This window comes from Bacillus cereus group sp. MG16 (assembly GCF_040459875.1).
In the GTDB taxonomy this organism is placed as follows: domain Bacteria; phylum Bacillota; class Bacilli; order Bacillales; family Bacillaceae_G; genus Bacillus_A; species Bacillus_A paranthracis.
This window is the reverse complement of sequence record NZ_JARVHE010000002.1, coordinates 230,687-288,357: the sequence shown is the minus strand read 5'-3', so window position 1 is coordinate 288,357 and position 57,671 is coordinate 230,687. Positions and strand designations below refer to the sequence as shown.

Sequence of the window (57,671 nt, the reverse complement as noted above, 5' to 3'; positions counted from 1 at the left end):
GAAAATACCGCTTTTTTTATTTATAAATTAAAAATTTTAATCTATTTTTGATTTAGTAATTCATTTAAAAAATTTTAAGAACATACAAACTGTTAAACTTATCGAAGCCATTAATTTTAAACGAAAAAGCTGATATTAATGCTTATATATCTATTTGAAGACTAATTTTATTATGTTTTTAGAAATTTATAATTAATTTACTAATATATTGCGATAATTAGAACCATTTGAATTACAGAAGTGCCACCAACGAGGAAGCAATCAATTAAATAGTAAGTTTAATAATTTTATTAAGAAATTGATTTGTTATACGAAATTTTATTATATGATAAAATATTTATGTAATAAATGTAAATTTGTATATTAGGTAAGGGGAATGAAAATGAATCCAATAGTTGAACTATTTATTAAAGATTTTACAAAAGAAGTTATGGAAGAGAATGCTGCAATTTTTGCAGGAGCGGGTTTATCAATGTCTGTTGGGTATGTTAGTTGGGCGAAGTTATTGGAGCCTATTGCTCAAGAAATTGGATTAGATGTAAATAAAGAAAATGATTTAGTAAGCTTGGCGCAATATTATTGTAATGAGAATCAGGGTAATAGAGGTAGAATTAATCAAATTATCCTAGATGAATTTTCTCGAAAAGTAGATTTAACTGAAAATCACAAAATTTTAGCTCGATTACCAATTCATACTTATTGGACGACAAATTATGATAGGTTAATTGAAAAGGCATTAGAAGAAGAAAATAAGATTGCTGATGTAAAGTATACGGTAAAACAATTAGCTACTACAAAGGTAAAAAGAGATGCAGTTGTATATAAAATGCATGGAGACGTGGAACATCCCTCTGAGGCAGTTTTGATTAAAGATGATTATGAAAAGTATTCTATAAAAATGGATCCGTATATTAAGGCGTTGAGTGGGGATCTAGTTTCTAAGACATTTTTATTTGTTGGATTTAGTTTTACTGATCCCAATCTAGATTATATATTAAGTCGAGTAAGGAGTGCTTATGAAAGGGATCAAAGAAGACACTATTGTTTAATAAAAAAAGAAGAGCGAAGACCAGATGAATTAGAGGCGGATTTTGAGTATAGAGTAAGAAAACAGGAATTATTTATTAGTGATTTATCACGTTTTAATATAAAGACTATTGTACTTAATAATTACAATGAGATTACCGAGATATTACAACGAATTGAAAATAATATAAAAACTAAAACAGTATTTTTATCTGGTAGTGCGGTTGAATATAATCATTGGGAGACAGAACATGCTGAACAATTCATTCATCAGTTAAGTAAAGAATTAATTAGAAAGGATTTTAATATAGTATCTGGTTTTGGACTTGGTGTAGGGAGTTTTGTTATCAATGGAGTTCTAGAAGAATTGTATATGAACCAGGGAACTATAGATGATGATAGACTTATTCTAAGACCGTTTCCACAGGGGAAAAAGGGCGAAGAGCAATGGGATAAATATAGACGAGATATGATTACAAGAACTGGGGTAAGCATCTTTTTATATGGAAATAAAATAGACAAGGGACAGGTTGTTAAGGCTAAGGGTGTCCAATCTGAATTTAATATTTCTTTTGAACAAAATAATTACGTTGTTCCGGTAGGTGCAACTGGTTATATTGCAAAAGATTTATGGAATAAAGTAAATGAGGAATTTGAAACGTATTACCCAGGTGCTGATGCAAGGATGAAAAAATTGTTCGGAGAATTGAATAATGAAGCATTATCAATAGAGGAACTGATTAACACTATAATAGAGTTTGTAGAAATCCTATCCAACTAATCATTACTGATTATTAATCAGAGAGGAACTGTTAAATTATGGCGAAAAGAGTTTTTTTTAGTTTCCATTATCAAGATGTAATTGATTTTAGAGTAAATGTTGTAAGAAATCATTGGGTAACAAAATTAAATCAAAGTGCTGCGGGGGTCTTTGATGCATCTCTTTGGGAAGATGCAAAAAAAACAAGTGATATAGCACTTAAAAGATTAATAAATGGCGGGCTAAACAATACCTCAGTTACATGTGTTTTAATTGGATCTCAGACTTTTAATAGAAGATGGGTGAGATATGAAATTATGAAAAGTATAGAAAAAGGAAATAAGATAATAGGAATTCATATTAATGCTTTTAAAGATAAATATGGAAATATTAAAAGTAAAGGGCCTAATCCTTTCGATTATTTAGGGTATCAATATAGTTCAGACGGCAAACAGTTACATTTGTATGAGTGGACAGGGGGAAAATGGGAGGAATATAAGGATTTGGCACCATATAGGGTGAATCAAATTGCTCCAGAATCACTTAGAGGAAAATTCTATAGTTTGTCATCGGTTTATCGTGTGTATGATTGGGTTGCTGATGATGGATATAACAAATTTTCCTCTTGGGTGAACTAATTAAGTTTTGGATAAAATTATAAATAGAATTGCTATTGGGATTAGATACAAAATGATTAAATAAGAAAAGTACCTATAAAAGTAGGTGCTTTTTTCTTTGTTATATAGAAATTACACATTAATTTATATTTAGGTTATTTTAAAAAGAAAAAGTGATGAATGATGGTATTCTTACAATTAATAGTTACTTATAACTATATGTACATGAAAAACATCTATATTATTTTTAAATATAGATAAATATCTTTCAGTAAGAATGCACCATTCTTCTCTATTTACCTATCCTTATATTTTTTATAATTTATTATGATATAGATATTGATCTAAAGTACTTTATATAAAATTAATAATTGGAATTTTTATGGGGAAGGCGGATTTTTGGTTGTTAATTAACATAATTTTCAAATACTAAAACTCTATATGTTAATATTCGTTATATAATGAAATCAAGCCGTAATCAATATGGTTTCCCCGTTATGAATAATGAGATAATTTATGTTTCCCGTGTATTCGCTTTAAACCAAAAAGAACTTGTAGTGATTCCTACAAGTTCTTTTTTTATTTTCAAATCAACAAAAATCCGAGATGAGTCTTCTCATTTATTCTTAACTAAAAAAATCCATTAATTTAGTTAGTCAATTTTCTAGACATATGCTATTTATCAATTAGCAAACTAATTGGAATTAAATTTCTTAAAACAGGGACACTCTGGATAGTTTTATCTAATTCCTTCAATATCTCCTCCCTCTCATTAGGAGATACTTGCAAACCACCAACTAAACTTTTCCCTTTAAATACAATAGAATCCGCTTTTCCTTGTTTAAATTCAATTAATTGAAATTCATTTTTTGACATCATATAATGATTATTATTTATTGTAAGAGGGGATACAAGCATTCTATTTTTATCTTTATCTAACATAACAAACTCTTTCCCCTTATATTGTACAATTGTATAATCTTCTTTTTTCTCAGCTTTTGTATATCCATATTGAAAGAAAATCCAAGATGAACCTATACCAAATATAATGATTATAATCCCTCTTATTCCCCAGTTACATTGCTTCCAAATATAAGCCAAGGGGTTTCTTCTATAAATAGCAACAATCCCCTTTAAACATAGCTTTAAAAGTCCATTTTTTATTGTTCCTGATTTCAACTTTTTTAGGGAAAGTATGATAAATAAAAATAGTAATATTGATAGTAAGATGAAAAAAAGTACCCATACTCTCATACCTAATAGATTAGCTACATTAAAATTATATGTGGAATGTCAACACTAGACTGGACAATTTTTATAAGGTCTGTTTCTTATATTCCACTGGCGTTAAATAGCCTAGTGTTCCGTGAATTCGAATGTTGTTAAACCAATGAACATAATCATCAAGTTCAAGAGCGAGCTGTTCAAGAGAAGCGAAGTGTGCTCCGTTTGCGAATTCTGTTTTAAACACTTTGAACATCGCTTCGGCCACAGCGTTATCGTAGGGGCAGCCCTTCATACTTAATGATCGTTGAATTCTGAATGTTTCTAAAGCCTCTGAAATCAGTTTATTATCAAACTCTTTTCCTCGGTCTGTATGAAACATCTTGATGTTATGTAAATTTCCTTTAATACTCGCTAATGCTTTATACACAAGGTCTGCTGTCTTATTTGGACCAGCACTGTAACCTATAATTTCTCGGTTGAAAAGGTCCACAAATAAGCATACATAGTGCCATTTTTTTCAACACGGACGTATGTTAAATCACTGACAACTACAGCTAATTGCTCTTCTTGTTTAAACTGACGTTGTAACTCATTTTTGATTGGTGCTTCATTACAGGTTTGTTTATACGGCTTGTATTGTGACACCGTATAATTTGATACAAGTCCTAATTGTTTCATAATTCGACCGATTCGACGTCTAGAAACGACCATCTTCTGTTTCTTTAATTCTACTTTGAGTTTACGAGTACCATAGTTACTACGGCTTTCTTTAAAGAGTCGTTCTATTTCGTTGGAAAGCTCAACGTCTTCTTTTTCATGTGCGTCTTGTTCACGCGGCTTGGCGTGATAGTAGTAGGTACTTTTGGCGATGTTAAGGACGTTACACATTGCTGATACTGAATATTTGTGAGTGTTATTTCGGATCACATCTATTTTCGTCCCATGATCAGCGCTGCTTGCTTTAAAATGTCATTCTCCATCATTAAACGTTGATTTTCTTTACGTAATCTGATTAACTCATTTTCTTCTTCTGTCCGATTTTCTTTAGCAGTAAATGTCCCAGTTTCTTGATGATTCTTAATCCAGCGATCCAACGCAGAAGGCGTTATTTCATATTCTCGACAGATATCTGCACGGGACTTTCCATTTCCATATAGCTTTACTAATTGAAGTTTAAATTCTGGTGTAAAAGTTCGACGTTGACGTGACATAGTAGCACGCTCCCTTAGGTTAGTATGTTAAGTCTACTAGCCCTTATAGTATCTGTCCAACTTAGTGTAGCCGATTCAATGAATCCTTTAATACTAAAAATGGTAGGTAGCCAAGGATTAGCATAAGAAAAATTCCATTTGTAATTGCATTTATAGGAGCAAACTCTTTCTTATCATAGATTGTTCTTATCACGTCTTTAAAATTACCAACTTTATTTAAGTCTGTTTCAATAATTGAACTTGAAAACTCACCTATTTTTGAATAAAATCTTTCTAATTTCACCCTTATAAAAGTTTCTTTTTTAGGAGCATTTTGCCTCGCATCCAGTATGTTAAACATAAAAGGTGCACACCAAATTATAATTCTTGAAATAAAATATAAAACACATACCCTGAGTATCAAAGAAGAAACATCATATACAGAACTAACAATTAAAGGTACATCTAGATCACTTAAACTAATATCATCTATACCATAGTAATCTCTAATTCCCTTTTGAAAAGAATAAGAGAAAAAATAGATGGCTCCTGTGAGAATTGTGAAAATCCATGCAGTATCTTGTAAATAAGATAATCTATCCTTTTGTATTTGCTCACCTTCTTTTTCAATTTGATAATTTTTTCTTTTTATTCTCTTTTTCACCAACACACACCCTATCTAACTAATTCTGTAAAACCCTTCTAATACTTAATAATAGATTTACCAATATAACCCTATCTTTTAATAACATTCTATCATTTGAATCGGCTACACTAAGTTGGACAGATACTATAAGGGCTAGTAGACTTAACATACTAACCTAAGGGAGCGTGCTACTATGTCACGTCAACGTCGAACTTTTACACCAGAATTTAAACTTCAATTAGTAAAGCTATATGGAAATGGAAAGTCCCGTGCAGATATCTGTCGAGAATATGAAATAACGCCTTCTGCGTTGGATCGCTGGATTAAGAATCATCAAGAAACTGGGACATTTACTGCTAAAGAAAATCGGACAGAAGAAGAAAATGAGTTAATCAGATTACGTAAAGAAAATCAACGTTTAATGATGGAGAATGACATTTTAAAGCAAGCAGCGCTGATCATGGGACGAAAATAGATGTGATCCGAAATAACACTCACAAATATTCAGTATCAGCAATGTGTAACGTCCTTAACATCGCCAAAAGTACCTACTACTATCACGCCAAGCCGCGTGAACAAGACGCACATGAAAAAGAAGACGTTGAGCTTTCCAACGAAATAGAACGACTCTTTAAAGAAAGCCGTAGTAACTATGGTACTCGTAAACTCAAAGTAGAATTAAAGAAACAGAAGATGGTCGTTTCTAGACGTCGAATCGGTCGAATTATGAAACAATTAGGACTTGTATCAAATTATACGGTGTCACAATACAAGCCGTATAAACAAACCTGTAATGAAGCACCAATCAAAAATGAGTTACAACGTCAGTTTAAACAAGAAGAGCAATTAGCTGTAGTTGTCAGTGATTTAACATACGTCCGTGTTGAAAAAAAATGGCACTATGTATGCTTATTTGTGGACCTTTTCAACCGAGAAATTATAGGTTACAGTGCTGGTCCAAATAAGACAGCAGACCTTGTGTATAAAGCATTAGCGAGTATTAAAGGAAATTTACATAACATCAAGATGTTTCATACAGACCGAGGAAAAGAGTTTGATAATAAACTGATTTCAGAGGCTTTAGAAACATTCAGAATTCAACGATCATTAAGTATGAAGGGCTGCCCCTACGATAACGCTGTGGCCGAAGCGATGTTCAAAGTGTTTAAAACAGAATTCGCAAACGGAGCACACTTCGCTTCTCTTGAACAGCTCGCTCTTGAACTTGATGATTATGTTCATTGGTTTAACAACATTCGAATTCACGGAACACTAGGCTATTTAACGCCAGTGGAATATAAGAAACAGACCTTATAAAAATTGTCCAGTCTAGTGTTGACATTCCAATTAGTTTTACTGTAGAAATAAAAGTTTCTGTAAAATTTGTGCATCTTTCTCGTATTTATTGTTTTGGAATAACACATTTTTTATAAAATCTGGCTTTATCTTTTATTTTCAATTGCGCTATAAACAAAATTACAAGCATTACCACTATATCAAGATGATAAGTATAAGTAACTACACATAAATAACTACACATAAATAACATTCTAAAAAGGGACATCTTTTCTAAAATATTTAAAGGTTATAAAGAAAAATGAGTTTTACAAAACATACAAAATGTTAAACTCATAAGAACCAGCGATATCATATGATTTTCTTTGGTATTAATGGTTTTTTTCGCTATAAAATGAAAAGAATAAGATTATCAGCTTTACAAAATAAGTTTATAGTTAAGGTAAGTTTTATATAAAATAATTCTCTTTATTTCTCAATTGATATTAGAATATTCGCATTATGTATTTTTTGTACTTTTATTGCATAAATCATTAATCTAATCTCATAATGTATTGAAAAAACAAAGACATTAAAATTAAATATTAATAAAAATACAAAACGTAAAAAATATGTAGAATACTGTCTAATTTATTATATTTTCTCCTCTTTATATAACAATTAATCTATTAGGTGATAAGAATAAAATCTTACAATAGATTATAGGGGGAGAAATTTATGAAGAAAATTTTAGTTGGTGCAATAACAATAGGAATTATACTAGGATCTGGTAGTAGTTTTGCTGCTGCAGATGAGCTTGATAGTATTTCTAAAAATGAAAATACAATTCAATCGATATCTGCTTCAACCACAAAATCAATAACTACGAATCAATTTAATAAAGTTTATGCAGCCATGAAAAAATATGAAGGTACACCGTATAAATATGGTGGGAATAGTCCTAAAACTGGGTTTGATTGTTCGGGATTAATGCAATGGGGATATGGGACACAAGGGATTAAATTGCCACGTACAGCACAAGATCAATATAATAAAACTACACGTATCGCTAGAAGTGCTCTCCAACCAGGAGATTTAGTTTTCTTTAAAGGAACAGTTCCAGGCAAGTCAGGTATCACTCACGTTGGTATGTATATTGGCAACAACAAGTTTTATAATGCTAGTAATTCTGGAGTTGGTGAAGCTAGTTTAAATAGTTCTTATTGGAGTAAATATATTGCAGGATACGGTCGAGTTAAATAAAAATATAAGATTTAATAAAAAGAACTGAAATTCATTTTGACTTCAGTTCTTTTTGATAATTATTTGCTTTAAACTATCAATCTTCAATAATTTATTGAATTTTTCATCTCAGAGTGGAGAAAAATTATAATACAAGAGAAGCAATAAAATAAAATTGGTATATCTGTATGAATAGTTCTTTACAAAGGAAAAAAGTTAAAATCACTTAAATATGCCATGTAAGAAAGTAAAAGCCGCTTACAAAAAAGCCCTTTCCATTGCTACAAAGCAATAGAAAGGGGGAAGTATGATGAGTGATCGTATTGGTGAAGGGTATAAATAATGATATGTTTTCAAAAATATTTTAGCATGTTCATAAAAGAAATGAAGGGGGAAATTTAACCTGATGAAAACCTGTAGAATACTTTGTAAAATTAGTTTTTTGCAGTCTTCTTTAAGGGTTTCGCTTTTTTTATGTCAGCTACTGTTTTAACTACTTTACTAACAGTATTTTAAAAAGAAATTTCTCCCTAAATGAGACCCTGTTGTCCCTTCATCAATCTTATTGTTGAGATAAGAGAATTCTTTCCTTCATTTTTAAAATGATTTCATCAGAATTAATTTTTTTGGCTGATGGAACTCCTAAAATAGCAGAAGCCCCCTCACTGGCATATACTTCTTCTCCATTTTCGTGAGAAACAATAAATAACCCTTGTCCTTCAAATTCAATATATATAATTTTTTTAATTTGTTTTACATTTGTTTGTATAGACCTATAGATTTCATATAAATCTTTACTACGTTTTTCTCCCCCCATACGTATAGGCTCTTGTTCATTTGTAAAAATTAATCCCTCTGGATTGTTTCTATTTAAAATAAACCATAATTTTTCATCTGTGGGCAATAAATATTCAGATAGCTTTTTGGAGTCATTATTTATAATGTTTTGTTGTTGTATTTCATAAACATGGAAAAAAAATGTGGATATTTCTAAAGTTGAATTAGACGTAAAATTATGATTTTGATAAAGTTGCTTGCCGTCTTTTAATAGAGCACTTTTACTATTTTGATAATCTTTTAGTGCTATCTTTTCAGGTGACTCTTTAGAATTATCTGTTGCTTGAGCAATTTTATTCATACTTATTAATGCAATACTTAAAAATACGCCTAAAATTATAGTTCTCGTTATTTTTTTCATAAACTTATTTCCCTCCTTATTTTCATTTAATATCCTCTACTAATACCTTGAACTGTTTCATTCCACCAAAATCTATCGTTATTTTTAAATGATTCAAAGTTATGTTGATAATGATCGCCATACCAAGGATCCATATAGGTAATATAGTTCATATTATTCATACCTTTAAAATAACCATCTAACACAAGAAAATGACCAATATTCCCTCCGTTTTTCCAATTAATTAGTGTAATCATTGGTTTATTGCTATTAATTTGGCTTCTAAACTCATCATAAGAAAGAGTTCCTCTATTAATTGTTGAAGTTAAACCAAAATAAATAAGGCCATTTTGTATTTCTCTAGAAGTAGCTGGATAATTGTATAAGCCTCCCTTTACATATCCTACAAATTGCTGTTGTGTAGTTGGTTGCCCAAAATAGTTTAAAACAGATACTGAAGTACCTGCCCAACACCAATTAGACTGCTGTTGTTTAATGTTAGGAACATTTAGTTTAATAGTTGTTGTAGAATTAGGTGGATTTCCATTTATAAATGCCGAAGCAACATATGCTTTTTTCCCGTTTTTTAAAAAATAAAACCAGCGATTATCTATACTTCCAGTCCAATAATCTTTTAAACCCTCTCCATATTCCCAACCATTGAAGTAAACGGTTTGATTTCCTTGAAGAACATCTATTATATTTCCAGTCGAATCTTTATTATCGCGCACATTTACCCCGATAGGAGCAGTTACACCTGAAAATTCAACTTCTTCGGCAAACACATCATTGACATTAGAAAAATTCCACAGAGATAAAATAAATACAACTATAATTAAAATTCTTTGTGCAAGCTTCATCTTCTCACATCCTCATATGATATGTTGAAAACACTATTAAAACGAAAAATTAAGTTACTTAACTTTTTAAAATTTCAAGTACACACTACTTTTTTATAACCCATGATGTAACGCCCCTTTCATTTTATTTCTATACTATTTTAATTTATTCTAATATCCGCATAATTCCTCTTGAAATTCTAATATGTAAAAAATATGACACAATTAAAATTTGGTTCTCGAATGCTCCCTAGCTAGCAAATAGGAGCATAAAATGTGAGACAGGTAGTCAAATATGGCTGTTATAAGAAAATAGTAGATAGAAAAGGAATCAATCAATAATAAATCATAAAAATACCCCTAGAGAAATCTGCAGTCGTTTTTTATAGCTGAAGTCTTCAAAAACATACCTTCAACTCATTTTTTAGAAATCTACCTTCCGTTCATTAGTTTCAATATTCTGAGTTTGTTTCAGAAATAGACAATACTTTATTTATATAAATATGCAATTATTCATATTTATATAAATATTTTAAAAGTAATTGTATATTTAATTTTGTAATTATATTTTTTATTTTACTTATATTGAAGGGGGAAGATGTATGAAAAAAACTGTTATTACATTACTTGCTGCAGGAACAATGGTAGGTGCGCCTTTTTCAACTGCGTTTGCAGAAGAACAAGCATCTCAAAAAGAAGTAATGGATAAAATGGAAGTGCAACAAAAGAATTGGAATGAGGAACAAGGAAGTCCATCATTTCTTTCAGGTGAATTATCTGATAAGAAGGTAGAAACTCAAAAAGCAGTGAAAGAGTTTTTAGAAGAAAATAAAGAACTATTTAAGGTAAATCCACAGACGGATCTAACACTGAAAGAAGTAAAATCTGATGATTTGGGTATGAAACATTATATTTATACAAGGTCTGTAAATAAAGTACCAGTTGATGGTGCACAATTTATTGTTCATACAGATAAAGAGGGCAAGGTAACAACAGTAAATGGAGATGTTCATCCAGCTGCTGCAGAAAGTTTGAAAGGTAATACAAAAGCAAAAATTACAAAAGAAACAGCTCTTTCAAATGCTTGGAAACATATTAAACTTACAAAAAATGATACCTTAATAAAAGTAGATGGAAATACATTAGATCAAGTAAAAGAAAACTTAGAATCTACAAATGAAAAAGCAGATTTAGTTGTATATGAAAAAGACGGAAAGTATTATCTAACGTTTAAGGTGCAACTGCAATTTATTAAACCTTACGGAGCAAACTGGCAAATCTATGTGAATGCAGAAAATGGATCAATCATAGATTCATATAATGCAGTTACAGACGCAGATAGCCCTCAAAAAGGTTATGGATATGGAGTATTAGGCGATCGGAAAGAACTGAATACAACCTTTGATAGTGTAAAGAGAAAATACTATCTAAAAGACACAACAAAGCCTATGAATGGAGGCTATATTGAAACATTTACAGTAAATCATAGTGATGCAGATTATCCAGTTAACTATCGTCTTCTGGATGATGATAATGCTTGGATAAATAAAGATCAAGGACCTGCGGTTGATGCTCATTATAATGCTGGAAAAGTCTATGACTACTATAAAAATATTCACAATCGTAACAGTATTGATGGAAAAGGGAAAACAATTCGTTCTGGAGTGAATTATGGAGTGGATGTAAACAATGCATTTTGGAATGGACAGCAAATGATTTATGGAGATGGTGACGGACGTGAATTTATTCCGCTTTCTGGTTCTCTTGATGTTGTCGCGCATGAATTAACTCATGCTGTCACACAGTATTCAGCTGATCTTCGTTACGTAAATCAATCAGGCGCATTAAATGAATCGTTCTCTGATGTATTTGGATATTTTGTTGATCCTGCAAACTGGGATTTAGGAGAAGCTGTGTATACGCCTGGTATTTCTGGAGATGCACTTCGTAGTTTATCAAATCCCGAAAAATATGGACAACCTTCTCATATGAAAGATTATCAATACCTTCCAGCAACTGAAGAAGGCGATAACGGTGGAGTACATATTAATAGTGGTATTCCGAATAAGGCCGCATATCTGACAATCAATGCTATTGGTAAAGAGAAAGCAGAAAAGATTTATTATCGTGCATTAACAACTTATTTAACACCAAAAAGTGATTTTAAACAAGCTCGTACAGCTTTATTACAATCTGCAGCTGATTATGATGGCTATGGTAGTGCAGCATATAAAGCAGTAGAAGATGCTTGGAATCAAGTGGGCGTAAAGTAACTTAAAATCTATTTATAATGTTTTTGTGTTTTTAAAATTTAAATCATAAAAGGACCTATTTCTTGTCATATACAAGTAGGTCCTTTTATAGTTGCATTTATATTTATAAATCTTTATAATTAGTATAAATGATATAAAGGGAGAGTCTTATTATGAATATTTCATCAAGTGGAAGCACTCAGGTATTAGATCAAACAATGATTTTGGTAGGACTGGAATCCAATCTAGCAATGATAGAATTTAACTTAGATACAGAGGTAATTTGGGTAAATGATCACTTTGCGCAAGCTTTGGGTTATACAATCAGTGAAATGAAGAACATGGTACATAAACAATTTTGTCCCCATAATTTTGTAAATAGTAGTGAATATAATCAGTTATGGGAGAATTTAAAAAAGGGAATTAAGTTTCAAAAGAAAATTCAGAGAGTTGATAAAAAAGGCAATTTAACTTGGTTTGAGGCTACCTATATTCCAATTAAAAATGAACAAGGAGTAGTAGATGCTGTACTAAAAATTGCAACAGATATTACAAATCGTGAAAATCAAACAAGAGAAGTTGTTTCACATTTAAAGAATTTATCTGTTGATTTAGGAAGTAAGGTAGACATTAATTCTAAGGAAAATATGAAAGCGTTACAATCTTTAAAAGAACAGATTAATTTAGTCAGTGAAATCGCTCAAATGATTAAGGACATTTCTTCCCAAACTAATATTTTATCTTTAAATGCAGCAATTGAAGCGGCAAGAGTAGGAGAACATGGACGTGGATTTGCAGTAGTAGCAGAAGAGGTAAGAAGATTGGCCAGTAATGTTGATGGTGCAATAAAAAAAATAAATTTAAATGTAGAGAGTATCACAAATGGTGTAACTATTGTTAGGAATGTGACTGAAAAATTGCAAAGAGAAGTGATTAATAATCAAACTGAAATTAGTAATACGATGGAAAAGTTCGAAAATATTGTTGGGTAAATGTAATTATAAATAACGACCTTTTGAAGTTAAGTTATAAATTCTATATAAAAAAGAAAGCCATATCTTATATGCCTTTCAAGTGATTACTATTTTCTAAAGAGGGATGAAAGCTTAGGTATATAATGGCTAAATAATTTTTTTGCATATTTTGTTGGTAATAGAGCATGATATTACCAAATTCAACGGAGGTGTTTAAAAAATGCAAATTCGCGAAAATAATAATTCAAACGAAATTTTAATAGCAGCTGCAGCAAGTGCAATTGAACAAATGAAATATGAAATTGCTCAGGAGTTTGGTGTTACACTTGGACCGGATTCAACAGCAAGAGCAAATGGTTCAGTAGGTGGAGAAATTACAAAACGTTTAGTTCGTATGGCGCAAGAGCAGTTATCTGGTCAATATAAAATTCACTAAAGTTAAAGGTATATCCCATTCAAGGGATATACCTTTTTAATTTGCTTTTAAAGAGGGCTGTTCAATTTTTTATTGTTGGTTTAGTTTAGACACTGCAAATTTAGCTGTGTAATTCATTTTCTTCATGTAAGAAGAATTTACTCCTGCTTGAAATTGAACGGAAATATTACCATCTTTTTGTGCTTTGAAGACGCGACCGTATGGTGAATTAGCATTGTATGTGCCAATTACTTGATTATCTGCATCAAAGACTGTATAAGAAATTGGGAACCCTGAATTTTGTACAAAGACTGTAAGCTCTTCCCCTTTATTAAGATTAAATGATTCTTTTTGAGAAACTTCATAGGAACTCATAGAGTAATATTTTGTAACTTCTTGAATATCTAAATTTGTAGTTGCCGCACTCGCTTTAGGTGCCTCTGCTCCTGGTAAGTTCATACCTGATAGTACTGCAATTCCTAATGCCCCTGCTAAAATAACTTTTTTCATAATGCTAGTTCCTCCTTTAATATACTGTGAGATTTGAAACCGGAGTGAAAATATCACTCCTTGAAACCATTATAGTTACAATGAGAATGATTTTCAATGAGATTTGATATGTAATTCTGCATACATAAGGTGTCGATATAGGGTAATCTATCCGAAGTTTAAAGTATTCTTAAAGAAGGAGAGGACAATTTTTCAAAACTATGAATGAGATGGTGGCTGGTTTTTATATACGTTGGTTCTATAAGTAAATATTTTGTTGTTTTCTATCGTGCATTGTATATAATGTAAATAAACATTCAAATGTTGATAAAGTTGTATAATATGGAATTATTAAACAAAATTAAATGATTATATGCTATAATAAAGCTGCAATAAGGTTCAACATCCTAATCTTATTGTGTATATTTAACCTATGTATGTCGTTTGTATAAAAAATAAGAAGTCTCTCAAAAAGAGGCTTCTTATTTTTTTGATAGAGGGGGAATACGGATGATGGATTATTATCAAATTTTTTTATTTACGATGGCATGTATTGCCTTGTTTTTTTATATACTACATGCTGGGAAACCAACAAAAAGAAATAAATGGAAATTTATTGGTGTAATATTTTTATTTTTCCTTTTAAATTATTTATTTCTTAAATTCCTATAGGTAAATGTAAGAGGAAATATGTTTGTTGCTCTAAAATTACAGTAAGAAGAACTTTTAAGACAAAAGAGAGCTACAGGAAAAAGTCCAATAACTGTCATAATTTTTGTGCGAGTTTAATAAATTGATATGCGATAATTTAACTATAGGGTTATTTGAATGTGATAAAGGTAAATGAATAATTGAGTATGAAATTATAAGGTTTTGTATTCAATTGTTAATTTTAGTTATACGTGTTTAGCCTTCACTTACATTCATGCTCTTAATATAGTAAGAAATTCAATAGGAGGGGACTAGTAGTATGAATAAAAAAATTTTAGGGCAGTTTAGAAAAATGGCTACAAATAAAAAAGGATTAAGTGCTGCTGCAGTAGCAGTGGGAATTATGAGTACAACTCTTATTCCTCAAAATGCCTATGCACATGGGTTTGTTGAAAAGCCAGGTAGCCGTGCAGCTTTATGCAGTCAAAATTATGGGGCGCTAAATTCAAATTGTGGAAATATAATGTATGAACCACAAAGTTTAGAAGCTCCTAAAGGATTCCCACAGGGTGGACCAGCAGACGGGAAAATTGCTTCAGCAGGAGGCCTGTTTGGTGGGATTCTTGATCAACAAACAGCTGATCGATGGTTTAAGAATACGATTAAAGGCGGAGAAAACACCTTTACTTGGAAATACACAGCTCCTCATTCAACAAGTCAATGGCACTATTACATCACGAAAAAGGGATGGAATCCAAATAACCCTTTAACAAGAGCAGATTTTGAGCCAATTGGTACTGTAAAGCACGATGGTTCTAAAGCATCTAATAATTTATCACATAAAATCAATGTACCAACTGATCGCAGTGGGTACCATGTTATTTTAGCTGTTTGGGATGTAGCTGATACTGTAAACGCTTTCTATAATGTAATCGATGTGAATCTAATAAATGATGAAAAACCAGATACAGAAGCACCAGCTCAGCCATCTGGACTACAAGTAGTAAAAACTACCTCAAATAGTGTAGAACTTAATTGGAAACCCGCAACAGACAATGTAGGAGTGAAAGAATATCAAGTGCTACGTAATGGAGAACTAATTAATACTGTAGTCGGTACAAGTGTAATTGATAAAAAATTAAACCCAAACACAGAATATACGTATACAGTAAGAGCAGTAGATGCTGCAGGAAATATATCTGAGAAAAGTGAAGCATTAGTTATTAAAACAACAGAGGAAAAACCAGATACAGAAGCACCAACTCAACCTAAAGGATTACACAGTATGGGAACTACTACGAGTAGTATTGATTTAATGTGGAGTCCATCGGAGGATAATGTAGATGTGAGCCATTATATTGTATACAGAGAAGTTGGAGGGGCCATGAAAGAAATAGGTACTGCTAATACAACTTCATTTATGGACAAAGATTTGCAAGCGAATACAGCATATAAGTATGTAGTATCTGCTGTCGATACATCTGGTAATGAATCAATGAAAAGTGATGCCATCACAGTTACTACAAAAGGACAAGAAAACTCTTATGAACAATGGGATGCGCGTAAAGCGTATAAAGCAGGAGATAGAGTAGTTCATGAGGATAAGGTGTATGAGGCAGTTCAGAGTTATCAAGGGAATGGGGATCCAAATTGGATTTTTGCATTGTCATTATGGAAAGAAGTAAACTAATGATGGCAATAGTGAATCCCTTTAATTTTTAATAGAGTATATAAGATAATGTTTAGTTATTCCATATAGTACTGTTGGGAATCAGTATTGTATGAAAAATGTAACGTTTAGGAGCTAATTTGAGTAGGAAAAATAGAAAAGATGAAGTTTATAAAAGAAAATAGAGAAGAGCATTTTCGTGAATTAATTGCTAGTAGCTAGCAGGAAATTGCAAAAAGAAGAGTTAATCAAAAATTAACTCTTCTTTTTATTTAAAATTAAAATTAATTTCTATACCCGTTATACCACAGTTTATTAATTAGATTGTGCATAAGATCAATTTTTACTATAAAAGAGATTTAAATGGGGATAAATTAGCATTCGTAAACCAAATTTTACAGAAAAATAGCTCTTCTTATAAAAGGTGTTTCTAATAATTATTTTGGGATTATACATTTAAAATTAGGTGATAAACTAATTCGGAGAAGTAAAAGTGATAAAACGCATTTTATTCGTTTGTATTATTTTGGTTTTGGATAATGATTGTAGTATGAGGGTCTAATGAATTTTTAATAGACATTTGTTAATTTAGCATCTCTAAATGGAGAAGTGTAAAAGAGACTTAATTACATTAAAAGAGGCATACATATTATTAGGGTTAACTAAAAAACGAAATATAAAGGATATCTTAGGTTAGAAAAATTAAAAAGCCTTGTCATTATAGACAGGGCTTTCAAAAAAGGGACACAATTGACAACTGAAGGTGACTCTATATTACCATTTTTGGTATTTTAATTCCAGGTATCCATGTTGAGAAATAAAATGATTATTTTGTAGAGTGTGAGATAGGAGATACTGCTTATCAATTTTTCAGGAAAGGAAGGCAAAAGCAGAATTTTTTATTTGCTTTAACCAAAGGGTAGGAGAAGTGCTTTTATTTAGTAAATCGTGTTAATCATAGATTAATGTTATGTAAAAAAACTGTTTTCAGGATAGATGTCCTTTTTGTTTTAAGAAGAAAAAATATTTTCTCAACAGGACAAATCGTAATCATCTATAAGTACTATTTATAAGGATAATAAGAAAAATAGAAATTAATAATAAAGGAGAATGCGAAATGAAAACAGTAGTAACTGATAAAGATCTAGTTGAAATCCGCGAAGAAGACGTAGATGTTTTAAAAGTAATGGCACATCCAGTTCGATTACAAATTGTAAGTGAATTAATGCACCATAAAATGTGTAATGTTACGCAGTTAACGGAAATATTAAAACTCCCACAATCTACTGTTTCACAGCATCTATCAAAATTAAGGAGAACCGTACTTCGTGCAGAAAGAAAGGGATTAGAGATGCATTATTATATAGATAATACTAAAGCTCGTCAGATTGTAGAAATTTTAGGTTTTTAGGTTAATAATATGTGAAACGTTTCCCGTCATAAAGCAGGAAACGTTTCTTGTATGTTTAACAAATTGTACACATTAAAAAAAATAAAGCTAAGAAAGCGAGATGTCTAGAATATTTAATAAGGGATACACATGTAAAATTGCATACTATCTATTCCCGATAATTAAATAGAAGTGTAACTATAAAGATTATATTTAATAGATATTGAAAACATCTATTCTCATAGGATAAAAATGGAGGTGAAGGTAGGTTACCTGATAGCTAGTGGTGTTAATCACAATGGCGTAAATGTCCAAGGTGTTGGAGAAGATAAGATGTTTGATATCTTCTATTATGCGAATACAGATGAATTAAATATGATTTTTGACTTTAAAGAATTAAAAGAGGGTTGTATTCGTGTAGCAACAAACTTATATGGTAGAAATTCATCTGAAGTACAAGCTGTCCAACAAGCTTTTAAAGCAGCTTATATTTAATTTCTATATAGAGTAAAGTGTCAGCTCTTATATACTGTTACGTATAAAAAACGTTTTGGATTATAAGCAAGTACATGCTATTCATATGAGAAAAACTTGTTAGTGGGATAAATTTAAAAACCTTATAATCGAATTAATTAATATAATTCGATTATAAGGTTTTATTTTAAATATAATAATATTTACTGTGATTTTTTATCGAAAAATAAATTTAAATCTGTTTTGTCTGTGTCATCTGCTAAAGCATTGTGTATAATATCATTTAATAATTGCATTTTTTCTTTTTCAAAGAATGGGACACTAATATGATAAGGTGTTCCTGCTTTTTCAATTCTTAATATTGTTTGAATGCCGCTACCTGCAATTCCAATACCTATTAATAGAAAAATTAATCCACCAATAAAACTATCACTCAAAGTACCTAATCCAAATAAGAAGATTAGAATTCCTAAAATAATTGGTTTGAAAAAATACTTGGTAGATAACATAGCTCCAGAAATATTTTTTAGAGGAATGTTTTGTTGGTCTTTACCAGCAGGAATAAATCCTAATAATGTGTTGGATAAATTGGTTTTTACAAACCTATTATCAACGTCTACCCTACCTTTTATCCAAAAGAATAATAGGCTAGCTAGTTGAAAATTCAAGTCCTTTCATCTTTTCATCTCCTGTTATAAATTATTAATAATAAAATTGTAATATCAGTATATTAGAATTAAAAGGGAATAATGTATATAAATTTTTATAGATTGAAAAGATTAAGTAGGGATCAATCTTTCATGTATCAACAGTTGCAAAGCTAAAGAAATATATATAGCAGTCGTATTGAAAGAGAAGCTGAGTCAAGGTGAGGAATACTAAGACAATGAATTGGTGATGTGTAATCCTTTTGGAACGCTAATTAATCCTGCTAATGTTAGAAGAAGTTTAAATGCTTTGATTAAGAAAGCGGCTGTGCCAAAGATTTGATTTCATAATTCACGTCATACATATGCAACTTTGTTATTGGCTAAAGGTGTGAATGTGAGAGTGATTTCCGAGCGACTAGGACATAGTAATATCAAAATCACATTAGACACTTATTAACATGTACTGCTGCCAACGGTGTAAGAATATGCTGTTAACAAAATAGAACAGATTTTGTAGGGAATGTGACCAATTCTGTGACCACTGGTGTTATAAAGTATGAAAGTAAACAAATAAAAACCGCATCAAACGTTAATTTGACACGGTTTCTACAATTATGAACCCTACTGGCCTCGAACTTAAGACCTCCACCTTGTCAAGGTGGGGTTTAATTTATTAGTTTTCTTCTTGCATTATAAAATTCCAAAAACGTTTTAATTCTTCACGCTTTTGGGATGGAGCAAGTTTTATATCATTTAACCATTGATCTAGTTCTTTATTGTTTCTGTCCTCTTTAACATTAAAATCTCGCCCTAGAAGAAAATCAGTAGACACATTAAAGTAATCTGCTATACGTATCAAGGTATTGTAATCAGGTTGACGTTCATTGCGTTCATACATACCAATTGTACTTTCACTTAGTTGAAGTGATTGGGCAAGTTCTTTTTGTGTAATGCCTTTTTGTTTTCTTAAATCACGAATTATATTTCCAAACGTTTTCATTCTATCACCTGATAATATATTAACACATTATGTGTTAAATAATTAAAATTTTTAAAAGTTGATAATTATAATCTATTGACAACACAAATTGTGCGGTTTATATTTTAATTAACAACACGAAATGTGGTTTTAGGGGTGAGAATGTATGAATTATGAAAGAGTAGCTGAAAATCTAATTAACTTAAGAAATGGAAGATCTAGAGAAGAGGTGGCAAAAGCAGTGGGAATCAGTATTAGTACATTACAGATGTATGAAAATGGACAGAGAATCCCACGAGATAATATAAAAATAAAATTAGCTAATTTCTATGGTGTTACAGTCCAAATAATTTTTTTTGATTCGGAACAACACGAAGTGTGTTGAATAATGTTAGACTTTTAAGATGCTGTAGTGATTTTTTAGAAATGTAAGCTTAGAAAATGTATTAGGCAATTTTACATAAAATTATAATGTTTTTATCATTATATATAAATTATAGGGGGATTTACATGAACATGAAAACATTTGAAATGCGTGAAAAACGATTAGCAGAACTATTAGGTGCAAAGGTACTATGGGAGTTTATAAGTGCTGTAACAGAGGAAATAGAAAAACAAGAGTTAGAGTCTACACCAGGTTTATTAGAAGATCTATTCATACATGTGAAAGAGACTATACAAATTCAAAACATGAACAAGAGCATAACAAAAGCCCCTGTACAAACAGAGGCTGATGGTATAAATAAAGATACATTATTTATGGAAGCGTATGTAGAATTAATTAATCATAAGTTTGTTATTTCTGAATTAGCTGTAGAGCTTTCATCTGTTCTAAAAGAATTAAATTGTTTTGTTCAATCATCTTTGCCACAGCTTCAAAGTGAGCTTGATTCTCAAGAACCTCAATCTGCTTCTCTTTAGGGAGTGATTGGAGTATTTCTTTTATTTCTTTACACTCGTATATGTTATTCTCCGAGTCTTCAATTAATTTATTGCGACGATTGGTGTATTCAATTGCACCTAAAGTCGCTAATGCACGAGGGTCTAACCCTAGAATTTCCATGTATTCCTCTCCTTTCCTCTACAATAATTCGATAGGGGGAAGGAGATTCCTTTAGTGATTTTGTTATATAACGTGTTACTTATTAGTGGGAATGTTATTTATCATGGATGAAATACAATTAAATTTAAAAGAATCCTCAAACTCTCAATCATTTTTCCTGACTAATCTCCATATGGAGGATTTGTTTATTTTTATTATGAATTTTGAATTGTATCCTTTAAAGGAGGCTAGATATTCATATGAAATAGGGGGCAAAGGATATATCAGAGACTTTTAGAAATGGAATACTAACAAGTGAAATTTTCTTATAAATTTAACGTATTTCCCGAAAGAATTTTCATTCCTCAAGCGTGTGAAGGGCGTAGCCCGACGATAGGTGGGAGATGAATTTCGGTACGCGACTTGGAAAAAATGTTGCTTCTTTTCGATATAAAATTAAATAATTTAAATATTAGGTGTTGCTTGTTGCGAAAAATAAGTACGCAACATGGGAAGAATGTTGCTTGTTTTAGTAAAAGAGTACGTAACATGGGAAAAGTGTTGCATGTTTTGCAGGAAAGGTACGCAAGATGGAAAAGATGTTGCGTGTGTAACTTCTAATTAGTGAAAAACAAATTTTGTAAACTTATAAAAATTTAGTGTGTTTTGGCTATTAAAAATACGAAAGGAAATTCTTGAATATAAATTTACATAAAAAAGAAGCATAGAAAAAGCTTTAGTTCTATACTTCTTACCTCATTAATAATCTAGTTTTCTCTCAAGCATTGGCTTAAAATCCACTACTAATAGAACTAATTATTTTTTTAACATTTATAGATGTAATGCTATAAAAACAATAGCGTTATGTAGTGAGTGAATCAAAACAACAATCCAAAAAGCAGATATTGTAATTTCAACTTTTTCATTCTTTTTTTGATATACCCAATAAGCATAGTTATATAATACTCCAATTATTGCTGTAACGACTATATAAGTAATACCATCTGAATGACTTAATCCGAATATAATTGATGCTATTAAAATAATAAGATAAACACGCTCTTTAATAAAAGGAATACATCTTAATACCCAAAATAAAAACACCTGAAAAATTACTGTTTCATATACAGGTGCCGCAAATACTCCTACTAAAATCTGTATAATAGCGGGATCTTCCTTTATCGGATGTTGTTTTATCGGTGGCAAAAATAAATCTAATGGCATCACAAGTAAAAATGAACCCAATACAATAAGTAATACAAACCAAATTACAGGTAAAACAAACATAAATTTATTTAATCTTTTCAGCATATATCTTTCTCCTATTCCTCCCTATATCAATATAATTATATATTGAAATCATATTCATGCAATAAGTAACTTCAATTTGCAACAGGACATTAATTCTTCATTATTTTTTCGGTATCTAAACAATAGGAATCCTTATTGAATGCTCAATAAAAATATATTCTATCGAAACTCTAATTAGAATGGTATGAATGATTAGTATCAATTGATATAATTGTATTAGAAGCAATTAGGAGAATTATTAGTGGAAAAGTTAAACGTACTATTTCAAAACACTTTATATATAGCGTACCCTCTACTTACTGGTGTTGAGGGAAGTGAAAGAGTTTTAAATAAGTGGCAACAATTCTATCAAGATGTAGAAAGAGATCTACAGAGGATATACAACTCAACTTATTCGTCACAGACTTTCGAAAGACTAGTGAAATGGGTTTCTAAAAAGGAAGCTTTAGGATTATCGGCGATAGACATTCTTCCAAAATTAGATAATTATAAGGGAGAAATTTTTGAATGTCTAAAAGACGATTTATATATGGAATTTGGGATTAAATTGCCTGTTGTCGCAAAAGAATTACCTTTAGATACAGAGGCTAAGAGTGATTACATAGAGCGAAGTAATGTAGGGTTTATGTACCATTTATCAGACACTATTGCTAAGAATAAGTTTACAGATGACCAAGATAAGAATGTACGTATTGCTCAATTGCAGGATAAACAAAATAGTCTAGTGGTAGTATCATCACACAATGATGGTGATATGAATTACAAAGAGAAGAGTTAAAAAGATGGAATACACTGATTGATCCAACTTTTTTAACACGAGTAATGGATGATTTGACGGAGGACTGCCTCGATATTGTTACAGAACTATGGGTAAGGAGTGCGGAAAATGATAAGACTATTGTGCCTGTACATTATGAACGGATATTAGATATGTGTAATATGAAGCAAATCAAAAATGTTAAGGCTTATTATCGAAAAGAGGACAGATTAAAGATTATGGAGCGTTTAGCTGCTCTTGCTAGTATTTTTATTTATGTCAATGAAGATAATGAGATTGTAATTTTAAATGAAGAGGATCCCAATGAAACCTTAGCTTATAAAAAGCAAAGAATTAGAAGGCTATTTGTAATGGATGAAATTATTATTGCAAAAGACATTGATACGGGTAAAACATTAGGAATAGAGAGTATGAATGTTACTCCAGGGAGCTTTTTATCAAAATATCTCTATGGATCTGAAAAATTAACAGGCTTATTATCTAAGAAAGCACTTGAGTATAATAGCAAGCAACAAAGATATCACAAACGATTAACCAGATATCTAAGTTGGCGTTGGCGTATTCAACAATCATATCAACATCTAACACATTCATATAGTATTGGTGGCCCTAAAGGGTTATTGCAAGTAATGGAGATTAGTATGAATAGAAAACCAAGCCTCATAAGACAAGTTTTCGAAAAGACGTTAGATGATCTTATGAGGGACCAAGTTATTAAGGAATGGAAGTACTCTCCTGAGATTGATGAAGAGAAATGTAAGGGGAAAAACTGGTTTGAGAATTATTGGTTAAAATTAAAAGTAATTATTTCTCCTACAAATGAGCTTGTTAAATTACAACAAGAGTTGATTACTAAGAAAAGTAAGCAGCAGGCACCATTGGTCATTGAGATAGAAGAACAGCCACCAGTAATTGAAGAGAAGCCAATAAGTATACCAAATCAAGAAATACCTAATAGTATTGAGTTCTATATTGAAAAGATGAACACATATAAAGAGAAGAATAATAAAAGTATTCGTGAGTTAGCGAAAGAAATTGATATTTCTTATTCAACACTTTCAAGGATGTTATCCGGTAAAAGAAAACGATTAAATGATGACACAAAAAATAAACTGGATAAGTGGATAGAGAGACAAGAGGTAATGAACTTATTATAGAAAGCCTATAAAAGGGAAGGGATAAAAGGTGCAAAGAAAATGCTAGAAAATATAAAAGATATAGGAGTTAGCAATTGGATTGGTTTAGTCTCGATTGTGGTAGCGATTTTTATTGGTGTTAGATCAATAAAGATTGCTAAAGGGGCACTAGAACATAGTCAAAGGTCACTTATTGTTAATGAGAGCTATAAACCGATAATTAATGATATCAATAATTATCGTAATCTAAAACCATTTTCTACTCAACCTTTGGATTTTAGTGGGATAAAGGCAGTTAAAAACGGATATATATTTGATGCACTTGAGGAAGATTGGAAACAGAAAATAAATAAAATATTAGAAAAAGAAAATAATATAAATAAAATAAAAAAAAGCTTAGATGGAATAGCATCTAATTCTATATGTGAAGTCATTAATAAATATATAGAAAAAACGGATTACGAGGAAGAAGTAGGAAATATAGAATTTATGATGAAGGGTTCAAAACTTTACGATGTATTAATGAGCAATAATTTGTATTATCTACTAGTACATTCTCATGTAAAACCTGAAATTTATTGTGAGATTTTGGTTGAACATATTGAATATGATCCAGAGGCTGGTGAAATACCTGTTAAACGCTCAGAGTGTTTACTGCCTATTGAAAAAGCTTTTGAAAAATATATGAATATAGGGTTAGATCCTAATAATGAACTCCCCCAATTTGATATCGACAATGTAGAAGAACAAATAATGCGAGTTATTAACAATAACCCTAAACATATAGTGATGGAGAATGAGCGTACAGAACTTATTAAAATCTTTAATATATTACAAGATGAAATAAACGAGCGAATTAGAGAGTTGATTATTCCAGGTCATAAAAAGAAAAAACGAATATTATAAAACGTTCACTTGAAAAAATTTAGTATAAGAGAAGATGTTGGATTATAGTACAGAAAGGAGCTGGTTTCCGCTATGATACCAGCTCTTTTTGCTGAAAAATCATCTAGAAATGTAAGTACAAATATAAAGCAGAAGCAGAACGTAAACATGTAGATGTAGTATAGCAATTTAACTAAGGAGAAAATTGAAGATTAAATGTCTTGAGGATGATCTTTGAATTTAGATAATAAGAATATATTTTTGGGAGAGTTAAGATGAATTTAAAAAATTTAAAAGTAATAATTATATTACTTAATTAAGCAATAATTGGTAAGATTAATAAATTGCAAAGTGTATAAAGGAATGTACTTATGTAACAGCTTATTCATGTTTGAATTGTATAATTAGAAGATTTATTAGGCTTTATTTAAAGTTTAGTATCTTTAATTTTTTGTTAGTGTTTAAAATTAGTGAAGATTTGGGGGAATAAAAGTGAATACCAAAGTAAAGATTAAACTAGATAGTATTCAGGAAATTCCAGATATAAATAACTATCCGGAAATATTAGAAGCGGCAAAATTAGGGAATCTTATTATTTTTGTGGGGGCTGGGGTATCAAAATTAGTAGATTTACCACTGTGGAATCAATTTGCTCAAGATAGGCTCAACACTATATATTATGATGAAAACCTAATAGACTATCGAACTTATGAGGGGTTAAAAAAACTAGACGCAAAAAAATTATTAACAATTTGCGAGATTTTAATGAAAGAAAAACAAATCAAACCAAAACCAGCAGAACAGGTATTTGCGATACAAGATTATGAAAAGTATCAAAATGTATATTCTAAACTATATTCAATGAATGCCATTTATATAACTACAAATTATGATGAATGTTTAGATAGAATAGCTAAAGAAGTAGAAAACAGTAGAAAATTAGATGAAGATATAAATACCAATGTAAACAGTAAATCGTTACAAAGTGAATTAAGCCGAGAAATCGTATTTGAACGTTCAGACATATTAGAATCCAAGCTTAAAAATGGAAATGTAATTCACATACATGGCAGCATAAAACAAGAGAAAGATATGTTAGTTACTTTAAATCATTATTTAGAGTGTTATGGAGCGAATTCTGAAAATACATTTCCTGAGTTATCAGTTTTCTTAGATAAGGTATTTAATTCAAAGTATGTAGTTTTGTTTATGGGATATGGGTTAGAGGAGTATGAGATCTTAGAGTATATGCTATCTAAAAATACTAATCCTGAGTATAAGAAAAAACATTATATGCTATATCCAACTTATAAAGAAGATTATAAAATGGTTGAGCTACTTAATAAATACTATAATAACTTAGGGGTAGAGTTAATTTCTTTCGATATTAGTCGTAATGGTTTTTCACAATTAATTCCTATAATTCATGAGTGGGCAGATGTCTTAAGTGAAGTGAGTAAAGAGCAGGATTATATGCAAAACATTCAACTAATAAAGGATGTTATTAAGCGAGAAGAACAAAAAGCATTTAGAGCTGGAATAAGAGCTGTAATAGATTTAATTGAGAAGGACGAATCATTAGGAGACTATTTATTTGAAAATGTTGATGATGAAAGGTGGTTCGATTACCTGAAGGAAAAAGGATTTTTCAATCCAGAAAAAGTCCCAAGTCCGGAAAAGGAAGGGGATAACTATCAGGTAAGATACTGGTCTCAAACTGATTACTTAAAGAAGGTTGTACAACATGAAAGTAGAATAAATGACATTTTGCAGATAATTAATAAGATATCAAACTATGAAGATGAAAAAGGGGAATCTCTGGATAATTATCTTGTTTGGAGTGAATTTATTGAAATTTTAACTAATATTCCTAATGAGTATTTAGATTTGAAAGTGATTAATGTTATAGAAAAGTGGATGAATTCAAAATATGGTGAAGAACGTATTTCTTTTGAAGTCGGAAAAAAACTTTTACCTAAGTTCATAAATTCTAAAGAACCAAAAGACATAGAAATGGCTGAAAACATTATAATGTTATTACTAAAGTTAGATTGTGAACATAATCTAATAAAACTTAAAAGTTATCACTTTTATAATATATTTAATGAAAATATGGTTAATATAATTTCTAAGGTTTGCTCTGAAGAATTGTTAATATATATTAAAGAACAGATAAATAGGTTTCTTGGGGACTCAGAAAGTAATGTAGTGTTTACATGTGATGACAAACAATATGCAATTAAGGTATTTAATTTTGCAGAAAAGTATAGTATTAAGATTTTAGATGAAAGTAAATTTATTTATGAATTTGATTTAGAACAAGTGGAATTAGAAGAATTTGTTGAACGTGTTGCAAATTTTATTAGTAATAAATTTGAAGGGAAAAAAATAGAATCAGATTTAAAAAATAAAATTAGGTTTGTTTATTATGGTTTATATAACAAAGAGGTTTTTTATTCTCTTCATGATTCAAATGAAAAAGGCAATCAAGATGGTATAGAACTAATTCTTAATCTATTAAAAAGATTATTAGTTTCTAAAGAAGATAGTTTTATAGAAAAGTTTTTGAGTAATTTAATGAATGAAGAATATTTTTTATTCCAAAAAATCTTGTTATATGTAATAGGTAAAAATTCCCCAATGTATAATCGTATATTCTGGAATATATTATCTTGCGAAAAAGGGAAAATTATATTTCAAGAAGGTGCATTCGAAGATGAATTGAGGGTGGTTCTAGAGAAACTAGAAAATATAGAGTTGCACAATCAAGAGATACTAATGGATTATATTGAAAAAGGTCCAGATTTATACTGGGAAATTGAAAATGAAGAGAAATATAAAGAAATTTGGAAAATGAAAAGATTGAATACATTAAAAGAAATCCCATATTTTAATGAACAATATAGAAAGTTAAAAGCAAAGAATGATATAGATGTTAAAATGGGACCAATGATAAAAACAGAGAAGATAAAAATAGATTCCAAATCTGTATCCATAGATGAGGAACAACTTCTTAAGATGACAAATAATGAGTTGGCAGCATATATAAATGAATTTAAAGTAACTAATTTTTGGGAAGGTCCTACAACTAACGATTTAGGAAGAGTAATAAAAGAATTTACTAAAAAGCATCCAAATAAGATAGTAGAGAATTTACAACCTTTCATTAATACAAAATATGATTATATCTGTCAAATATTACTGGGGTTAATTGACTCGTGGAAAGAAAAAAAATCATTTGATTGGGGAAAAATCTTAGAATTTATTTTAAGTTATATAAATAGAATAGAATTTTGGAGTGACAATTATAAAATAGATGATGGAGTATATTATGCAGATTATAAATCTACTTTAAAGTGTATTTTTTCCCTATTAAGAGCGGGTTCAGAATATGGAGAATGGGCGTTTGAAAATAAACATTATCCTAAAGCTAAAGAAATTTTATTGTATATATTAAAAGAAATAAAAAGTGTAGAAGAAGTAGATTTAAATAATGACCCAATATCATATGTCTTAAATTCTGTTAAAGGACAAGGCCTGCAAGCGTTATTAAGTATGTCATTGTTTAATAAAGATGAGAAGAATATTTGGGATACCGAATTCAGAGAAATATATGCTGACTACTTAGATAATAAAATAGTAGATGCGTTTATATTATTAGGTTGGAAACTATCCCTATTTATTTCTTTAGAAAAAGATTGGACCATTAATAAGGTTGAAACAATAAATTTAGGGGATAAGTATTGGATATCTTTTATGACAGGATATACTCGTAGTGGACGTATTTCTAGTGATATTTATACATTAATGAAAGAACATTATAAATACGCTATTGATAATAATATCCAATTAAAACAAATAGCAAGGGATATTGCTACAGGTTATTTAGACAGCTGTTACACAGATAACGATTTATACGAGAAAGTTTTGGTCACATGGAATCATGAAATAATTGGTGAGTTTATAAGAATGTTTTGTTATCAAGTTGGGCGTCCTTTAGAAGACGATATTAGGAGGAAAATTATTGAATTTTGGGAGGCGTTCTATCAGCATTATAAGAGCTGTATACCAAAGGGAATAAGTAAAGAAGATACAATACTTCTATCAGACTCGTTGAATCTAATATCCGTATTAAATGATATTAGTAGAGAGAATTATCATATGTTAGACATCGCTATACCTTACGCAGAAGCTAATTTTAATGCTTATGAAATAATAGAAAGCCTATATAAGAGAATAGATTCTAGTGATACTATAGAAAAAAGATTAGTTATAGGCGAGTTAATGGATAATTTGATTAAGAGTTGTATACCTAAATATCCTAAAGAAATAATAGAAAAGCTCGTTGAATATCTTTATGAAGCCAAGGAAGAACGTTTAAATAAATTAGCGAATGAAATCTGTAATATTTACGCGAAAAATAGAGAGTATTTTTTAAATGATATATATACAAAATATAATGAGTAGAGTTAAAAAAAGAGCCCTATTATCTGGGCTCTTTTTTTATGCTATCCTAGAAAACTTTTCTTTTGCTAAAATACTAAAAAAGCACATTAATACACCAGATACAGCTGCTTTTTCATCAAAGAAAAGAGCTATAAAAAATAGAGAGAATATAAATAACATAGCTAAAGATCCTTTAAGTTTAATTTTCATAAATTGCATAGCCTCCTAAAAAATTTGTTACTAGCTGCCTAGTATTGCATATTATACTTATCGAGGCGTCGTATTTTAATAGCAAGTTAGCGCATATTTTCATATTTTTAAAAAAATCTTGATATAAAAATTCAAATTGTGTAATATATGGGTATATTGTTAGTTTATTTGATTCCGTTTATTCCCACACCTTTTTTGTGTTGTGGTTGAGTTGTAGAAGCAAGTTGCGTCTTGTTTCATTTGTGAAAGGGCTTCTTTGAGCCGATTAGTGTATATATAGCTTATTTTGCTATGCACATTATTAATCGACTTGAAGAAGCCCTTTTTGTGTTGTTTTCAAGTTTGCAGGCGGGGTTATTTATTATTCATAAAATAACAAATTAAACAGTAGAGGAGATAGTAAAATGAAAAAAGATTGTAGACACTTACAACTAGTACCAACAGTAGAGGAACATAAAACACGAATGGAAAAAATCAGAAATCATATGCTGCAGCAGCGATGTCATCTGAATCCAGAGCAAGAGTAAATCAAATGAGAGGGTGTTTTGAAGCAGAAATTATATTACCAGATGGTAAATTTCAATATTTCAAGCCACATGCTCTTAATGAAAAAGAAGCCACTCAAGAAATCGCATTGTATATTGAAGGGATTCAGGAAATGAAGGTAGGTTATGTCATCTTATGGCGCTTTGTTGGGCAACAAAGTTTTTATAGTGGTACTAAGATCGTAGCCGAACCAAAGTTACGTAAATTTATTCGTAAGCTAAAAGATTACTTTTTTGATTATGAAGAAGTGGTTTATGAAACTGAAAAATAAGTAGGATAGAGGGATATAAGTATGAAAAAGGATAACATTTGGGTAGTGTTAGATGATCCAAAAGAGCAGGAAACAAGAGAGCAATCCAAAGAGTCGGATGATATATTCGCTGGTTTGGATGAGCTATCGGAGATTGCAGATGATTTACTACCGTTTTAATAAAGTCGAGGTAGTGTATAGAGGGTAAAAGGAAGAACTAAGTGATGTATGTACTTGGATCTTCCTTTTTTTATTGTAAAAAAGAACTTGGAGGGAACGATTATGCGGTGCGAGACGTTCTCGAGTAAGTAATGCGGGAGCATAGGCGACAACGAGGACTATTCTTAATTGTAGAAACATCGAAAACAATAAAGAGTAGGATAACTGTTCAGGCGAGTGAGAGGAATGAAGGAGTAACGCCCCGAAACTCTCCCAGTGAGATTCCCAACTGCATACACTCGGCAGAGTGAGATGTTGGAAGCAGGGTAAAACATGCGGTTACGGTTCGTAGTGTCTATATGGATAACCGAAAGCCAGCAGGAATAATAAACCGGCTGGAACTAACTAAGTACCGTATGCTGTCAACCGACAAGGTGAGAATGTGTAAACACTGACGAACTTGCGAATGTACACCTCGATAGGTTTACGGGTCAGAAATGATTCGGAGTCTGAAAATAAGACTTGTCTAATGGATTGGAAACATCGCATAGTGACCAATCCTAACGTTGTTACAGGCAACGGAGCTAGACACGGGGTAAAGCAAGCACCTAAATCGGAGATTGAAAGATCTTTAAAACAACGATAGTCTGAACGGAACGTCGAAAGCCACTAACGTTGGGTCTATGACTCTATCGGCGGATATAGTTGAATACGAAACGGGTAACCGAGGGAAGTATTCTTAATAGTGGTGAGAGTAGTGGCACGACCGTTGAAGATTCTGTAATGGAATTGGAGGAACAGCCACAAGCCTATTTGTAGGAACTGAAATTTCATCTAATCTTGCATGGATTCTGGTAAGACTCAAAAGGTCACCAAATCAATATGAGAGTAGGTGATAGACCATGAATGATAGAACTAAGTCCACGCCAAAGAATAAGAAACTAAGACACAACGAATACTACGGTATCCAAACTTTCTTAGATAACTTATACCAGAAGGCAACAAAGAAAAATTCTTTTAAAAATTTAATGCCTATCATTATATCAGATGAAAATATACTCCTCGCGTTTCGTAATATTAAAGGAAACAAAGGGAGTAAAACAGCAGCTTGTGACAATGTAAACATTAAGGATATTGAGAGAATGGAACAAAGCTATTTCTTGAACGAAGTAAAAAGACGCTTTCAAAACTACCAACCGCAGAAAGTAAGGCGCAAGGAAATACCGAAACCCAATGGGAAAACCAGACCTCTGGGAATACCAAGTATGTGGGATAGGATTATCCAACAATGCATCTTACAAGTAATGGAGCCTATCTGTGAAGCACACTTCTGTAACCGAAGTCATGGATTTCGCCCAAACAGAAGTGCTGAAAATGCTATAGCAGACGCAACAAAACGGGTAAATCAGCAAAACCTTACATATGTGGTGGATATAGACATTCAGGGATTCTTTGACGAAGTAAGTCACGTCAAACTCATGCGCCAACTATGGACACTGGGTATTCGTGACAAACAACTACTAGTCATTATCCGGAAAATATTGAAAGCGCCAGTGCAACTGCCTAACGGCAAAACGATATTTCCGACCAAAGGTACCCCGCAAGGTGGTATCCTTAGTCCACTACTCGCCAATGTTAACCTTAACGAATTTGACTGGTGGATTAGTAATCAATGGGAAACTTTCAAAGCCAAGAAGGTAAAGCCGAGATTGAAAGATGGGATTTGGAGTAATGACACTGTAACATATTGTCTATCCAAAACATCCAAGATGAAACCAATGTATATCGTAAGATACGCAGATGATTTTAAAATCTTTACAAATACACGTAGGAATGCGGAGAAAATTTTCGAAGCAACTCAAATGTGGTTAGAAGAACGTCTAAAACTGCCTATCTCAACCGAAAAGTCTAAAGTAACCAATCTGAAAAAGCAACAGAGTGAATTCTTAGGTTTCACTCTTAAGGCTGTAAAGAAAGGTAAGAAGAACGGTAACACACGATACATTGCAGTAACACACATCTCTCCAAAAGCACTGGAAAAAACAAAACAAGATTTAGCAAAACAAGTGAAAAGGATACAGAGAACCCCAAACTCTAATGAAACAATTAAGAGAATCAGTATATACAACAGCATGGTCATTGGTAAGCACAACTATTATAAAATAGCAACGCATGCTTCCCTGGATTTCAGTAAAATGAACCATAGTCTTGGTCACATGATGTATAACAGATTCCCAAAGTCAAAAATTAGAGGAAAAAGCAACACAAACGGATACACGAATATAGGGAAATATAAAGGGAAAGACAGAGGTATTAAACCATACCTAAAGTCAAAAGCGATGAGATTTCTCATGAAATGTCCTATTTTACCAATCTCCTATATTCAACACAAAAAACCGATGATGAAAAAGCAATCTATTAACAGATACACCGCAGAAGGACGAGCCCTTATACACAAAAACTTGGCAGAAATAACCGAAGCGGAACTGAAATGGTTAAGAGAAAACCCAGTTATAAATGAACGGGCAACCATAGAATACAATGATAATCGAATTTCTCTTTATATTGCACAAAAAGGAAGATGCAGTGTAACAGGTGAGAAACTCTCGCCTTGGGACATCCACTGTCACCATAAGCGATTATGGAGTGAAACAAGGGATGACAGCTACAAAAATCTTACCATCATCAAGCCAAGTGTCCATACACTAATACACGCGACCAATATAGAAACCATAAACCAATTCCTCAATAAATTAAAACTCAACGAGGAACAGTTAGGCAAACTTAATAAATTGCGGAAATTAGTCAAAAATGAGGAAATCTGTATGTAATCACAAAATGAAGTGGATATGGAACATGAACAACTAGCGTTGTTTGCTTAGAGCTTATCATTATTAGATGAAAAGAAAACTACAATATAGGTGGACCGCGGTATGCCGTGAAAGTGGCACGTACCGTGCGGATCGGGGGAAAAGTTGGAGATAACCTCAAAGACTTACCTATCGACAATTTTAGGAAATGATTTAGCGGCGGGATTTTATCCAACACCACTAACAGAAGGGAAACACTTAGTACAATTATTACAAATGGAATCAGAGCGAGCTTATGCTTGCTTTGATCCATGCTGTGGAGAAGGGACAATTTTACGAAGTTTTGCAGATGAGGTGAGACAGGTTGGCATACAACTTGATACATATGGTGTGGAAGTAGATGCAAATCGATATGGCAAAGCAAAAGAGCAATTAGATGTAGTGGTACGCTCAAGCTTTGAAAGCATGATGATTAGTCATGACTACTTTCCGCTTATATTTTTAAATCCTCCATATAATACGGAGCTTCGTACAGAAAATACAAAATCAGAGAAAATGGAGTTCAGCTTCCTAAAGCGTGCTCACCTTTATTTACAAGAAGGTGGGATTATGGTGTATGTCATTCCATACGATAGATTTGCTAGAGACGACATCAGTTATTTCTTAGCAAAACATTATGAGGAAATAGGATTAATGCGTTTTGGCGATGAAAATGAAGAATTTGAGCAATTTAAGCAATGTGTTTTTATTGGCCGTAAGCGTGCAACTATGAAGAATGATACATATTTCAATGATCGATTTGCTAATTTTTGTGAAAATATGTCCGATCTTGCTTTCGTAAGAAAACATGTGAATACATTAGCACAAATGGTGAATCGTAAGGATTGGACTATACCTGAATTGCGTCATCAAAACAAACTTATTTTTACATCACGAGTGGATTATAAAAGTGCTTATGAAGGTGTGGGGAAATCAGAAGGTATCTCGATATTTAAGAAACGCTTAAATAGAGGGAATGGTTACTCACTTCAAGCTGAAAAATCAGCTGCAGAGAGAGCAAAAATGCCAATTGCTTCCGGACAATTAGGACTATTGCTGATAACAGGTGTGGCAGATGGTTTGCTTGGTGAAGGTGATACACTCCATGCAGTTCGTGGATCTGAAAATGTGTATTATGAACATTCATTTGAGCATTTGGAAAAAACAACAAAAGAAGTTGTATTACAAAAACGCCGCGCTAAATTTATCATTGCAACGCCAAAAGGTGAAGTCAAAGAACTTGTCTAGGAAAGGAAGAAGGCTATGTCTGTACTATTAGGAATAGGAGCATTATTTATTGTATGGGAATTTAGTAATCGTATGTTTCGTATTGCTATTGTACTTACAGTCATTTGTTTATGTGCTTCTCAATTAGGTGCAAGTACATATTTGGAAGTATTAGAGCAATTCTCTGTATTTCAAGGTGCAGGTGATATGCTACATGCGGCTGAACAGTCATTACCAGAGTGGAAACAGTTTATAGATTTTTAGCCAATAAATTGAATGAGTAGGACATGAAACGTATCGAATAAGATGCGTTTTTTATTTTAGGAGGGAAACTTATGTTACAAGAAATGATTCAACAAGATACATTTGATCAGGAACAAACACCAGCGATGTTGCAATTGGAGACGGGAACTGCTTCACATTCAGCCTTCTGCTTTGCTATGGCAGTTAATCATAACAACCAAATGCAATTTGCAGTGTTAGGTGCGAATGACAGTACATTAAAGTCATTCAGAGCAGCCATATCAATGGGGACTCGTCGTTTGTATTTTGGAGAGGGACAAAAAGAAGAATTACATTATGTATTAGGCAAAAAAATGAATGTAATCTCGAAAGGACAATTTGATTTTATAAATACACAAACAGCAAATAGAAAAAAAGCAATTATTGCGTTTTCTAAGGAAATAGAAGAAAAGTATATTGTTGCAATTAATGAAGCACCAGAAATGCAAGTAAGAGATTTCTTAATGGCTCCTCCATATGGTCTCCCAATCTTAGAAGAATGGGCGAAGCCAATATACGAAGAGATGCTAACTAGAAAGTTATTACAACCATTAGATGTGTATTTTGATAAGAATGAATTTACTTCTCTATCTATTGCGCAGGTAGTGCTAAAAGAAGAGGATTGTAAAGAGTTTTTATCAGAAATGATACGCACTGGAAAATGTCAATTTCCACAAGATGGTACAGGTGAAAAAATCAATGAAATTAATGATTTAAATGAATACCTATTGGAATATTCGCCTGTCATGCTTGATAAGGTAACGAAATTAGATGAGCCTTTACATCAACCGATGAAAGAACAGGCATTATCTCATTTTGATACGTACCAAAGACCATTATTCCCTGTACAGGCACATGTAGCAACAGGTGCAGCAAAAGCATTACAAGTACAAAAAGGAATCATTATACAGGGGGAAATGTCGTCCGGAAAAAGCGCAATCATGACAGCAACAGTAGATGGATATTTCCATTTAACCGGGAAAAAAGGGTACCGTACCTGCGTATTTGTTCCACCGACTCTTACGGAGAAGTGGGCAAAAGAAGAAATACGACACTTAATACCAGACGCAGACGTACATCTGATTAAACGTACAGAGGATTTAATTCGCATTCATCAATCTTGGATTCAGGCAGGAAGACCAAAACCAGAAAAACCAACCTTCTTTGTCATTAGTTTTACAACGATGCGAGGGGATTCTATTAAATATATGCCATTACCTTATAAACAAATTGCACTTTCCAAGAAATCGAAGGAAGAGGTGCAAAAATATTATAAGAATGGCTACTACTGTCCAGATTGTGGTGCTAAGTTACGTAAAAAAACGTCTTCTATTATGGTTCAACAAGCTAATGGTGATCAGAAAGAAGTCTGCCAGTATAAAGATTTCACAGGAAGTGACTTAGATTCGAAAACAAATAAAAACAGTGTATGTGCTGATTGTAATTCAAACATTTGGAGTCCAAAAGTAAAAACGAAATATGCAAGTTTTAAAGATTGGACCAAATATGAAAATAAATTAGTGCAAGCAATAAAAGAGGGAAATAAACCGCTGCAAAACCAACTAGAGTTAGAGAATCGTGTGAAGTCATATGATGCGAAACAATCAGGACGAGCATATCGAAAGGTAGCTACAGTTGAGTATATTCGTAGAAAAATGAAACACTTCTTTGATGCTTTAATTTGTGACGAAGTCCACGAATTAAAAAGTGAAACAGCACAAGGAACTGCACTAGGAAGTTTAGCAAAGGTTTGTAAAAAAGTTGTAGCTGGAACAGGTACATTATTCGGTGGGCGCGCGAGCGACGTATTCTATACTTTATGGCGTTTATTCCCACAAAAGATGGTGAAAAGTGGCTTTGAATATAGTTCTTTAATGGAATGGAATGAAACCTACGGAAACATAGAGAGAACGTATTACCATGACGGTGAAGTGGTATCCAACGTTGCTTCACGTGGTGCACAAGGGATGTTAGATAAAACAAAAGTTGTTCCTGGTATTTCACCATATGTGTTTACTCAATTCTTAATGGATACAACCATTAATGTACGCTTAAAAGATGTTTGGCCAAATCCTGTAGAGTTAATTAATGTACCTACGATTCTTGTCGAGATGTCGGAAGAACAAAAAAAGGCTTATGAGCATATGAAAGGGTCTTTTGAGAAGGCGATTGAAGGGGCGAAAGGTACACCGGATGTTGGGAAACTATGGCTCTCTTATATTCGTACAGGAAATTCGTATCCAGATAATATGAACCACTATCCAAACTATCACTTAGATAACGCGGAAAAAGAATTGGTTTGGTCCAACGAGGAATTCAGATTTGATGAGGATTGTATACAGCCGAAGGAGAAGAAGTTACAAGAAATATTGCAAACTGAAATCTCTGAAGGCCGTCCAACCATCATTTATGTATCTGATACAGGATCTACAGTGAAAGAACGAGACATTCAGCCTCGTTTACAGAAGGTTGCAGAGCAAGTACCTGGTGCAAAAGTATCTATTCTTCGCACGAATACAGTTGCTCCGCCAAAGCGCAGTGCATGGTTAAAAGAGCAAGTAAGTAGCGGTGTGAATGTAATCATCTGTTCACAAGAATTAGTTAAGGTAGGATTGGACTTGCTGGCCACGCCAACAATAATTTTCTACCAACTATCATTTAGCTTATTTACGTTAAACCAAGCTGCAAGAAGACACTGGCGTATTGGACAAACTAAGCAATGTAGAACCTTCTATCTGGGCTATAAAGAAACATTCCAAGCTCAGATGGCACAGTTAATTGCTCAGAAGAATAAAGCTGCTGAAGCAATGAATGGTGATGCAACAAGCGATGGACTGAATGCAATGCTTGGTGATACAGGAGATTTACAGACTCTATTAATTCAAAACATTAAGAGTGGAAATCAATTAAAAGGTTCTACAGAGGAATGGACAAAAGCAGCATCTGATGAATCGAAACGCGTCCTTGCGAACATCGGTAATGTCATTACACCTGTATTTGAATCAATTGAAATTCAATTTACGAATTGGGTGGAGAAATTATCAGAAACGATGGACGTAGCATTTATGAAAGAGCCTCAATTTGTACAAAGTGCCGTTGAATGTATTAAAAAAGAACAAGTACCTGGAGTTCGAGTGAAGCAGAATGTACTTGAAGTAGATGGAGAGATAGAGGATATCATTCGAGCTTTAACAACACTGAATACTGATAAGCGTATGCTTGTACAAAAACAAGATATCACATTCTGGGATTCAGTTATTGTTGAAGTGGATTCCTCAAAAAAGAAAGAAAAACGAAAAAACAAAGTAATCGATGGACAGTATGAGTTTGATTTATTTGGATGATCGAGAGGGGAATATTATGTTTACGAAGATTTTTATTGGTTTATTTTGTTATGTGTTTTTGGTAGTTCGTAATTCAAGGAAAAAATTTCTAATAGAAGAAGCCAAGAAAAGAGAAATGGAAAATAAACCGGTGGAACGACCCGTTTATTGGTGCCCAAGAGAAAATAGACCTATTGGAAGGGAACAAGAGCGTGTTACTGTTCCAACAAAAGAAATCACCTTAGAAAAGGATGTAGCAAATATTTATGATTTAGTTGCTACATCGGTTCATAAGAATCTGGGTGAGGAAGAGAGTGACAGGTTAAAACATGAGGCTATAGAAGAAGTGGAGTATGCTGAAGATTTTCAACATACTCCCACTCCTGAAGTTGTTTATGATATTCCTTTTCCAAGTGATGAGGATATACCTGAAGAGTTATTCGAATATGAGGACATGTATCCACAACAAGAATATGTTTCAATTCCACCGGAAACGGAACACGTTTTTCCTGTTCAACAAGGAGTAGCTGATGTTGAAGATATGGATTTTGTGAGATGGACTGCAAAAGTAATAGAACAAGAGCAAGGACTGACACGTGTCATAAATATGTCTAATAAGAAGCGTTATTGGATTCATACAGAGGGAGAGATATTACCAGAAAATCAATTACTGTATATGAAATTAGAGGTCGATTCACCTTATTCTTATACGCTAGTTGAATGGAGTAATAGCCAACTAGGGAATATATAAATCTATTTCCTAGTTGTATTTTCTTAATTAAATAGCATGAAATACAGCATTTTCCCACTCATTTGTACAAGGATAAAACATTTTTTTATTTTTGTACAAATGAGTGGGACAGAATGATTCACCATATAAGAATATTCGACTATAATGAGACATTGTACGTCATTGTAATATTAAAATGTTTTGAGATTAAGTGATTAATAATCTTAAAACAGGAGAACCGAGAACTCTCCGCAATATTACAATGCTTAAAATAGATTAAATCCAAACATGAGGATTAAATGAAGTAAAAAATATTTATAAGTTAAAAAATAACAATTTCGAAAGGTGAATGTAAATGAATATTAATTCCATAAGTAACAATGTAGTAGAAAAATTAGAACAAACGGTGCGCTATGAAAAGAAACAAGTCCAGGTATTACGTGTAAGTAAAAGTAGTTCAAATATACACGCTTACATGATTTTCCCGGAATTCTCAGAGGTTAAAATTTCAAATACCGAACTGGATGAATATATAGAAAACCTGTCAACAAGCGTGAAGTATGTCATTGATCGCAAGTTGAGTCAACAAGAAATTGAAAAACAAAATCATTCTTTCATTATGACGTGTGAAGTCGAGGAAGATGGTGTGATAGATGATGAAACGATTCATTTTAATACGACGTATGTAAAACCACCAACAATTGCAAATAAAGTATTTAAGTTGGTGTGTGGATTAGGGAATCGCTTAGATAGCTTAAAAGAATTACATATTACAGTATTAAATAATAATATTAACCGAATTGAAATTGAGTTTTACAATGAAAATGAAACATATGTGGCAGTAGAAAAAGAAGAAATTGCAAATGCAATTATGGGGGCATATACAAAAGCAAATATCTATTATGCAGCAGATCTTTTTTATGCTGCGGAAGGAAATGAAATCAAATTAAAGAGCATCAAACCAAAATTAGCGGGTGATGTGTGATGAAACAAGAAAAAGGGATGATAGGAGTCTTATGTACGCTTGTTTTAATGATTTTATTACTTATACCCTTACAAGCAGCTGAAGCTTCTGTAAAAGTAGATTTTAATAAATTGAAGGGGAACGATGTATCGTCATCTTTCCAAGAGGGATTAAACAATCGAGCGAAAACAACAGGGAAAGATGATTCATTCGGCTCATCAATTATACAAAAGATTGAAGGATTGTATGCGCCGGCTTTTAAAGTAGGAGTCAATATCTTTTCTATTTCATTCGTATTAGGCGTTATTGTCATGGTTATGGCATTAATAACAAAGAATGGTCAATGGATGAAGTGGGCAACCGGAAGTATGATTTTCTCATTTATTAGCATGATGTCTATGAGACTAAGTGTGTACTTCTTGTTCAGTTCCGATGTATTTTCATTTATGAACATCTTTACGGATTTTTTAGACCTGTTTAAAGCAACAGCACTTATTTTCACACCATTTATGTTAATCGCAGGTATTCGTTTAAGAAGAATTCATGAGAGTACAAAACAGCCCGAATATTACCGTTGGGCCAACCGTGTCATAACAGGATCTTGTTTGCTGTGTATGTTAGCCGTACTCGCTCCATGGCTATTTGCTAATATGTAAAGAACTATATATAAAAGTAGAAAAGGTACTGAATTTACATTCAGTACCTTTTATCTACCCATTAGGTTCTTTCTTTCATATTCTTCAAATACTTCTTCTGAAATTGGCGATAGTATGCCACTCAAATACACAGCGGTATATAAAAAGTATTGCTCATCCCTTGTTTTAATTGTATGAGTACCGTGTTCCGCATTGTTTGGAATAATTCGTTCAATTTTGAGTTGTTTTTTATCACAAATGATCTCTTGTACTCTATATAAATTATGTATCGGTAAACGATCAATATACAAACAAAGGTACTCTAGTAGAAGTAGAGTAACAGTCATTTGTAGAATGAAAGCAATTTTTAATAGAGTTGGTATCGATGCAAAAAACACTAGAAATATAGAGACTAAGAAGATATTTAACTTTGAAAACCATTTTTCGTGTTGATTTAAAGAAATAATACTTTTCTTATTCTGAAACACCTGGAACCTAGTTATAAGAAAAATAATTGTAAAGATTCCTTCATAACTAAACCAGGTTTTCCACTCCGTATCAGTAAGTTCTAGAAATATATATATGATACCAGTAGATAAGATCAATGGTACCAGCTGTACCAAACTAAATAGTATGGTATGTTCTAACATTCTTTTCTTGTAGATACGATTAGTAATTGAATCCAAGTTTCTTAACTCCTTCTGCAATTTTCATGATGACACCACCAATAAGAAGATGGTATTCGCCAATTCCTTTTTCATTTACGTACCAACACATATAGTGCCGGATACCTTCTTTTGCACCATGGTCATGTAAAGGAAAAGGAGATGCGTATTTTTTAGATGACATATTATTATCACCGAAAGGTACCTGTTCTGCAAGTGCAAAACGTTTCTTCGAATCATTTATAATCCAACAACCATAGTTTACTGACCCATACCATATTGCATCTTTATGGATTGGATCGATAGCAGGTTGTGCTGGATAGCTTTCATCTAGTATTTGTGCTTTTTCTTCACGAAGTCGTTGATGAATATGTGAATTCAATGGATCTTCCGTTCCGATTTCATAGGTTTCCTCAAAATTCCCACACTCATAAGGAATAAGGGGACTATTTGAATCAGCTGCTAATTGTAGACTGCAAGAATCTGATTTTGAAAGATAATATACGCAGTCTTTGCAGGTGAAATAGTTTGAAAAAGCTGAATCTGTTTTTGGTTCTGGTTCTGTTACGGTATTATCTACTACAAGTTTTAACATATCTATCACAATCCTTTATAGGCTATTTCAAAATTTAATATAGACGTATCATATCATGCTTGTTTTTAAATGTAAATATTTTCCATTTAAAAACACCCTAATTTATTTTGAAAGGAATGTTTGTTTTGAAAAGAAATCGAGAATATATTGCTTTGCGAAATTCTATATTAATAGGCTGGTTACTGACATGCATCGTAATAGGCCTATCTATCTATTTTTCTTCTGTTGTTTATTTATTAATCGGATGTTTCATTCTATCGTTAAAATACGGATTAATGGGTACCGTGAAAAATGTGGAAAAACGTTTGCCTACCTGGGCTAACTTTGGCGTCATTGAAAAACCAGTAAATAGAAGGGTGACCAGACCTTTTCAGTTTCGAGGTGGGCTCCTTGTTTCATTAGCATTAGGATTCGTAGAGATGGTGATAAAAGGCTTATGTATCTCATATTTTATTTTAGGATTAGAAACGCATGTATATCGTTTAATGCGCAGAAACGCAAGGGTGTAAAAAGGGGGGTCTATTATGAAAGTATTAATATTTGAACTAGTTCTCATTGCGATTCTGATTCCGTTAAATATAGTTGTGAAAAAACATGTACCAAAATGGAAGGGGAAAGCTGGAGAAAAATTAGTGAAACGTATATTGAACAAATTGGATTCCGAAAGTTATTGCGTGTTACATGATGTTACGGTTCATACGGAGTATGGTGATACAACGCAAATTGATCATATTGTTATCGCGGAAACCGGTGTATTTGTTATAGAGACGAAGAACTACGAGGGATGGATCTATGGAAATGAGAAATCTGCAAGGTGGACACAGGGTATTTTTAGAAAAAAATCCTCTTTTCAAAATCCATTTCGACAAAACTATAAACATATAAAAGCAATTGAATGGTTAATAGAACAACAGCTGCCATGTATCTCTATTGCAGCGTTCCATCCAAAATGCAGTCTAAAAAGAGTAAATGTTCAATCTAAAGATAAACATGTCCTGTATTATAACGATCTACAAAAATGTATTGAATCATATACTGAAACGCAACTAACAAATGATGAGGTCCAGCACATCTACCAAACAATATTGCGAGCGGACATTATGGATAAGGATATCGAAAAGAAACATGTGAAGTATTTACACAATAAGTTTGCAAAACAATAAGAAATGGAGAAAGGAATAATGTTATATGTAATAGGGTTCATTGTAATCTCTGTAGTAGCTATTCGTCTTAACATGAAGTATTACCGGTTAAAAGGTCATCCAAAGGATTTTATAATAAAAAGAAATGATTAAGTGGGGTCACGTGCCCCCTAAAAAAATAGAGCCATAAAAAAAGATGACTTCTGTACAATATAGAAATCATCTTTTTTTATTATAAGCAGTGCGTCCTTCATCTTCATCATTAGATGAAAACCCAGCATAGTCAACATTTACAGATCCGCCAGTACCATCACGATAGGTAACTTTATACTCACCAGTTGTTCTTAGGAAAGTATCTAGAATAAATTAATCATCTTGTAAAACAATATCCAAATTTAGTATTCTTAAAAACATCATAGGTATATAATAGTACTATTTGATGAATACTAATTAGAATGATAGGTGATATTATGGTTAAGAGACAACATTATGTACCAAGATTTTATCTTAAATATTTCGCGGTAAATGATAGGCTAAATTACTATGATAAAATTTTATCCAGAAAATTTTCTAACACACATGTAGATAATGTAGCGCAGCAAAGATATTTTTATGATTTGTCGGAAGAATTCTTGAGTAAACAGCAAGAAAATGCCAACGAATCCATGGACTCTCGTTTTTTTGATAAGCAATATTTGGAAGGTTTTTTTTCTAAATTAGAAGACGGATTTGCTAAAAGTTTTAGAACAATTAACGAGAAGTTATATAATTCTCCTAATTTATTCGAAACTAATTTAATTGATATCTTAAGTGAGGAGGAGAAGATAGATTTAGTCTTCTTTATAGCCTTACAAAGTATTAGAACGCCTGCTTACAGAGAGTTAAGTGGAAATTTTATGAATATGCTTCAAGTAAATATACCGGATTTTACTGATATCTTACCAGATGATAATGAGAGATTATTATTACATTTAGCTTCTGGTGTTTTGGATAGAGTAGGGAGATATCTTTTAAGTGATAAGTTCGAGTGGTATCTTGCTGTTATAGAGAAAACTGAAACAGAAAAATCTCAGAATTGGAGAACGGCATTAATGAAGCAAGTTATTATTAATGATGAATTTCTAATTTCTGACAATCCTGTTGTAAATATTAAGCACATCGAAAAAAATACTTTGAATATTTCAACTGAATTTTGTTTACCACTATCACCGAAACATTTATTAGTTATTAGGGAAAGAAACTATCCTTTTGAAAAGCCGGATAATTCCATTTTTATTCCGAGTAAAAATATGATTCGACTTTATAATGAATATCAAATACGTTTTGCAACAAGAAAAATAATATATACTAATAGCACTAATGAGAAAAAATTAAATAAATATTTTAAGCTTTATCCACGTGATCATACTCATAATACTGGTACTTTCTGTGTGCATGAGTGGGAGGGTAAGATCAAAATATAATAGAAAAGTAACATGGTTTTTTCTATAAAAATATTGCTACATTAAGATTTTTAAAAACATAATGTGCTATAATTATAGTAATCCAATACTAAAAAATCATATTGCAAAAGGACACACCTACGCATAACCATAGCGTAGGTGTGTCCTTTTTTTGTTTAAGGAGGAAAAGTTATGGGAAAAACGTTATTTATTGCAGAAAAACCAAAAGTGGCCAATGAAATTATGAAATCGCCACGATTCCGTCACTCGCAAAAGTACATTGGTAGCAAACCTTATTATGGTTATTATGAAAATGAACATTATATTGTCAGTTGGTGCCGTGGGCATCTGCTGGAATTAAAAAATCCAGAAGAGATGGATCCAAAGTACAAAGTGTTTAGTTTAGAACACTTACCTTTAATTTATGAGCCAGCTTATAAGGTGAAACAAGAGAATGCTGAACAATTACAAATCCTTGTTAAATTGTTGCAACGCCCTGATGTTGACCATGCGGTTAACATTTGTGACGCGGACCGCGAGGGAGAGTTAATCTATAGGGAAGTATATGAATTTGCAGGTGTGAATAAAAAGCAATCTCGTGTATATAAATCCTCTTTTGAAGCGGCAGAATTAGAGACAGCTCTCAATCGATTAGAAAGTGCGTCTAAATACGATGGACTCGCGTATTCTGCTAAAGCAAGGCAGTATCTGGATTATCTATTAGGGATGAGTGCGACACGTTAGATAGTGAAAAGCTATCTTATCCCTACGTGTTATGAAATTAAACAAATAAGGGATAAAGTCTTATTTCGAGGAGTGGAATGATGAAGTAACGTTCTGAAACGCTCCCTTTAATACTCCGACATGCGATTTCCTATGTGTATATGGAAATGGTGTGAAGCTCGGTGAAGTCGAGTGAAATATACCGTAGTGTTCAGTAAACAACCGAAAAGGCAATAGCGGTATTGTCCGTATATGATAGCTCGGAAGTCGTTAAAAACTTAGTATGGTGAGAATGTGGTAAAACACTGACGAACTGGCGAATGTACGCTCCTACGGACTGGCTTAGAGAAATCTGAGTTTATCATTCTGTGGTTGAGTAAGAATTCATTCTATGAAAAACCATGCAACGTTACAGGCGTTGGATAGAATGGTGGGGTATAGTCAGCACCTAACCTAATGTAATTTTGATAGAAATAAGGCAACGTGGAAAGCTGGGAACGTAGAGAGGACACACTCAATGAAGCGTTATAAGGAAATGCGTAAATAGCGAATAACCTTATTTTATCCTAGTGAGAGTAGTGGCGTGACCGTTGAAGTTCTTGTAATGAGAACAGAGGAATAGCCACAAGTCAATTTTAGAAACAAATCGGAAACCCTAATCATTTTCATAGGTTCGTGTAAGACAACTAGCAACACGTCCGATAGGAAGTGATTAACTATGAATGATGTAGTTCAAAAGGAACTAAAAGATAGCAAGTTGCGACATGCTGAATACTACGGTATGACACCAACGTTTGATTTGCTGTTCAAAGAAAGTTCCGAGAATGCGATATTCAAAAACCTAATGCAATATATCGTATCTGATGATAACTTGCTACTAGCGTACAGAAATATCAAACGTAATAAAGGAAGTTACACAGCAGGTATTGATAAATTGACAATCAAGGATATTGAAAAACTTAGTGCAAATGAATACCTATCCATAATGAAGAAAAGATTTTCTTGGTATCAACCGAGGCGTGTCAAAAGGGTAGATATTCCTAAACCAAATGGAAAGACAAGACCATTAGGAATTGCATCTATTTGGGATAGGCTGACACAGCAAAGCATTCTTCAAGTGATAGAACCTATCTGCGAAGCAAAATTCAATACTCACAGCTACGGATTTAGACCTAATAGGTCAGTGGAACAAGCAATCGTTGATTGCGGTCATAGAATTAACTTTAATCAATGTCGTTATGTGGTTGATGTGGATATCAAAGGCTTCTTCGATGAAGTATGCCACAGCAAACTCATGAAACAACTTTGGACTATTGGCATCAGAGACAAACAACTATTAGCAATCATTGGGAAAATGCTGAAATCACCTATTGTCATGCCTAACGGCATAGTGATAATTCCAACAAAAGGAACACCGCAAGGTGCAGTTCTTTCTCCTCTGCTAGCAAATATTAATCTAAACGAGTTTGACTGGTGGATATCAAAGCAATGGCAAGGACGTCGCTGTAAAGAAATTATAAACCAGTATGCCAAAGGTAAAGGTGAAGTTAAATCAAATCATTATCGCAAATTAAGGTCAAGTACAACACTTAAGGAGTTCTACTATGTCCGGTATGCTGATGACTTTAAAATATTTTGCAAGGACAAGAAGACTGCTGAACGCATCTACCATGCAAGTAAACAGTGGCTTGAAGATAGGTTACGTCTACCAATTTCAGAAGAAAAATCCCAAATAACTGATTTGTGGAATGAAAGAAGTACATTTTTGGGATTTGAGTTGAAAGCCGAAAGGAAAGCTGATAGATATGTTATGCACACTCATGTATCGCAAAAAGCAATAAAAAGCATAAGGTATCAGCTTAAAACTCAAATACGAGCCATTCAGAAAAGCTCAAACTCAAAAGAAACAGTGGCTGAAATTAGTAGATATAACGCTTTGGTATTAGGTATTCATAATTACTATAATATAGCTTCGCATGTAGCGTCTGATGTTAATGGCATCCATTACTCTGTGATGATAAGCCTTAAAAATCGGCTACGTGGATTGAGTAAAACAAGCAATTATAAGACAAAAGACAAAGGTATTATGAAATACATGAAGTCGAAAAATATGAGGTATTTGCTTGATATGCCGATTATCCCTATTGGCTATGTTAAACAACGAAAACCATTAGGCAAGAAAAGTTCGACTAATAAGTACACCCCGCAGGGGCGTGTAGAAATTCATAAAAACCAGAGTCTAGTGTCTGAATATATGCTTCAATGGTTAAGAGAGAATCCTATTATAAATGAACGTGCTACAGTTGAGTACAATGACAATCGTATATCAAAGTTTGTCGCTCAACATGGAAAATGTGCTATCACAGGCAGGGAACTGGCTTTCAATGAAATCCACTGTCATCACATTATTCCTCATCATGAATCAAAAGATGATAGATATGTAAATTTAGTGGTCATACATCATGATATACACCTACTTATTCATACAAATGACCCTAAAAATATAAACAAGCTCTTAACCTTATTTGATCTCAACGAGATCCAACTTGAAAAACTTAACAAACTAAGAAAGAAAGTTGGAAACAAAGCTATATAACAATATTGAATAATATAATCGTATTAAAAAGAACTAATATTATCAGATTAGGGAAAACAAAGATATGTTTAAATTGATGGAACGCCGTATGCGGTGAAAATCGCACGTACGGTGTGGAGCGGGGGAAAAGTTGGAGATAGCATCAAAAACTTACCTATCGCTATATATAACCAGGGGGTGTACCACAAAATTAGCACAAAATAAGTTCTTATTGTCATCCGGCCGTGTACAAATGTGTTTATTAAATGAGATACGCCAACGCGAATTAGCAATTGAAAACTATAAAGAACAATCTTATTATCATCTGCAGCTAATAACAGATTTAGGACTTAAACCTGTTATGAAAACAGAAGACCAAGTGTTAAACCCATCACCATTAAGAAGTTTGGGAGAAGATTTAAAAGGGCAATATCTTGTAGTAGAAGAGTTTAAAGAGGGAACCAGGAAGAAGAATCCTAAATTGCTATATAACTTAACAGACCTGTATAAAGATGCCCATGCGCAATTACAACTCAATGCTGAAACTTCCAGAAAACACATTCAAACTTTGTATGAAGAAGGTTTCATAACCTACCCACGCTCATCTTCTAGGCATTTACCTACAGAACAAGTGGATCGTGTAAAAGGTGTTATGCAGGCACTAGCTAAGAGTCAGTATTCTTTACTGGTACAATCCGTCGACATTGAAGCAATTGATGTGAAACATAAAACGTTCAATGATGAGCTTGTATCAAGCCATTTTGCTATTATACCGACGACTAAACAATATCAAGAAGAAGGTCGTCCAGAGATTGAAAAACAACTATATAGCCTCGTGGTAAAACGTTTTGTGGGTAATTTCATGCGTCCTGCAGTATACCTGGTAAGAGAAGTATCGCTTATTGACGCGATGGGAAATAACTATCAAACAAAAGAAAGTGTACTTCGAGAAAAAGGGTTTCTAGAAGTGTTTCAAGAGGAAATAGAGGAAGAAAGTGTGGAAGTATTTAAAATTCCTATCATGCAGAAAGGACAGGAACTTCAAATTTGCGATTTTGAGTTACAGGAATCCAAAACAAAGAAACCAGCTCTACACACAGAAAGCTCAATTCTTACTTTCATGGAAACAGCAGGACGGAAAATTGACGATGAACATTTAAAGGAATTAATGAAGGGGAAAAGAATTGGAACCGTTGCAACCGAAGCGACCTTTATTCCGGCTCTACACGAGAAGAACTATATAGCCATTGAAAAAGGAAAAATTACTACGACTCCAATTGGTCGTGCCTTTATTGAACAATTTCCTGTTCAGCAAATTAAAGATCCATTATACACAGCTGAAATGGAAGGAATGATACATCGTATTGAAAAGAATGAAATGAGTTATGAGGACTTCATTGCGCAAACAAATACATTTGTACAAAAAATAACACAAGAGATTATAAGAATACCTGACACGATTTCGCACAATCTAATAGAGACCTGGAAGCAACAAATAGAGGTATGCCAATGCCCTTGTGGAAATGGCATAATTTTAGATAGAGGGAAATTTCTAGGGTGTAGCAATCATCCAAACTGTAACATTGGATTACCCAAAAGAATAAAGGAAAAAACAATTCCTGTAGCACAAGTAAAAAAACTGTTTGAAGAGAATAAAACGGACGTTATAAAAGGATTTAAATCTAATGGCAAAGAGTTTTCTGCTTATCTAGCATTCGTTAACGGTGAAGTCAGCTTTAATTTGCCTTCAGTTGAAGAATTATCGCTAGGTCAGTGTCCAAGGTGTCAGAAAGGACAAATACTTAACCGTAAAACGTTTTTCGGTTGCTCAGATTATCAAAATGGATGCGATTTTATGTTGCCAGCTAAAATTAAAGGCAAGAAATTATCCGATAGCCAGATTAAAAAACTACTGAACAACAATGTAACAGACTTCATTAGTGGTTTTAGTGGGGAAAAAGGAGAATTTACAGCTGCGATTCGATTAAACCCGGATCTTAGTATTTGTTTTGAATTTTCAACTACAGATGATCGTACAGTAGGCAAATGTCCATTATGCCAGAGTAGAGTCATAATAGGGAAAACAAACTATCTATGCGAACAATACAAGAAGGGCTGTGATTTCATTGTTTCAGGATTGATACTTGAAAAAAGAATTACAGCTAGTCAAATCAAGAAATTATTAGAAAAGAATATGACGGATACAATAAAAGGATTTATATCGAAAAAAACAGGAAAATCATTCGATGCGAAATTAACATATGACTCTACACAGAAGAGAGTCACGTTTATATATGAGAAGAAATAATATCGCAAAATCTTAAATTTCATATATAAAATTAATCAGAACTATGATATGATAAAAGTAACAAAATACTTCTAAAACTATCTTGCAAAAGGACACACCTACGCATACATATGCCATAGGTGTGTCCTTTTTTATTTGTTTTTGAGATTTCAAGACTCAAAAGGGGGATATATATTGTGTACCACTAGTATAACTTCTACAAATGTTTCTTTTGAAAAATTGAAAAATCAGGAAGAGAATGAAAAAAACATAGTGTTAATATGTCCGAATTGTAAGAAACGCTCATTTAGAGCACTTTATAATGATTATCCAAAATGGATACAGTTTTGCCTATGTTGTAATTATTGAGAAGTAAATACAATAGATAGTCCGTTTGTTTATTAGACGCAGCCATTTACATATTTTAAGTAGGAGGAAGAAATTTCGATATGAAAATATGGATTAAAGCTATTTGTATAACATCATTCGTATTTCAAATGTCAGCATGTAGCAATTCGACGCAAATAAAAAATGATTCAAGACCTGCCCAAGCAGTACAAAACGGAATACAACAGCACGTGGAAGGGAAAGGTATTGTTGATATTCCAGAAGCTTATAAGGGGAAACTAAAAGGCTTAGAGACTGTTAAAGGGAAGGTATTACATATAAAAGACGGAGATACGATAGACGTGAACGTAAAGGGGCAGAAACAGACGGTAAGGTTACTGTTATTGGATACCCCGGAGTCTGTTTCTCAAAAAATCCCACCACAAAAGATGGGAAAAGAAGCCTCTTCCTTTTTAAAGAAACAGCTAGAAGGGAAAAGTGTAACTTTAGTTTATGATCAGGGACCAAAAGAAGACAAATACGGTAGGAAATTGGCTTATGTATTTTGTGACGGAATACATATTAATGAATTAATGGTCAAGTCTGGTTATGGGATTATAGCCTATATTTCTAAACCCAATACTACATTTCTACCTGAAATGCTAGAAGCAGAAAAAGAAGCAAAAGAATTAAAAGCTGGTGTGTGGAACATTAAAGGATTTATAAATGAAAAGAACCGGCATTATAACCGTAATGATGCAGCTTAGTACCCTAATGCATTGCAATACAAATATTTCTGCAAAATGGAGGTTTTTTGAATGAATGAAAACAAAAGAAATATGCTCTTATCCTTTATCATTTCAATTTTATTTATTTTCGTGAGCCTATTGCCATTTAGTAATAATGAATATGTATATGTTATCTCCAAAATTGGTGCTGCAGCTGGTGTAATAAATATTGTCATGATGAGTGTGTTTTTGTATTTTCAAAGTAAAAAAATGAGACACATCTTAAATTAATACGGCAAAAACGCTTGTTTTCCTTACTCGTATACAAAAGAAAAGGTAAGGAAAACCGAAAGGGGAATGTTTTAGATGAGTCAAATACCAGGGTTTTTGAAGTTCGTTTTAGCAAAGGAAAGACGATATGTATATTTGGCTGTAGCAGAAAAGAAAAACAAACGAGTGAAAACACATATTGTATATGGATTTGGTCCACTAGAAAAAGCATTAGAAACCATGTACGAAATGCGAGATGATTTTGAGAATTGCTTTCCACCAGAGTTGAAAGATAAGGGGTATGACTGGGAAGATCTAAATGATTGGATACTATCCATTGAAACCGGTTATTCCAAATACGGAAATAAGTTAGTGACATTCTAAATAGATAATTGAGATAATATCACATCCTTATTATAAAACCTTCAATGCAACTAAAATCGTGTGAGGAGAACATAAAATGGAATGGATTCGTAAGTACCACATTGCAATTGCTTGGACGATAGCTACTAGTGCAATGTTAATTAGTTTATTTTTTAGTGAATGGATGAAGCTGCCGCCATGTGATTTGTGCTGGTACCAAAGAATGGCCATGTATCCATTAGTATTAATATTGGGGATAGGAATGTATAGAAAAGATCCGCACGTCAGCACTTATGCATTTCCATTTGTGTGTATCGGTTTAATGTTATCTGTATATCAAATTACAATTCAAGCGTTTCCTATTCGTGAGATGAAGATTTGTTCTGTAGGGGTTTCTTGTACAGAAGATTACTTAAATTTATTCGGTTTCATCTCGATACCTATGTTATCTTTTGTTGGATTTTTAGTAATCATGATACTTATATATATCAAATCTGATAGGGAGACGAAAGAACAAACTACATAGTGGTTATGAATAATATACTCAAGTAAACACAGCATACTTAAAAATAGATACTTAAAAATAGATAATTAAAATAAAACGAAATTATAAAAGGAGAAATTAAAATGACAACTATTCAAGCAAGTAATGAAATGCACAAAATCCCAGAGGCGGATGTAGAATTATTAAAGATTATGGCCCATCCAGTTAGGTTACAAATCGTGAAGGAGCTAGAACACCGCAAGATTTGTAATGTAACACAATTAACGGAGCTATTAGATATTCCTCAATCTACCGTATCTCAGCATTTATCTAAGATGCGTGGCAAGATTCTCCGCTCGGAAAGAAAAGGGTTAGAGATGTACTATCATATTGTGAATTCCAAAGCATGCCAGATTGTTAGTGTACTAGGTTTATAATTAGCTCAAATGTTAAGAGATAATAAAGTTGTTTAATTTACAATAAAGTCCTTTGAAAATAATAAAGTTGTTTAATTCTTATTGAATTAAAGGTGCAGGATAGTTGAATAAGGATGATGATATACTTAAGGGGGAATTTACTTTATTTTATAATTTATGAGGTGGAAAATGGACTCTTTAGAATTAAACAAATCTAAATATATTGTCTCTAATATCAAAGAAATTTTGCATAAAAAGCTTATTCTTGATAAACCGTTAACTAAAGATGAGGTAAAAAAATTAAACCTAGTTAATCCCCCTGTATACGAAAATGAGAAGTATCTCATTCAAAAACGGTGGTTTTATAGTATTAATATCGGAGAATGGGAAGATGTGGAGATTATTATTCAGGGAAATAATGAAAATCCCGATATGGAGATTATCGAAATGGCAGAAAAAACATTCGATGAACTCCATCTACATATAAGCTGTGCATTAAAATATTTACAGAAATTCTTCCCTAATCAAGAAATGAAGAACTACTATCTATCCACAATATTTTTTGGAAAGATGGTTAATTTTGACGATTATATATTTTCTGGGTTTAGTTTAGCTTTTATTTATGATGGTCACTTTGAGTTTCAGTATAAAGTAAAATTTAAAAACGATGGATGGCCTATTGGTTTTGAAGGTGGGCCACTTTAATAATAGATAATTTTTTCTTATTAAACTAACGGGTGCTTTAGTTGAACAAGATTTAAACAACTTTATTATTAATTTTTGTCTACAAGCACATTTAAATGGTTAGAAATTAAACAACTTTAAAGAGCCTTACTACAATATGATTTAAATAGACTAAACTAATAAGAGGATATTATGTTCAATATATGAGCATATATCCTCTTTTCTTATACATATTAGATTAGTTATACAGATATTGAAAATATAGTTTAATATGTATATAATATCCAGAAAAGTATATACACTTTAGGTGGAGGACGTAGCCCATAGCGGGAGGCGTAGTGAGGTCTTTAGACCGAGCGTTAATATGATTTTAGGGGGTGAGTGCTATGAAAGTACAAGAGGTTCTCATAGAGAATAACAACAAGAGATACATATTATTGGATCAAGAGGGATTCCCTGTAATGCCAGTTATGAAATATATAAAGTATTTAGATAGGACAGGAAAAAGCCCTAATACTCAAAAAACATATTGTTATTCCTTAAAACATTTTTTTACCTACTTAAAAGAAACAAACAAAGATTATAAGTATATTAGGTTAGAAGATTTAGTAGAGTTTGTGGGGTGGTTAAGAAGTCCTTATGAGAGTTCAAAAGTCACTCCCCTTCAACAAGAGAAAGCAAAGCGAACGGAAAAAACAATTAACCTTACAATTACAGTTATAGCAAACTTCTATGATTACTTATTTCGAAACGAAGAAGTAAAAAATGACATGATGGAAAAGTTGATGAAACAAGTGTTTACAAGGGGGAACTCACGTTACAAAAGTTTCTTACACCATGTAAATCAGGACAAGCCACCAATCAGAAACATATTGAAATTAAAAGAACCACGCAAAAGAGTAGATACACTCACAAAAGAACAAGTACAACAAGTATTACAAGCAACAACGAATATACGAGACACTTTCTTGATTCAATTGTTATTTGAAACGGGATTGCGTATTGGAGAAGCTCTCGCTCTTTTTATGGAGGATTTTGTTTTTGATCATGCAAAGGGACATCGAATTCGTTTGATAGATCGTGGGGAATTAGAAAACGGTGCTATGTTAAAGACAGGTGAACGAGAAATTTATGTATCGCAGTCCTTAATGGATTTATATGATGATTACTTGTATGAGGTGCTTGACGAATTAGAATTGGATTCAAACTTTGTTTTTGTAAAACTGCGAGGAAAAGATGTAGGAAAACCAATGGAATATTGGAACGTAGAATCCCTATTTAAGCGTTTAAAAAAGAAAACAGGGATAAACCTACACCCTCACTTATTTCGCCATACACACGCTACAATTTACTATCAGAAAACAAAGGATATAAAACAAGTGCAAGAACGATTAGGTCACTCTCAAATTCAAACAACAATGAATCTGTACCTACATCCTTCGAATGAAGATATTCGGGAAGATTGGAATAAAGCACAATCCGAATTTAACCTAAAGAAAGATAACTAAAAGGAGGTACTGAATGAAACACATCAAAAGTTTTCGTACAGAAGAAATAGGCTTTCACGAAGGAATACAAAGAGAACTTTCAACTTATCCCGAAAAAACAGTACATGAAGATGGTTCGGTTTCAATTGAACAAATAAAAACCCCATATTTTTTAGTCAATGACGAGTGGAATATTAACGTTGTAGGTGAAATAAAACAGTTCGAAGAAGTCGTAGCGAACTTTACCTATCCAAATAAAAATATTCGTTTTCGATTGAGTAACCCTTCAATCAATTTAGAAGTGAGATATGTCTATTATCAGCAATTGTTTAATGATTTGTGGACAATCAAAAGCATATTTATGACTCAAAGCCCATTAAAAAGAATGACGGAGTTCTTAAACGAAAAGTATCCTAAACTATTATCTTTATTGGATTTAGACATTGAAAAAGCAGAACGTGAGTATTTGTTTTGGCTTAATGAAAAGGGAATAAATACGAAAAAAATTAGAAAAAGAATAATTTACAAAGATACTGTTGGTAAATCAAGTGTAGCAATTCATTTAAGAACTGTTTACACTTTTCTATTCCAATACACAGATAAACGAGAAGAATGGGAAAAAGATAGATGGGATGTTCGTGTATTGCATGATAAATACGGTATTGATTACAACAAAAGTAATGTTAGTTATTACCTCGACTTCTCAAAAATTGACGAAAAGGTTCGAGAACAAGTCAAAAAATACTGTAAACAACGGTTACTTAGTAAAAATAAATTCTCATGGAGTACAGCACTAAATTATGTTATAAATCTATCAAAGTTCTTTACGTTTATATTTGCATTAGAACCCACATGGAAGGATTTAAAAACTTTAAAACGAACACATATTGAAAAGTACATTGAATATTTACATGAATACGCTAAAAACAATTCAAGGAATCAAAACTTGTATCCTGAACAAAATGTAATAACATCATTATCAGCCTTGCAAAAGTTTCTTGAAGATATTCAACGATATGAGTATGAGATGGCTCCCGAAACCCATGTGCGACTATTGATTTCCCCCGAAGATAAACCAAAATTACGAAAAAAGTCTATTGACCAAATTGATTATATTCCCGACTCTGTATTAGAGCAATTATTTACGCACATCAATGATTTGCATAAAGATGTTCAACCCGTTGTTTGGATAGCTTTTAAAACAGGACTTAGAATATCAGATGTATTAGGCTTAACTAATGATTGTTTAGTCAAACTCAATGGTCAATATTTGATTGAAACAGATATTGAAAAAACGTATGTAAAAGGGCATCGGATTCCAATAGACGTTGAGTTAGCCAATATTCTTGCCGTTCTTATTGATAAATCCGAAGAACTAAGTCATCAAGAGAATAATCCCGAAGGGTATATTTTTGTTCGTTATCGTGGTCAACGAAAAGGTAAACCCTATTTGCAAGTGTGGATTCGAGATCAACTAAATATTTTAGCCAAACAAAAGAACATCACAGACGAAAATGGAAACTTGTTTCATTTCAAAACTCACCAGTTCCGTCACACTTACGGTGTAAAAATGTTAAATGGTGGTGCTGATATACTAACTGTACAAGAATTATTGGCTCACGCATCTCCCGAAATGACATTACGGTATGCCAAGCTATTAGACGATACAAAAAGAAAAGCATTTGAATCGGTTATCAAGCAAGGAGTTTTTAATTTCGACTTAAACGGTGAAGTGCAAGAAATCAAAGCAGGAGAAGATATACCTACAGACATACTGGATGCGTTATGGCAAGACCATAAGCTAAATGCGATGGACAACCCTTATGGAACGTGCCATGCTCGTCTAAATGGAAATTGCCCTCACATGGAAGCACCCCCATGTCTAACTTGTGGTGACAACCAAACACCATGTAAAGACTTAGCGGTAGGTTTTTCAGAGTTAGATCAACAAAAGTATGAACTTCATGTCAAAACAGCTACAAAAGCTATTGAGATAGCGAAACAACGAGGTCGAGAAGATATTGCAGAGAAAAATGAAAAGAATCTTCTACGCTATCTAAACATCTTAAATACCTTACAAGAAGGAAATATCATCTTTGGTAGACAAGAACGCATGAAACGGAGAGTAGGTGCTAAGAATGGCTAAATATGACCGTTCTGCCCACTTGAAAGCCATTCATGCCAATCGTAAAGCTAACACATATCAAAAGGTAGATGAAGCCATTAAAAGGCTTATAAAGGCTAATGAAAAAATAAACTTTAACAGTGTATCCAGTGAAGCTGATGTTTCAAAAGCAACGCTCTATAATAACAAGGACTTTCGTTCAAGAATTGAAACATTACGAAATCAACAGTCACAAGTACCTACACCGAAACAAGTAAAGCGAAAAATGAATGAAAACAATAAAGATGCCCTTATCGCCTCTCTAAAAAGGAAGAACAAAAAATTGGAGGAAGAAAACAAGCAATTAAGAGAGCAACTAAAAGTAGCTTATGCAGATGTTTATAAAAAGTTATAAGAGAGAACAACGTTCTCCCATCTTCTTCAACTAACGTGGCAGGATAGTGGAAGAATGTATGTTGACTCTAGTTAGAGATACTTGATAATATGGTGGCATGAAATTGTATATAAAAAAGGATGACTGTCATGAAAAAAGCAGTGAAAATAGCCTCCTAAGATAAAATTAAGTATATTAGGAGGCGTTAAATATGAAATTCAATATTATTAATCGTGACAATTGGTATCGAAAAGAATACTTTGAACACTA

The 57,671-nt window shown here is 32.4% G+C and carries 46 protein-coding genes and 8 pseudogenes (1 of these 54 cut by a window edge); 42 read left to right on the top strand and 12 right to left on the bottom strand.

The features are described from left to right. Positions 1 to 376 precede the first annotated feature (376 nt). The gene (gene thsA / locus QCI73_RS29130; RefSeq protein ID WP_002078322.1) at positions 377 to 1,807 is read left to right on the top strand and encodes a Thoeris anti-phage system NAD(+) hydrolase ThsA; all 1,431 of its coding nucleotides are present in this window, start codon (positions 377 to 379) and stop codon (positions 1,805 to 1,807) included. 38 nt (positions 1,808 to 1,845) lie between these two features. After that, complete coding sequence (thsB, locus tag QCI73_RS29125; RefSeq protein ID WP_001129548.1) at positions 1,846 to 2,424, top strand: Thoeris anti-phage system ThsA activator ThsB; 579 nt, start codon at positions 1,846 to 1,848, stop codon at positions 2,422 to 2,424. A 654-nt stretch (positions 2,425 to 3,078) separates the two neighbouring features. Here thsB and QCI73_RS29120 read toward each other — a convergent pair. The 3 genes and pseudogenes from QCI73_RS29120 to QCI73_RS29110 all read right to left on the bottom strand — a co-directional run bounded on the left by QCI73_RS29120 (position 3,079) and on the right by QCI73_RS29110 (position 5,484). After that, entirely contained in the window at positions 3,079 to 3,504 is a 426-nt protein-coding gene (locus QCI73_RS29120) for a hypothetical protein (RefSeq protein WP_000323497.1), read from the bottom strand. Between the two features lie 214 nt (positions 3,505 to 3,718). Beyond that, positions 3,719 to 4,841: pseudogene (locus QCI73_RS29115) on the bottom strand (IS3 family transposase). Between the two features lie 61 nt (positions 4,842 to 4,902). Next, complete coding sequence (locus tag QCI73_RS29110; protein WP_000746026.1) at positions 4,903 to 5,484, bottom strand: hypothetical protein; 582 nt, start codon at positions 5,482 to 5,484, stop codon at positions 4,903 to 4,905. Positions 5,485 to 5,659: 175 nt separating this feature from the next. Between QCI73_RS29110 and QCI73_RS29105 the strand changes: the two genes are divergently transcribed. Beyond that, positions 5,660 to 6,783, top strand: a protein-coding gene (locus QCI73_RS29105; protein WP_085964333.1) for an IS3 family transposase whose coding sequence is annotated in 2 segments (ribosomal slippage) — positions 5,660 to 5,906 and positions 5,906 to 6,783 — 1,125 coding nt in all. Because the reading frame shifts where the segments join, the coding sequence is not laid out codon by codon here. A 696-nt stretch (positions 6,784 to 7,479) separates the two neighbouring features. Next, complete coding sequence (locus tag QCI73_RS29100; protein WP_000722981.1) at positions 7,480 to 8,004, top strand: C40 family peptidase; 525 nt, start codon at positions 7,480 to 7,482, stop codon at positions 8,002 to 8,004. A 541-nt stretch (positions 8,005 to 8,545) separates the two neighbouring features. On the opposite strand, the gene QCI73_RS29095 is transcribed toward QCI73_RS29100, so the two are convergent. Continuing rightward, the gene (locus tag QCI73_RS29095; protein ID WP_000724525.1) at positions 8,546 to 9,181 is read right to left on the bottom strand and encodes a hypothetical protein; all 636 of its coding nucleotides are present in this window, start codon (positions 9,179 to 9,181) and stop codon (positions 8,546 to 8,548) included. 26 nt (positions 9,182 to 9,207) lie between these two features. After that, positions 9,208 to 10,020 (bottom strand): papain-like cysteine protease family protein, encoded by an 813-nt coding sequence (locus QCI73_RS29090; protein ID WP_000761924.1) that lies wholly within the window; start codon positions 10,018 to 10,020, stop codon positions 9,208 to 9,210. Positions 10,021 to 10,601: 581 nt separating this feature from the next. Between QCI73_RS29090 and QCI73_RS29085 the strand changes: the two genes are divergently transcribed. The 4 genes and pseudogenes from QCI73_RS29085 (at position 10,602) to QCI73_RS29075 (ending at position 13,661) form a co-directional block, all read left to right on the top strand. Continuing rightward, positions 10,602 to 12,272: a M4 family metallopeptidase gene (locus QCI73_RS29085; RefSeq protein ID WP_000754406.1), complete on the top strand. Its 1,671-nt coding sequence runs from the start codon at positions 10,602 to 10,604 to the stop codon at positions 12,270 to 12,272. A 152-nt stretch (positions 12,273 to 12,424) separates the two neighbouring features. Further along, positions 12,425 to 12,817 (top strand): annotated as a pseudogene (locus tag QCI73_RS30920) (PAS domain-containing protein); the annotation flags it as partial. Further along, positions 12,800 to 13,243, top strand: coding sequence for a methyl-accepting chemotaxis protein (locus tag QCI73_RS30915; protein ID WP_373452618.1), 444 nt, complete (start codon positions 12,800 to 12,802; stop codon positions 13,241 to 13,243). The pseudogene QCI73_RS30920 and the gene QCI73_RS30915, both read left to right, overlap by 18 nt. 202 nt (positions 13,244 to 13,445) lie before the next feature. Next, positions 13,446 to 13,661, top strand: a complete 216-nt coding sequence (locus QCI73_RS29075) for an alpha/beta-type small acid-soluble spore protein (RefSeq protein WP_001167047.1) — start codon at positions 13,446 to 13,448, stop codon at positions 13,659 to 13,661. Positions 13,662 to 13,730: 69 nt separating this feature from the next. Here the strand turns inward: QCI73_RS29075 and QCI73_RS29070 are convergent, their stop codons facing one another. Further along, a complete protein-coding gene (locus QCI73_RS29070; RefSeq protein ID WP_000755783.1) occupies positions 13,731 to 14,150 on the bottom strand; it encodes a hypothetical protein in 420 nt (139 codons plus the stop codon). 949 nt (positions 14,151 to 15,099) lie between these two features. Here QCI73_RS29070 and QCI73_RS29065 point away from each other — a divergent pair. The 3 genes and pseudogenes from QCI73_RS29065 to QCI73_RS29055 form a co-directional block, all read left to right on the top strand. Further along, on the top strand, positions 15,100 to 16,470 hold the full coding sequence (locus QCI73_RS29065; protein ID WP_001035089.1) for a lytic polysaccharide monooxygenase: 1,371 nt from the start codon (positions 15,100 to 15,102) through the stop codon (positions 16,468 to 16,470). 1,096 nt (positions 16,471 to 17,566) lie between these two features. After that, complete coding sequence (locus QCI73_RS29060; protein ID WP_000860322.1) at positions 17,567 to 17,860, top strand: ArsR/SmtB family transcription factor; 294 nt, start codon at positions 17,567 to 17,569, stop codon at positions 17,858 to 17,860. A 240-nt stretch (positions 17,861 to 18,100) separates the two neighbouring features. After that, positions 18,101 to 18,334, top strand: a pseudogene (locus QCI73_RS29055) (M4 family metallopeptidase); the annotation flags it as partial. A 182-nt stretch (positions 18,335 to 18,516) separates the two neighbouring features. Here the strand turns inward: QCI73_RS29055 and QCI73_RS29050 are convergent. Continuing rightward, positions 18,517 to 18,981 carry a hypothetical protein gene (locus QCI73_RS29050; protein ID WP_002163793.1) on the bottom strand — a complete coding sequence of 155 codons (465 nt, stop codon included), beginning with the start codon at positions 18,979 to 18,981 and terminating at the stop codon, positions 18,517 to 18,519. A 137-nt stretch (positions 18,982 to 19,118) separates the two neighbouring features. Here QCI73_RS29050 and QCI73_RS29045 point away from each other — a divergent pair. After that, positions 19,119 to 19,420: pseudogene (locus tag QCI73_RS29045) on the top strand (tyrosine-type recombinase/integrase); the annotation flags it as partial. Between the two features lie 216 nt (positions 19,421 to 19,636). Here the strand turns inward: QCI73_RS29045 and QCI73_RS29040 are convergent. After that, positions 19,637 to 19,963: a helix-turn-helix domain-containing protein gene (locus QCI73_RS29040; RefSeq protein ID WP_000846665.1), complete on the bottom strand. Its 327-nt coding sequence runs from the start codon at positions 19,961 to 19,963 to the stop codon at positions 19,637 to 19,639. A gap of 145 nt (positions 19,964 to 20,108) precedes the next feature. Between QCI73_RS29040 and QCI73_RS29035 the strand changes: the two genes are divergently transcribed. Beyond that, on the top strand, positions 20,109 to 20,327 hold the full coding sequence (locus QCI73_RS29035) for a helix-turn-helix transcriptional regulator (protein ID WP_001105579.1): 219 nt from the start codon (positions 20,109 to 20,111) through the stop codon (positions 20,325 to 20,327). A gap of 125 nt (positions 20,328 to 20,452) precedes the next feature. Further along, on the top strand, positions 20,453 to 20,863 hold the full coding sequence (locus QCI73_RS29030) for a hypothetical protein (RefSeq protein ID WP_001056459.1): 411 nt from the start codon (positions 20,453 to 20,455) through the stop codon (positions 20,861 to 20,863). A gap of 952 nt (positions 20,864 to 21,815) precedes the next feature. Here QCI73_RS29030 and QCI73_RS29025 read toward each other — a convergent pair. Further along, positions 21,816 to 22,295 (bottom strand): CPBP family intramembrane glutamic endopeptidase, encoded by a 480-nt coding sequence (locus QCI73_RS29025; RefSeq protein ID WP_000919812.1) that lies wholly within the window; start codon positions 22,293 to 22,295, stop codon positions 21,816 to 21,818. A 241-nt stretch (positions 22,296 to 22,536) separates the two neighbouring features. On the opposite strand from QCI73_RS29025, the pseudogene QCI73_RS29020 reads away from it, so the two are divergent. From QCI73_RS29020 to QCI73_RS29010, 3 genes and pseudogenes are all read left to right on the top strand, one after another. Next, positions 22,537 to 24,230 (top strand): annotated as a pseudogene (locus tag QCI73_RS29020) (helix-turn-helix domain-containing protein). A gap of 39 nt (positions 24,231 to 24,269) precedes the next feature. Beyond that, on the top strand, positions 24,270 to 25,115 hold the full coding sequence (locus tag QCI73_RS29015; RefSeq protein ID WP_000892295.1) for a hypothetical protein: 846 nt from the start codon (positions 24,270 to 24,272) through the stop codon (positions 25,113 to 25,115). A gap of 471 nt (positions 25,116 to 25,586) precedes the next feature. Next, positions 25,587 to 29,561, top strand: coding sequence for an SIR2 family protein (locus QCI73_RS29010; protein ID WP_001093518.1), 3,975 nt, complete (start codon positions 25,587 to 25,589; stop codon positions 29,559 to 29,561). 36 nt (positions 29,562 to 29,597) lie between these two features. Here the strand turns inward: QCI73_RS29010 and QCI73_RS29005 are convergent, their stop codons facing one another. After that, a complete protein-coding gene (locus QCI73_RS29005; protein ID WP_000694591.1) occupies positions 29,598 to 29,750 on the bottom strand; it encodes a hypothetical protein in 153 nt (50 codons plus the stop codon). Positions 29,751 to 30,154: 404 nt separating this feature from the next. Here QCI73_RS29005 and QCI73_RS29000 point away from each other — a divergent pair. From QCI73_RS29000 to QCI73_RS28960, 9 genes and pseudogenes are all read left to right on the top strand, one after another. Further along, positions 30,155 to 30,567: pseudogene (locus QCI73_RS29000) on the top strand (DUF6018 family natural product bioysynthesis protein). 21 nt (positions 30,568 to 30,588) lie between these two features. After that, positions 30,589 to 30,726: a hypothetical protein gene (locus QCI73_RS28995; protein WP_000711001.1), complete on the top strand. Its 138-nt coding sequence runs from the start codon at positions 30,589 to 30,591 to the stop codon at positions 30,724 to 30,726. Positions 30,727 to 31,607: 881 nt separating this feature from the next. Further along, positions 31,608 to 33,536, top strand: coding sequence for a group II intron reverse transcriptase/maturase (gene ltrA / locus QCI73_RS28990; protein WP_000999901.1), 1,929 nt, complete (start codon positions 31,608 to 31,610; stop codon positions 33,534 to 33,536). A gap of 144 nt (positions 33,537 to 33,680) precedes the next feature. Beyond that, on the top strand, positions 33,681 to 34,802 hold the full coding sequence (locus tag QCI73_RS28985; protein ID WP_144533755.1) for a DUF6094 domain-containing protein: 1,122 nt from the start codon (positions 33,681 to 33,683) through the stop codon (positions 34,800 to 34,802). A gap of 15 nt (positions 34,803 to 34,817) precedes the next feature. Continuing rightward, complete coding sequence (locus QCI73_RS28980; protein WP_144533757.1) at positions 34,818 to 35,045, top strand: hypothetical protein; 228 nt, start codon at positions 34,818 to 34,820, stop codon at positions 35,043 to 35,045. Positions 35,046 to 35,116: 71 nt separating this feature from the next. After that, positions 35,117 to 38,407, top strand: a complete 3,291-nt coding sequence (locus QCI73_RS28975; RefSeq protein WP_144533759.1) for a DEAD/DEAH box helicase — start codon at positions 35,117 to 35,119, stop codon at positions 38,405 to 38,407. Positions 38,408 to 38,423: 16 nt separating this feature from the next. Continuing rightward, positions 38,424 to 39,137, top strand: a complete 714-nt coding sequence (locus QCI73_RS28970) for a transposase (protein ID WP_144533761.1) — start codon at positions 38,424 to 38,426, stop codon at positions 39,135 to 39,137. A 334-nt stretch (positions 39,138 to 39,471) separates the two neighbouring features. Beyond that, positions 39,472 to 40,101, top strand: a complete 630-nt coding sequence (locus QCI73_RS28965; RefSeq protein WP_001024815.1) for a hypothetical protein — start codon at positions 39,472 to 39,474, stop codon at positions 40,099 to 40,101. Beyond that, positions 40,101 to 40,736 carry a hypothetical protein gene (locus QCI73_RS28960; RefSeq protein WP_144533763.1) on the top strand — a complete coding sequence of 212 codons (636 nt, stop codon included), beginning with the start codon at positions 40,101 to 40,103 and terminating at the stop codon, positions 40,734 to 40,736. The genes QCI73_RS28965 and QCI73_RS28960 overlap by 1 nt, the downstream gene beginning before the upstream one ends. Positions 40,737 to 40,786: 50 nt before the next feature. Here QCI73_RS28960 and QCI73_RS28955 read toward each other — a convergent pair whose 3' ends face one another. Next, positions 40,787 to 41,365 (bottom strand): hypothetical protein, encoded by a 579-nt coding sequence (locus QCI73_RS28955; protein WP_144533798.1) that lies wholly within the window; start codon positions 41,363 to 41,365, stop codon positions 40,787 to 40,789. A 19-nt stretch (positions 41,366 to 41,384) separates the two neighbouring features. Then, positions 41,385 to 41,975, bottom strand: coding sequence for a hypothetical protein (locus QCI73_RS28950; RefSeq protein WP_000916407.1), 591 nt, complete (start codon positions 41,973 to 41,975; stop codon positions 41,385 to 41,387). Between the two features lie 125 nt (positions 41,976 to 42,100). Between QCI73_RS28950 and QCI73_RS28945 the strand changes: the two genes are divergently transcribed. The 16 genes and pseudogenes from QCI73_RS28945 to catA form a co-directional block, all read left to right on the top strand. Next, the gene (locus QCI73_RS28945) at positions 42,101 to 42,484 is read left to right on the top strand and encodes a hypothetical protein (RefSeq protein WP_071713414.1); all 384 of its coding nucleotides are present in this window, start codon (positions 42,101 to 42,103) and stop codon (positions 42,482 to 42,484) included. A 15-nt stretch (positions 42,485 to 42,499) separates the two neighbouring features. Beyond that, complete coding sequence (locus QCI73_RS28940; protein WP_144533765.1) at positions 42,500 to 43,138, top strand: nuclease-related domain-containing protein; 639 nt, start codon at positions 42,500 to 42,502, stop codon at positions 43,136 to 43,138. Between the two features lie 449 nt (positions 43,139 to 43,587). Then, entirely contained in the window at positions 43,588 to 44,580 is a 993-nt protein-coding gene (locus QCI73_RS28935; RefSeq protein ID WP_144533768.1) for a DUF4238 domain-containing protein, read from the top strand. Between the two features lie 171 nt (positions 44,581 to 44,751). Then, a pseudogene (locus QCI73_RS28930) lies at positions 44,752 to 45,300 on the top strand (toprim domain-containing protein); the annotation flags it as partial. Between the two features lie 700 nt (positions 45,301 to 46,000). Next, on the top strand, positions 46,001 to 47,878 hold the full coding sequence (gene ltrA / locus QCI73_RS28925) for a group II intron reverse transcriptase/maturase (RefSeq protein WP_076868583.1): 1,878 nt from the start codon (positions 46,001 to 46,003) through the stop codon (positions 47,876 to 47,878). A gap of 154 nt (positions 47,879 to 48,032) precedes the next feature. Further along, positions 48,033 to 50,165: pseudogene (locus QCI73_RS28920) on the top strand (DNA topoisomerase); the annotation flags it as partial. Between the two features lie 428 nt (positions 50,166 to 50,593). Then, complete coding sequence (locus tag QCI73_RS28915; RefSeq protein ID WP_144533772.1) at positions 50,594 to 51,238, top strand: thermonuclease family protein; 645 nt, start codon at positions 50,594 to 50,596, stop codon at positions 51,236 to 51,238. Positions 51,239 to 51,289: 51 nt separating this feature from the next. Next, positions 51,290 to 51,490 (top strand): hypothetical protein, encoded by a 201-nt coding sequence (locus tag QCI73_RS28910; RefSeq protein ID WP_144533774.1) that lies wholly within the window; start codon positions 51,290 to 51,292, stop codon positions 51,488 to 51,490. 75 nt (positions 51,491 to 51,565) lie between these two features. Next, positions 51,566 to 51,853 carry a hypothetical protein gene (locus QCI73_RS28905; protein WP_144533776.1) on the top strand — a complete coding sequence of 96 codons (288 nt, stop codon included), beginning with the start codon at positions 51,566 to 51,568 and terminating at the stop codon, positions 51,851 to 51,853. Between the two features lie 76 nt (positions 51,854 to 51,929). Next, positions 51,930 to 52,358, top strand: a complete 429-nt coding sequence (locus tag QCI73_RS28900; RefSeq protein ID WP_144533778.1) for a disulfide oxidoreductase — start codon at positions 51,930 to 51,932, stop codon at positions 52,356 to 52,358. Between the two features lie 101 nt (positions 52,359 to 52,459). Then, the gene (locus tag QCI73_RS28895; RefSeq protein WP_087952081.1) at positions 52,460 to 52,753 is read left to right on the top strand and encodes an ArsR/SmtB family transcription factor; all 294 of its coding nucleotides are present in this window, start codon (positions 52,460 to 52,462) and stop codon (positions 52,751 to 52,753) included. A 168-nt stretch (positions 52,754 to 52,921) separates the two neighbouring features. Continuing rightward, positions 52,922 to 53,437 carry a hypothetical protein gene (locus tag QCI73_RS28890; protein ID WP_048525709.1) on the top strand — a complete coding sequence of 172 codons (516 nt, stop codon included), beginning with the start codon at positions 52,922 to 52,924 and terminating at the stop codon, positions 53,435 to 53,437. Positions 53,438 to 53,802: 365 nt separating this feature from the next. After that, positions 53,803 to 54,924, top strand: coding sequence for a tyrosine-type recombinase/integrase (locus QCI73_RS28885; protein ID WP_128294882.1), 1,122 nt, complete (start codon positions 53,803 to 53,805; stop codon positions 54,922 to 54,924). Positions 54,925 to 54,937: 13 nt separating this feature from the next. Continuing rightward, positions 54,938 to 57,049: a tyrosine-type recombinase/integrase gene (locus tag QCI73_RS28880; RefSeq protein WP_144533780.1), complete on the top strand. Its 2,112-nt coding sequence runs from the start codon at positions 54,938 to 54,940 to the stop codon at positions 57,047 to 57,049. Next, on the top strand, positions 57,042 to 57,422 hold the full coding sequence (locus QCI73_RS28875; RefSeq protein WP_128294884.1) for a DUF6262 family protein: 381 nt from the start codon (positions 57,042 to 57,044) through the stop codon (positions 57,420 to 57,422). Before QCI73_RS28880 ends, QCI73_RS28875 begins: the two co-directional genes overlap by 8 nt. 190 nt (positions 57,423 to 57,612) lie before the next feature. Further along, positions 57,613 to 57,671, top strand: the 5' portion of a protein-coding gene (catA, locus tag QCI73_RS28870; RefSeq protein ID WP_144533782.1) for a type A chloramphenicol O-acetyltransferase. The gene runs 589 nt beyond the window's last position; the window shows 59 of its 648 coding nt (coding positions 1-59); the start codon lies at positions 57,613 to 57,615; its stop codon lies off the right edge, out of view.

What these genes read in the sequence shown, in the direction of transcription:
- QCI73_RS28900 (WP_144533778.1), top strand. Translation starts at nt 51,930, where the DNA reads ATGGAATGGATTCGTAAGTACCACATTGCAATTGCTTGGACGATAGCT.
- QCI73_RS29040 (WP_000846665.1), bottom strand. Translation starts at nt 19,963, where the DNA reads ATGAAAACGTTTGGAAATATAATTCGTGATTTAAGAAAACAAAAAGGC.
- QCI73_RS29085 (WP_000754406.1), top strand. Translation starts at nt 10,602, where the DNA reads ATGAAAAAAACTGTTATTACATTACTTGCTGCAGGAACAATGGTAGGT.
- QCI73_RS29070 (WP_000755783.1), bottom strand. Translation starts at nt 14,150, where the DNA reads ATGAAAAAAGTTATTTTAGCAGGGGCATTAGGAATTGCAGTACTATCA.
- QCI73_RS28890 (WP_048525709.1), top strand. Translation starts at nt 52,922, where the DNA reads ATGGACTCTTTAGAATTAAACAAATCTAAATATATTGTCTCTAATATC.
- QCI73_RS28970 (WP_144533761.1), top strand. Translation starts at nt 38,424, where the DNA reads ATGTTTACGAAGATTTTTATTGGTTTATTTTGTTATGTGTTTTTGGTA.
- QCI73_RS28965 (WP_001024815.1), top strand. Translation starts at nt 39,472, where the DNA reads ATGAATATTAATTCCATAAGTAACAATGTAGTAGAAAAATTAGAACAA.
- ltrA (WP_000999901.1), top strand. Translation starts at nt 31,608, where the DNA reads ATGAATGATAGAACTAAGTCCACGCCAAAGAATAAGAAACTAAGACAC.
- QCI73_RS29065 (WP_001035089.1), top strand. Translation starts at nt 15,100, where the DNA reads ATGAATAAAAAAATTTTAGGGCAGTTTAGAAAAATGGCTACAAATAAA.
- QCI73_RS28915 (WP_144533772.1), top strand. Translation starts at nt 50,594, where the DNA reads ATGAAAATATGGATTAAAGCTATTTGTATAACATCATTCGTATTTCAA.
- QCI73_RS29025 (WP_000919812.1), bottom strand. Translation starts at nt 22,295, where the DNA reads ATGCTGAAAAGATTAAATAAATTTATGTTTGTTTTACCTGTAATTTGG.
- QCI73_RS29060 (WP_000860322.1), top strand. Translation starts at nt 17,567, where the DNA reads ATGAAAACAGTAGTAACTGATAAAGATCTAGTTGAAATCCGCGAAGAA.
- QCI73_RS29005 (WP_000694591.1), bottom strand. Translation starts at nt 29,750, where the DNA reads ATGAAAATTAAACTTAAAGGATCTTTAGCTATGTTATTTATATTCTCT.
- QCI73_RS28950 (WP_000916407.1), bottom strand. Translation starts at nt 41,975, where the DNA reads ATGTTAAAACTTGTAGTAGATAATACCGTAACAGAACCAGAACCAAAA.
- QCI73_RS28995 (WP_000711001.1), top strand. Translation starts at nt 30,589, where the DNA reads ATGAAAAAGGATAACATTTGGGTAGTGTTAGATGATCCAAAAGAGCAG.
- QCI73_RS29030 (WP_001056459.1), top strand. Translation starts at nt 20,453, where the DNA reads ATGAACATGAAAACATTTGAAATGCGTGAAAAACGATTAGCAGAACTA.
- QCI73_RS28975 (WP_144533759.1), top strand. Translation starts at nt 35,117, where the DNA reads ATGTTACAAGAAATGATTCAACAAGATACATTTGATCAGGAACAAACA.
- QCI73_RS28895 (WP_087952081.1), top strand. Translation starts at nt 52,460, where the DNA reads ATGACAACTATTCAAGCAAGTAATGAAATGCACAAAATCCCAGAGGCG.
- QCI73_RS28880 (WP_144533780.1), top strand. Translation starts at nt 54,938, where the DNA reads ATGAAACACATCAAAAGTTTTCGTACAGAAGAAATAGGCTTTCACGAA.
- QCI73_RS29075 (WP_001167047.1), top strand. Translation starts at nt 13,446, where the DNA reads ATGCAAATTCGCGAAAATAATAATTCAAACGAAATTTTAATAGCAGCT.
- QCI73_RS28885 (WP_128294882.1), top strand. Translation starts at nt 53,803, where the DNA reads ATGAAAGTACAAGAGGTTCTCATAGAGAATAACAACAAGAGATACATA.
- QCI73_RS29090 (WP_000761924.1), bottom strand. Translation starts at nt 10,020, where the DNA reads ATGAAGCTTGCACAAAGAATTTTAATTATAGTTGTATTTATTTTATCT.
- QCI73_RS29015 (WP_000892295.1), top strand. Translation starts at nt 24,270, where the DNA reads ATGCTAGAAAATATAAAAGATATAGGAGTTAGCAATTGGATTGGTTTA.
- ltrA (WP_076868583.1), top strand. Translation starts at nt 46,001, where the DNA reads ATGAATGATGTAGTTCAAAAGGAACTAAAAGATAGCAAGTTGCGACAT.
- QCI73_RS29035 (WP_001105579.1), top strand. Translation starts at nt 20,109, where the DNA reads ATGAATTATGAAAGAGTAGCTGAAAATCTAATTAACTTAAGAAATGGA.
- QCI73_RS29100 (WP_000722981.1), top strand. Translation starts at nt 7,480, where the DNA reads ATGAAGAAAATTTTAGTTGGTGCAATAACAATAGGAATTATACTAGGA.
- QCI73_RS28935 (WP_144533768.1), top strand. Translation starts at nt 43,588, where the DNA reads ATGGTTAAGAGACAACATTATGTACCAAGATTTTATCTTAAATATTTC.
- QCI73_RS28980 (WP_144533757.1), top strand. Translation starts at nt 34,818, where the DNA reads ATGTCTGTACTATTAGGAATAGGAGCATTATTTATTGTATGGGAATTT.
- QCI73_RS28905 (WP_144533776.1), top strand. Translation starts at nt 51,566, where the DNA reads ATGAGTCAAATACCAGGGTTTTTGAAGTTCGTTTTAGCAAAGGAAAGA.
- QCI73_RS28960 (WP_144533763.1), top strand. Translation starts at nt 40,101, where the DNA reads ATGAAACAAGAAAAAGGGATGATAGGAGTCTTATGTACGCTTGTTTTA.
- QCI73_RS28940 (WP_144533765.1), top strand. Translation starts at nt 42,500, where the DNA reads ATGAAAGTATTAATATTTGAACTAGTTCTCATTGCGATTCTGATTCCG.
- QCI73_RS29095 (WP_000724525.1), bottom strand. Translation starts at nt 9,181, where the DNA reads ATGAAAAAAATAACGAGAACTATAATTTTAGGCGTATTTTTAAGTATT.
- thsA (WP_002078322.1), top strand. Translation starts at nt 377, where the DNA reads ATGAAAATGAATCCAATAGTTGAACTATTTATTAAAGATTTTACAAAA.
- QCI73_RS28875 (WP_128294884.1), top strand. Translation starts at nt 57,042, where the DNA reads ATGGCTAAATATGACCGTTCTGCCCACTTGAAAGCCATTCATGCCAAT.
- thsB (WP_001129548.1), top strand. Translation starts at nt 1,846, where the DNA reads ATGGCGAAAAGAGTTTTTTTTAGTTTCCATTATCAAGATGTAATTGAT.
- QCI73_RS28955 (WP_144533798.1), bottom strand. Translation starts at nt 41,365, where the DNA reads ATGTTAGAACATACCATACTATTTAGTTTGGTACAGCTGGTACCATTG.
- QCI73_RS28910 (WP_144533774.1), top strand. Translation starts at nt 51,290, where the DNA reads ATGAATGAAAACAAAAGAAATATGCTCTTATCCTTTATCATTTCAATT.